Below are 57,671 nucleotides of genomic sequence, written 5' to 3'. Positions count from 1 at the left end.
CCGCTGAATGGCGCAACACAGGAAACCTTCGGCGTTGGCACAACGCTGAAGAAAGTTGATGCCTATACGGTCCAGTGGACTTTCAAGGATGCGTTCCCGCGCCAGTATCTCTATGCCATGGCCTATGGCACGTTCTGCCCTGGCCCGGCGCATATCCTGAAGACGAAACATCCCAAATATGCCGGGACAACCTACGATCAGTACAAGAATGCTTTCCCGCCCGAATATATGAACATGCCCGTCATGGGTGCCTGGGTACCGGTCGAATACCGCCCCGACGACATCATCGTGATGCGCCGCAACCCCTACTACTGGAAAGTCGACGAAGCCGGCAACCAGCTGCCCTATGTCAACGAGATGCACTACAAGCTTTCGACATGGGCCGACCGCGACGTGCAGACCGTGGCAGGGGCCGCCGACTTCTCCAATCTCGAACAGCCGGAAAACTTCGTGGAGTCGCTGAAACGCGCCGCGCAGGACAATGCACCCGCCCGGCTTGCCTTCGGGCCCCGCCTCATCGGCTATAATCTCGACATGAACTTTTCCGCCAATGGCTGGGGCGCACCCGATGCACGCGGTCAGGCCGTGCGCGAACTCAATCGCAACGAGCATTTCCGCAAAGCCGTGACCATGGCTATCGATCGCAAGAAGCTCGGCGAAGCGCTTGTCAAAGGACCGTTCACGGCGATCTATCCCGGCGGGCTGTCATCGGCAACGAGCTTCTACGACCGGCAGTCCACGGTCTATTACCCCTTCGATCTGGAGGGGGCGAAGGCTGAACTGGCCAAGGCCGGCCTGAAGGACACCGACGGCAATGGTATCGTCAATTTCCCGCCGGACAAGGCTGGCGGGAAGGACGTTGAGATCACCCTTCTCGTGAACAATGCCTACAGCACCGACAAGAACCTTGCCGAGGGTGTCATCGCGCAGCTGGAAAAACTGGGGTTGCGTGTCATTCTCAACGCCCTTGACGGCAACCAGCGGGACGCCGCCAACTACGGCGGCCGCTTTGACTGGATGATCCTGCGCAACAGGTCGGAACTCGCCTCCGTCGTGCAGAACACGGAACAGTTGGCGCCTGTCGGGCCACGCACAAGCTGGTACCACCGTGCCCCGGAAAACGGTGCGGTCGACCTGATGCCCTACGAGGAAGAGCTGGTGAAAGTCGTCAACGCATTCATCGCGAGCCAGGACAATGCCGAGCGGGCTGAACTGATGAAACGCTATCAGAAGGTTTATACCGCCAACGTCAACACGGTCGGGCTGACTGAATTTGCCGGTGCACTGGTCATCAACAAGCGCTTCTCCAACATCCCGTCCGGGGCGCCGATTTTCATGTTCAACTGGGCTGAAGACGCCGTCATCCGCGAGCGCATCTTCGTCAAGGCGGACAAGCAGGGCGACTATGAACTGTTCCCGCAGCAATTGCCGGGCAAGCCTGGCGGACCCGGACCGATGAACTGAGCCTCCCAAGGCCTCTGATCCGGCCGGTCGCACCGCGTTGCGACCGGCGGGATGGACTGAAAAATCCAACGGCATGAATGCGTTCACGCCAGTTTTGAAACCAACACAAGAAAAGCGAACCGGCCCATGCTACGATTCCTGCTTGTGCGTATCGCATCCGCCATCCCGGTGCTGTTTGTGCTGAGCGTGGTGACTTTTGCCATCATTCAGGCACCGCCCGGCGATTACTCCGACTATATCCGCTCACAGCTGATGAACCAGGGCGGCGCATCCTTCGAGGCAGCCGATGCGCAGGCGCAGGCGTACCGGGTTGCCAATGGCCTCGACAAGCCGCTGCCCGTGCAATACGTCAACTGGATCGTCGGCATGGTGACTCGCGGCGATTTCGGTCACAGCATGTTCTACAACAAGCCGGTTGCCGATGTGGTTGGCGAGCGGTTGCCGCGCACGCTTCTCCTCGCCCTCACCTGCCATATCCTCGCGTCGATCATCGGGATCAGCTTCGGGATACTGGCCGCCACGCGGCAATATTCCTGGGTGGACAGCCTGCTCTCCGGCATATCGTTCCTGGGCATGACCGTGCCGCGCTTCCTGATGGCGCTGATCATTGTCTACATCATGGTGTTTCACTTCAACGTCTCGGAGATCGGCAGCTTTTATTCCCCGCGCTATGGCGGCGCGCCGTGGTCGTGGGGCAAGTTCGTCGATCTGGTCCAGCATGTGTGGCCGGTCGTTGCCATCGCCACCTTTGGCGGGCTTGCCTACAATATGCGCGTGATGCGCGGCAATCTGCTCGACACGCTCAATGCCCAATATGTCGAGACGGCACGGGCCAAGGGTTTGAGCGAGGGCGCTGTCATCATGCGCCATGCGGTGCCGAATGCGCTGCATCCCCTCATCATGTATCAGGGCGTCGTCCTGCCCTACATGCTGACCGGCGAGATCGAAACCGCCATCATCTTCGCGCTGCCGACGGTCGGACCCGCCATCGTCGGGTCCATGTGGATCGGAGACGTCTATGTCACGGCGACCTTCATGCTGGTGCTGTCGGCAACATTGATCGTCGGCAACATCATTGCAGACGTTCTGCTGGCGCTGATGGACCCGCGCGTTCGCCAGTATGGGGAGGTGCGGTGATGCAAATCCAGATAAGACCGCCGGTTGCCGCCGTGGAAATCCGCAAGGCCAACCGCGGTAATGAAAGCTATTCGGCTCTCGTGTGGCGGCGCCTCAAACGTTCCTGGACCGGCATGATTGGACTTGTCCTCGTCTGCCTGCTGCTTGTTATGGCCGCCTTCGCCGGTTTCTTTGCCCCTGTCGATCCCTCCCAGACGGAGATCGGCTTCGCACCGCCGGAAGCCGTGCGCTTCTTCGACAAGGACGGGCATTTCAATCTGCGCCCGCGCACCTATCCGGTCGCCGAGACCGAGGAACTTGATCCGGTGACATTCCAGCCGGTGGTCGGGCTGGACTATGGTAATCCCCGCCTGCTGGGGTTCTTCGTCAAGGGCTTTGAATACAAACTGCTTGGCATCATTCCGGCGGACCGGCATTTCTTCGGCACCCTCGACGGCAAGCCCGTGCATTTCCTTGGAACCGACAAGTTCGGCCGTGATGTTCTCTCCAGAGCCATTTACGGCTCCCGCGTCTCGCTGATGATTGCGTTGATTGTCGTCTCCATCGTGACGGTTGTCGGCACGACCGTCGGGCTGGTCTCCGGCTATTTCGGCGGACGGTTCGATGCCTGGACACAGCGTTTCGTTGAACTGGTCCTGGCATTTCCGCAGCTTCCGCTTTATCTCGCCCTCAGTTCGCTCATACCCGTCACGGCTCCGACGAGCATTTTCCTCGGTTTCGTCATCATCATCATGTCGGCGCTTGGCTGGGCGCAGATGTCGCGCGAAGTGCGCGGCAAGACACTGGCACTTGCGCGCATCGAATATGTGCGTGCGGCGCTGGCGGTGGGCGCTTCGGACCGGCGCATCATTTTCCAGCACATTTTTCCCAATGTCATGAGCCATGTGATCGTTGCCGTCACCATCGCGATCCCGCACATTGTCCTTCTGGAATCCTTTCTGGGCTTCCTGGGGTTTGCGGTGAAGCCTCCGCTGATTTCCTGGGGGCTGATGCTGCAGGACACCGCCACCTATTCCGTCATCGGGTCCTATCCGTGGATTCTCACCCCCGTCGCCTTCGTGCTTGTCACCGTCTTTGCCTTCAATGCCCTGGGCGATGGTTTGCGCGATGCCGTCGATCCCTATTGAGGCCGGAAACCATGCACACGCAGGAACCAAGCACCATGGCACCCGAACAACGGCTGGACAGTTCAGCCCATCGGGGCAATCCGATCATCGATGCCCGCAATGTCGCCGTCCGCTTCACGGTGGAAGACGGAGTCGTGGAGGCCGTCAAGGATATCTCCTTCCAACTCTATCGCGGCGAGACGATTGCCATTGTCGGCGAATCCGGGTCGGGGAAATCGGTGACCGCCCGCACCATCATGGGGCTCCTGACAAAGCGCGCCGTGGTGTCCCGGGAATCGAAGATTGCCTATGACGGCAAGGATGTCCTCAAGTTCTCAAGCCGGGCCCGGCGCGCGTTGCGCGGTAATCGCATGTCGATGATCTTTCAGGAGCCCATGAGCTCGCTCAACCCGATCTATACGATCGGCAGCCAGATCGTCGAAGCCATCCGCGTGCACCAGCGCATCAGCCGGCGTGACGCCCGGCAACGCGCGCTGGACCTGTTGATACAGGTGCAGATTCCCGATCCGGAATCCCGGCTCAACCAATATCCGCACCAGCTCTCCGGCGGTCAGCGCCAGCGCGTGATGATTGCCATGGCGCTCGCCAACAATCCCGACGTGTTGATCGCCGACGAGCCGACCACCGCACTCGACGTGACGGTGCAGGCCCAGATCCTCAACCTCATCCGCGATCTGCAGAAGCGGCTCGGAATGGCGGTCATTCTCATCACCCATGACCTTACCGTCGTCCGGCAATTTTCCGATTATGTCTATGTCATGCAGCATGGCGAAGTGAAGGAGCACAACACGACCGCAGCGCTCTTTGCCGCCCCCCGCCACCCCTATACATGCCATCTCCTCGGGTCCGAACCCAGAGGGCAGGCCAATCCGATGCCGGCGGACTGCGAAGCCATTCTGGAGGGCAAGTCGGTGCGGGTGACCTACATGCTGAAACGCGGCGGCTTCTTCAAGCCGCAATTGCACGAGCTTGTGGCTGTCGACAGTCTCAGCCTGAAACTCCACAGACACGAGACGCTCGGCATCGTCGGTGAATCCGGCTCCGGCAAGACCACCTTCGGACAGGCGCTCGTCCGGCTCGTGCATACGGACAGCGGCGAGATTTACTTCGACCGGCAGCCGATCCACGACAAGTCGCGGGCTGAAATGCGGCCGCTGCGCTCGCGCATGCAGATCGTGTTCCAGGACCCGTTTTCCTCGCTCAACCCGCGCATGTCGATCGGGCAGATCATCGAGGAAGGACTGGTCATCAACGGGATCGGCGTCAATCGGGCCGACCGTCTCGACCGTGTCCAGCAAGCCCTGGCGAGTGCCGGGATGCCGCACAATATCCTGTCCCGCTTCCCGCACGAATTCTCCGGCGGCCAGCGCCAGCGCATTGCCATTGCACGCGCCATTGCGCTCGAACCGGAATTCATCCTTCTCGACGAACCGACCTCGGCACTCGACCTGTCGGTCCAGGCGCAGATCATCGACCTCTTGCGCAAGCTGCAGGACGAGCGCGGCCTCAGTTACCTCTTCATTTCCCACGACCTGAAAGTGGTTCGTGTTCTTTGCCATCGTGTCATGGTCATGCAGCACGGCAAGGTCGTGGAGGAAGGTCCCGTCAACGACGTTCTCTTTCATCCCAAGACCGCCTACACTGAACGGCTTGTCAAAGCCGCCTTCGAGGTAGCCGCATAATCCTCCCGGAGATTGCCATGTCAAAACAGCCCAAAGTCACCTTTATCGGAGCCGGATCGACCGTCTTCATGAAAAACATCATCGGCGATATTCTGCAGCGCCCAGCCCTGTCGGGCGCAAAAATCGCGCTGATGGACATCAATCCGCAGCGCCTCGCCGAAAGCGCCATCGTCGCCGGCAAGCTGGCAAAAACACTCGATGCCAAGGCCGTCATCGAAACGCATACGGACCGCCGGCGTGCACTCGAGAAGGCGGACTTCGTCGTGGTTGCGTTCCAGATCGGCGGATACGAGCCCTGCACCGTCACGGATTTCGAGGTTCCGAAGAAATACGGCCTGCGCCAGACCATTGCCGACACCCTTGGCGTCGGCGGCATCATGCGCGGCCTGCGGACCGTGCCGCATCTCTGGGCAATCTGCGAGGACATGCTGGCGGTCTGCCCGCAGGCCATCCTGCTGCAGTATGTGAATCCCATGGCCATCAACACCTGGGCGATCGCTGAAAAATACCCGGCGATCCGTCAGGTGGGTCTCTGCCATTCCGTGCAGGGAACGGCGGGCGAACTGGCGCGCGACCTCGACATCCCAATCGGAGAAATCCGCTATCGCGCTGCAGGCATCAACCATATGGCCTTCTACCTGCAGTTCGAGCACCAGCAGCCCGATGGCAGTTACCGCGACCTCTATCCGGATCTAGTCCGGGGCTATCGCGAGGGGCGGTTGCCCAAGCCCAGCCACTGGAATCCGCGCTGCCCGAACAAGGTCCGCTACGAGATGCTAACGCGGCTCGGCTATTTCGTCACCGAAAGCTCCGAGCACTTTGCCGAGTACACGCCCTACTTCATCAAGGAAGGCCGTGAGGATCTGATCGAAAAGTTCGGCATTCCGCTGGATGAATACCCCAAGCGCTGCATCGAGCAGATCGAGCGCTGGAAGGGACAGGCGGAAACCTATGCCAAGGCCGATAGGATTGAAGTGAGCGAAAGCCGCGAATATGCCTCGTCCATCATGAATTCCGTATGGACCGGCGAACCATCGGTCATCTACGGCAACGTGCGCAACAATGGCTGCATCACGTCCCTGCCCGCCAATTGTGCGGCGGAAGTGCCATGCCTTGTCGATGCGTCCGGCATTCAGCCAACCCATGTCGGCACGCTGCCGCCACAACTCACTGCCCTCATCCGCACCAATATCAATGTACAGGAACTGACCGTGCAGGCGCTGATGACCGAAAACCGGGATCACATCTACCATGCGGCTATGATGGACCCGCACACCGCCGCTGAGCTGGATCTCGATCAGATATGGTCGCTCGTCGATGATCTTCTTGCCGCGCATGGCGATTGGCTTCCCGCCTGGGCCCGTGGTTCCCGGAAAGTGCAGGCTGCTTAGGCGGAGCGATGCATCGTATCAATTGCAGGGCGGTCACCCTGCAATTGAACACCGGCAGCATGCTTGCGACGGACGCGAACGGGAAAAAGCGGGGAGCAAGGCAAAAATCTGTTCACGACACCGGTGGCAGAGGCTACAGCAGTGCATCACTGGCATGCAAAGGTTGGAGCTGAGCCCATGACCGATACCGTTACCGATCGTTTTCTTCGCTACGTCGTCATCGACACCCAATCGGATCCCAAATCGTCCGCACAACCGTCCACCGAGAAGCAGAAGAATCTCGGCCACGTGCTGGTTGGGGAATTGCTCGCCATCGGCCTGTCCGATGCGCATATGGACGAGCACGGCTATGTCCATGCAACCATCCCGTCCAATGTCGACAAGCCGGTGCCGGTCATCTGTTTCTGCTCGCACATGGATACGGCGCCCGATTTTACCGGCACGAACGTCAAGCCGCGCATCCTGCATAATTATGGCGGCGGCGACATACAACTTCCAGGCGATCAGCAGCAGGTCATCCGGGTCAGTGACCATCCCGTCCTGCTTGACCAGATCGGCAATGACATCATCACAACAGACGGAACCACCCTTCTCGGTGCCGATGACAAGGCCGGGCTGGCGGAAATCATCACGGCGGCACAGTTCCTCGTCGACAACCCGGATATCCGCCACGGCACCATCAAGCTGCTGCTCACCGTGGACGAGGAAATCGGGCGCGGCGTCGACAAGGTGGACGTGGCCAAGCTCGGCGCACAGTTCGCCTATACCGTCGACGGCGAAACCGCAGGCCATATCGAGGACGAGAGTTTCTCGGCCGACGGGGTCGACATCACCATTTCAGGCGTCGCAATTCATCCGGGCTTCGCCAAGGACAAGATGGAAAACGCCATCAAGATCGCCGGCGCCATCATCGACCGGTTGCCCCGGGACATTGCGCCCGAGACTACGGAAGGCAAAGAGGGCTTCATTCATCCGACGGGCGTCACCGGTTCGATGGAAAAGGCGGCGCTCAGCTTCATCATCCGCGATTTTACCGATGACGGCCTTGCCGCCAAGGAAGCCATGCTCGAAGCGCTGGTGAAGGAAGTCATGGCCGGTTATCCCGGTTCGTCCTACACGTTCACCGTCAGGCAGCAGTACCGCAACATGAAGTCCGTCCTCGACCGCCACCCGGAGATCGTCGACAACGCGGTTGAAGCGGTCCGCCGGGCCGGCATGGTGCCGGTGCGCGGCAGCATCCGTGGCGGCACCGACGGTTCGCGACTGTCCTTCATGGGCTTGCCCTGCGCCAATATTTTTGCCGGCGGCCACGCCTTCCACTCACCACTCGAATGGGTCAGCCGCCAGGACATGGAAAGAGCCGTCAAGACGCTGGTCGAGCTCGCAAAGATCTGGGAAGAACGCGCCTAGCGCAAATTTGCTCTAGAGTGCCCGCGCGTTGCGGGCACCATATCTGCAGGCCAGGCGATCGATAGTGACGACCAGTGTTCCCAGCCCCAGAAAACCGGCAGTCATCCAGGCCATGTTCACCGCCGTTTCATCGAGACCGATCTCCGGGACATCGATGAAGGGATAGGGATAGAACCCGGAGAAATAGCCGTGGATCAGGGTGTAGACCGCATAAACCGCCGGAAAAAGCAGCCACCACAGAGCATGGCGCCACAAGAGCGCGCCGCGCCTGACCCAGAACAGCCAGTCAATGGCGTAAAGCACCGGCACGGCGTAATGGAGAATCTGGTCGCCGCGCGCCTGCCATCCGGTTGGCCGCCACGCGGTCTGCAGGACAAGGGCATAAATGACGCTGGTCATGACCACGTATGACAACAGCGCCGACCTGACCGGAGGACACTGCGCCCATTGCCCCGGCCGGGACCATGGTACCGCCAGGGAAAACACCAGACCGAGAAAAACAAGCGTATTGGTCTGGATGGTGAAATAACTGAAAAAGTTGGCCGTCAGCCGGAGCCGGCTGACATGGGCGGCGGGTATGATGGCAAAATACGCGATGCCAATGCCCGCCAGCACGACCATTGCGAGCATGGAGCGGTAGATTCGAACGGCCGTGATATCCGATGTTTGAATGATTTGTGGTGATTTCACCGCCCCAGTTTCCTCCGATGGCCGGAGAATGCTCTAGCCATATCCGTCCGGAAACTGAAGCGGTTTTTGCCTAAATCGTCACTGCGCCGGAGCTTTCAGCTATTCCGCCAGATCGACACCGTCGAAACGATGCGAACCCAGCGGATCCAGCACATATCCGGACACTTTTTTCGACATCGGCATGACCACGGTCGAATGATCAAGGGCTGCGATCGGCGCCTCCTTCTTGATGATGAGCTGCGCTTCCTCATAAAGCTTGGTGCGTTCGGCCTGATCCGAAACCTGGCGTGCCTTTTGCAGAAGCGTATCGAGCGGCTGGAAACACCAGTTGGAGTAATTGCTGGCACCGACGCTCGTACAGCTGAAGAAAAAACTCAAGAGGTTATCCGGATCGCCATTGTCGCTGGTCCCGCCGAGGATGACGGCTCCGTCCCGGTTCTTGTCGCGCGCCTTCTTGAGATATTCGCCCCATTCATAGGAAACGATCTCGACCGAGACGCCAACCTTGGCGAAATCGGCCTGGATCAATTCGGCGGCCCGGCGGGCATTGGGCATGTAGGGACGGCTGACCGGCATTGCCCAGACCTTCATCGCCAGATTGCTGACGCCCGCAGCCTGAAGCATTGATTTCGCCTTTTCCGGATCGTAGGGATCGTCCTTGACGGCATCGTTGTAGCCCCAGACTGCCGGCGGCAAGGGGTTCTTCGCGACCTGCCCCATGCCCTGAAACACGGCTTCCACGATGGCCTGCTTGTTGATCGCCATGTTCAACGCCTTGCGCACCTCCGGTTTGTCGAAGGGCGGAACAAGCGTGTTGTAGGCGAGGTAGGCGACATTCAGGCCGGGTTGTTCCAGCACCTTCAATTCGCTGTCGGCTTTCAGCACGGCGACATCGGCGGGCGACGGATAGGAGGCAACCTGGCACTCGCCAGCCCGCAGCTTCTGCATCCGCGTCGTCTGGTCGAGGGTAATGGAGAAAATCAGGTCATCGATCTTCTGCTTGCCGCCCCAGTAATCCGGATTGGCGGTGAAACGGACCACGGAATCCTGCTGGTAATTGACGAACTGATACGGTCCGGTCCCCACCGGCAGTTCGTTGAGCTGCGTCATCTTTCCATCCGCCTGCAGATGATCGGCATATTCCTTGGAAAGGATCGATGCAAAGTCCATGGCAAGGTTGGCAAGCACCGAAGCACTCGGGGCCGCCAGAACGATCTTGACGGTCTTGTCGTCGACCTTGCTGATTTCCTTGATCATGTCGGGAAGGCCCATGGCCGTTGTCATTTCCCAGGTAACGCCCGTGATATAGCTGTGCCAGGGACTGGTCTTGTCGAGCTGGCGTTGCAGCGAGAAAATAACGTCGTCAGCGTTGAGATCGCGGCTGGGCGTAAAATATTCTGTCGTATGGAATTTCACGTTGTTTCGAAGCTTGAACGTATAGGTGAGCTTGTCATCGGAAATCGTCCAGCTCTCGGCAAGACCTGGAATGACCGTCGTCGTTCCGTTCTGAAACTCCACAAGACGATTGTACACCGGCTTCGAGGAAGCATCCCATGTGCTGTTGGCGGAATAAAGCGCCGGGTCAAACCCTTCGGGCGAAGCCTCTGAACAGTAAACCAGTGTCTTGGCGCTGGCCGGTGATGCCAGGACCGGGAAAAGCGCGAGGGATAAAGCGGTGCAGGCAAGAGCTGCGGATTGCCGGGCAATACCGAAATTCATCAGATGTTCTCCTCTTTTGTTTTTATCGGCGGGGCCAGGACAACGCCCCGCCAGTCTTCCTTGCAAACCAAACCGGATTACGAAGCAGCCCAGACCGCCTGCGGCTTGGACCAGAGTTGTTCCGACCGGATCAGCGACACAAGTTCGTCCGCCTGAATCTGGAGGAAGCGCTCGCCCTTTTCTGCCGATGCCGATCGCGGGTCTCCCATGGTGCCGGTGACCGGGGCTCGTTCCGGGAAGGCGTAGAAGCGGGAAATCCCGGATGGAACCGATACGGCGCCGTCATGCTTTTCCGCAGCTTCGGAGAACTTCTCCGTCTTCACCATATCCCCGGCGATGGCCAGCATCAGCGAGGATTCGCCTTCACAGGCATGGGTCGGGCCGGCATCCACCTCGAACACCGCGGCCAGCTTTTCCGGCGCGAGCATCCATGGTGTCGTGGCAACGATGGGCATGGCGTATTCCACCGCGAGCTCACGTACGGAAACGGCCAGCGGATCGATGTTGCCGCCATGGCCGTTGACGATGAGCAGCCTCTGGAAGCCGAGAACCTTGAGCGAGCGGACGATGCTCGTCAGCACGGCGCGATAGGCCGCATAGTCAAGGCTGATGGTGCCGCCGAAGGGAAAATGATGCTCGCTCATGCCAAGCCAGAGGCCGGGCAGAACCGTCACCGGCATCTCGTCTGCAATCTGCCTCGCCGCTTGCAGCGACACGGCAACAGCGCTGGCGGTATCGGTGATAACCGGAAGATGAGGGCCATGCTGCTCAAGCGAGCCGACAGGCAGGATCACCAGCGCATTTGGACGCACTGCCCGCTCCTTCAGTTCCGGGGCCGTCAAGCGGGCCCATTCTACTTCCCTTGTCATAGTTCCAATACTCCCGAAAATGCTCTGTCATCGCGGGTGACAGGCTCTGCGTGGCTAGAAGGTCAACTGCGAATTGAAGCCGAGAACGAACATGATGAACTTCGACACATCGACCATATCGTCTCCCTGATAGCGGATCGTATAGCCGTCGGTTCGCTCGACGAACTTCAGATAGGACAGGAATTCGGCGGGAAGCCGGTTGCGGAAGGTAATCTCCAGAACGGGTTTCTCAATCACCAGCGGCGGCGTCGAACCAATCCGCGACAGGGCCGTCTTCACGCCCGCTCGCAGTTTTTCATGGGCTGCATTGGGGGTGAGCGAGCGCGCCGAACGGGTGCCATAGGCCCACTTCACAGGAACGGTCACGATGTCCCCGAGGTGTTCGCTGATCTCCTGCATCGCCACGTCGTCTCCGGACGCCAGGATGACCGGAACGCCGAAATCGCCGGCGGTCGCGGCATTGATACCGGCCTCGGGGACAACCTTGCCGTTGATGCGGATTTCGTGAAATGCCGTTCCGCCGATGGTATGGGAGAGCACCCCGCCCATATGGCTGGCCCCCGCATGGTAACCGATCAGCATGGCTCCGGCGAATGTTCCGACCTCGATCCCCTGCATCATCATCAGCGGCCGCGGCCAGCTGCGGACGATCTGAACATAATCGGGCAAGCGCTCGATCTTGATGCTCTGGCCATTGCCGTGCGAGTCGCTCAGCACGATTTCCTCGACGCCGTTTTCGTGCGCCTCCTCGCAGGCGGCGACAACCGTGTCCGTCATCCAATCGCGGGCACGTTCATACTCGAATCCCTCGGGCGTCAGATGATCGCGACTGACCACACCAACGATCCCCTCAATATCGGCAGAAATGTAAAGGCGCATGTTTTCCTCCCAGCTCCAGATCATATGGCTTAATACGAGATTGACTTTCCGACAAGAAACATAATTTATCTATAGGAAAATTAATTTTCAAAAGTTTCGGAGGATCACCGTGAAGCTGTTCATTGCAGGCCTGGATACGGAGACAAATACCTTTTCTCCCATACCAACGGGCTACGAGGCATTCCGTGAAAATCTCATTGCCCACGGCGATGCCACGTCCAGGCCATTGAACTGCTGCTCGTCGCAGATGCATGTCTGGTCGAATGCGGCAACGGATCGCGGCTGGAGTGTGGTTGAAAGCCTCTGCGCGGTGGCAGAACCGGGCGGCACCACCACCCGGACGACCTATGAAGCGTTTCGTGCGGAAATTCTGGCCGACCTTCAGGCGGCGATGCCCGTTGATGGCGTGCTGCTGGCGCTGCACGGCGCCTGCGTTGCCGAGGGTTATGACGATGTCGAAGGTGATCTTCTGTCCCATATCCGCAAGATCGTGGGCCCGGATATACCGGTGGGTGCGGAATTGGACCTGCACTGCCATCTGACAAAGACCATGATCGACAACGCCACCATGCTGGTCGCCTACAAGGAATATCCGCATACGGACATTGAAGAGCGCGCGGAACATCTTTTCCAGCTGCTGGTCAAGGTGCTCGAGGACGGCTGCCGTCCGGTGATGGCCGATTTCGACTGCCGCATGATCGGCATGTTCCGCGTGCATCAGCAGCCGCTGCGCGGGCTGGTTGACCGGATGAAAGCGCTCGAGGGACAGGACGGCATCTTGTCTGTCTCCTTCTGCCACGGTTTCCCGTGGGGCGATGTTGCGGATGTCGGCGCAAAGATGCTGGTGGTGGCGGATCGCGACATCGGCAAGGCGCAGGCGCTGGCAACGGCGTTTGGCCAGGAAATATTCGCGCTGCGAAAAGAGCTCAAACCGGAACACAGCAGCATTGACGAAGCGCTCGATCAGGCACTGGAGGTGCCGCACGGTACGGTTGTGCTTGCCGACGTATCGGACAATGCTGGCGGCGGCGCGCCCGGAGATTCGACATTCGTGCTCAGGCGCGTCATCGAACGGGGCATCAAGGACGTTGCCAGCTGCCTCTATTGGGATCCCATCGCCGTCCGGCTTTGCCACGAAGCCGGGGAAGGCGCGGTGCTTCCCTTGCGGATCGGCGGCAAGATCGGCGAGGCATCGGGCCAGCCGCTTGACCTGACGGTGACCGTACGGCGTCTTGCCTCCGGCATCACCCAGCGTTTCGGCATTGTGCCGCTGTCCATCGGCGATGCCGCCTGGGTCAGTTGCGATGGGGTCGACATCATCCTCAACAGCCTGCGCACCCAGACGTTTCATCCGGAATGCATGACAGCGCTCGGGCTTGATCCCTCCACCCGGAAGATCGTCATCGTCAAATCAAGCAATCATTTCCGTGCCGGATTTGAGCCGATCGCCAGCAAAATTCTTTACATCGCCGCACCAGGCGCATTGCAGCCGCACTTTGAAGACCTGCCCTATACAAAACTGAAGAACAGCTATTGGCCAAGGGTGGAAAACCCCTTTGCCACCGCCATGGCGTAGAGCGCCTGGACACGCCGCAGATCAAAGCGAACTGCGGCGTTTCCAATCTATGCCGGAATGTGCAGGTGGCAGCGCGCCTGATGAGGGGGCGCCTTTTCCATATCGGCCTTGCGTACAGTCAAAAGCGCTTGCGGCAATTCGCATCCCGGCACTGCGGACCTGCACCGCTCGCGATAGTAGCACCCGGCGGGCAGACGGCGGTTGTTCGGAAGCTCCCCGGTAAGGCTGGCATCCACGTCAAGAAGAGAATTTTTCAAACTGGGAACGCTGGCGAGCAAGGTCCGGGTATAGGGGTGCGCGGGATCGTCAAACACCGCTTCCGCCGTCCCCGTTTCGACGATCTGGCCAAGATACATGACGGCAACCCGGTCGCAGAAGTGACGGACCAGCGACACGTCATGCGAGATGAACAGATAGGAAAGCCCAAGCTCGCGCTGCAGCTTCAAGAGCAGATTGATGATCTGGGCCTGCACCGACACGTCCAGTGCCGATGTCGGCTCGTCGAGGATCAGAAGCTCGGGGTCGGTGCTCAGAGCCCGGGCAATGGCGATGCGCTGGCGCTGCCCCCCGGAAAACTCGTGCGGCAGGCGGTCAAGCTGGTCGCTTCTCAACCCGACGGAGATGGCAAGTTCTTCCGCCCGAGCCCGCAAGGCAGACGCCGGCATGCCTCCCCTGATATGCAGCGGTTCCGTGATCAGGCGCCAGACCGGCAACCGCGGATCAAGCGACGATTGCGGGTCCTGAAAAACGATCTGCATCTTCTGCCGGAGATCGCGCTTGAGCGTGCCGTTTGCACCGGCAAAATCATGCCCGTCCACCAGCACTCTGCCGCTCGTCAGCCCCACCAGGCCGATCACCGCCTGAACGAGCGTGCTCTTGCCGCAGCCGGATTCCCCGACGATGCCGAGGCTTTCGCCCGGCAGCACGCAGAGATCGACATTGTTGACGGCATGGACCTGCGAGGTCACCCGCCCGTACCAGTTTGTTGCTCCGGGAAACCGGACGGTGAGATTTTCAACGCTGAGGAGAGGTGCTGCTTTCACGACGGAACCTCGCTCGACGGTAGGGATGGATGGCCGGCCCGTTGCCAGCAGGAGACCGACTGCCCGCCCGGCAAGGCGGTTTCATGCGGTTTCTCCATGCATCTCGTATCGGCCTCCGGGCATCGCGGCCGGTAAAAACATCCGGGCGGCGGATTAAGGAGATTGGGTACCGTGCCGGGAATGGACTCCAGCGGCTCCTTTGGCCGGACACGTTCGGGCAGGCAGCGCAGAAGCGCCCGGGTATAGGGATGCTGTGGCCGGTCGAGGACCGCGCGGGTCGGCCCTGACTCAACGATGCGCCCGGCATACATGATGTAAAGCCGGTCGCAGATCTGCGATACCACGGCGATATTGTGGGATATGAACACCACCGATGTTCCGGTCCGTCGCGCCCGCCCCTGAATGAGCCGCAGGATCGCCGCCTGGACGGTGACGTCCAGAGCCGTTGTCGGTTCGTCGGCGATGATCAGGCCCGGATTGCACGAGAATGCCATGGCGATGAGCACGCGCTGGCGCATGCCGCCCGACAGTTCAAAGGGATAGGCCTGCATGATGCGGGCGGGCTCGGGGATGAGCATATCGGCCAGAATATTGACCGCCACCGCTTCGGCCGCCTTTCTGCCAAGCGCTTCGTGACGCTGAATGACGCTCACCAGCTGCTGGCCGATCCGGATCGTCGGGTTGAGCGCATTCATGGGCTCTTGGAAAATGGTCGATACTAGTTTGCCGCGAACCTGCTGAAGCTCCTCTTCGTCCATCGCCATCGGATCGCGCCCAAAGAGACGAATGCTCCCTTGCGTGATCTTATACCGGCCTTCCGGCAACAGGCGTGTTGCGGCCATGGTGCTGACGGACTTGCCGCAGCCAGACTCGCCGACCAGACCAACGATTTCGGCATTTCCCACCTTGATCGTCACGCCATCCAGCGCCTTGATGGCGCCGGCATAGGTCGGAAATTCGAGCGAAAGGTTTTCGATGCTCAACGCGTGCGGACGCTGTACGCTGTGTGCCGTCATTATCTCGTCCCCAATCGCGGATCCAGCATATCGCGGATGCCGTCACCCAGAAGATTGCAGCCCATGGCCGTCACAAGAATTGCCAGCCCCGGAAACGTGCCGTACCACCACTGATCGAGGATGAAACTCCGGCCACTGCTGACAAGCGCGCCCCATTCTGCCGTTGGCGGCTGCGCGCCAAGACCAATGAAACTCAGCGCCGCCGCGATGAGGACAATGCCGCCGAGATCGAGCGTTGCCTGCACGATCAGCGGGGAAAGTGCATTCGGCAGCATATGCCAGCGCAGGATGTAGAGATTGGAGGCTCCGAACGTTCGGGATGCCTTGACGAAAACCCGCTCGCGCAGCGAGAGCGTCTGGCCGCGCGCCAGCCTGACATAGGCTGGTATGCGCACGATCGCCACCGCCAGCATCGAATTGAAAAGGCTCGGGCCGAGGGCAGCCGCCAAGGCCATGGCAAGCACCAGTGCGGGCAAGGCCAGGACGACGTCCATGATACGCATCATGGCGCTGTCGAAAATTCCGCCGGCAATTCCCGACAGGCAACCCAGAAACACGCCGATGCTCATGGAAATGAGCACGATCATGAAAGCCGCACCGCAGGACGCGCGCGAGCCGTAGACAACCCGGGAGAACAGGTCCCTGCCGACTTCATCCGTGCCGAACCAATGGGCTGCGCTCGGCGGCATCAGCCGCGCCGACAGCATGACCTTGTTGGGATCGTACGGCGCGATGAAGGGGGCGCCGACGATCATGATGACGAGCAGCGTGATGATCAGCAGCCCGACCAGTGTCAGCGGGCTGCGCCGCGTCAGATACCAGAGAAAATGCAGTCGCGAGCGCTTCGACACGCGGCCTGCAGCGGTTTGATCTTCGGGACTGACAGCAACCATTATCCCACCTCCCGGATTTGCGGATCAGCAAGCATGTAAGCCAGGTCGATCACCAGATTGATGAGGACGTAGCCGATGGAGGCAACCACGGTGAATCCCATGATGGCCGGGAAATCCAGGGTCTGGATCGACGTCACCACGTAGGTGCCCATGCCCGGCCAGGCGAAGATGGTTTCGGTGAGCACGGCCCCGTAGAGCAGATCGCCCAAGGCGAGACCGAGCAGCGTGATCGAGGGTATCAGCGCATTGCGCAAGGCATGGTTGAAAATGACGACCCTGCGCCGCAGGCCGCTTGCCCGGGCGGTGCGGATATAATCTTCCTGCAGCACGTCCAGCATCGACGCCCGGATCTGCCGCGTAATGACACCGAGATTGGCGAAGGCCAGCACGAAGGTCGGCAGAATGAGATGCCGCACGGCACTGAGAAACGCGTCAAACCGGCCCTCAAGCAAGGTATCGATCAGGAAGAAGCCGGTGACACGCTGCGGTACGGCAAAGGCCATGGCCAGCCTGCCGCTCCCCGGCAGAATCTGCAATTTGGCATAGAACAGGAGGATAACCACCATGCCGAACCAGAAGACCGGCATCGAAATACCGCACACCGAGATTGTGCGGGCAATCTGGTCGATCGGGCCATCCTTGTAGATCGCCGAGAAAACCCCGAGTGGCACGCCGATCAGGACCGCCAGCACAAGCGAGAGAATGCCAAGCTCCAGCGTGGCCGGCAGAAAGGTCGCGATGTCGGCGGCCACCGGCCGCCGCGTTCGCAGCGACGTTCCAAGATCGCCGTGCAGCAGGCTGCGCACATAGATGACAAACTGATCGGTGACCGGCCGGTCGAGCCCCAGGTCGCGCCGCACATTCTCCAGCGTTTCCGCACTCGCCCGGTCTCCGGCGATCAGGCGTGCGGGATCGCCGGGTATCAGATGCGAAATGGCGAAGGTAATGATGGCGACGCCGAAGACGACGAAGAACAACAGGATGAGGCGCGGAACGATAATTCGAGTGATTGTCATGAACATCAATCCTCATTTCGTGCAGGTTATGCTGAGTCACATCATGGAAATGCGCGCATCCCTTCCGTCCTGTCCGGACGGAACCCGATAGTCCTCCTGTCCCTCGCGTTGCGTGAGCGCTCAGGACAGGAGTTTCAACTGACGAAATGTCAGGCCGGGTGGTCACGCCAGCGCCCGGCTATTCCTTCTTGGACATTGTCGCGAAGTTGTAGACCTGGATCAGCATCGGGTTATAGACATAACCCTGGACTGCGGCCCTCCGCGCAAAAATATCATTCTTCTGAATGAGATAGAGATAAGGCGCATCCTGCGTGGAAAGCGTCTGGGCTTCCAGATAGAGCTTTTCGCGCTTGGCCTGGTCAACCGTACTGGCCGCCTCCTGCACGAGGCTTGTTACCTTGGTATTATTATAGAATGCGCGATTGCCCGGCCCGCCCATTTTCGCCGGGTCGAACCAATAGTTCATGAACATGTAGGGATCGGCAAAATCCGGTGTCCAGGCACCCGGGGCAAGGTCGTAATTGCCCTTGGCCGCCATTTCGCGCTTTGTCGTATCAGCCACCGCCTGCAGATCCAGCTTGATGCCGATTTCGGCAAGACTGGCCTGAAGCGCAAGGCCGACCGGCTCCCACGAGGTATCGGCCTGGGAGAACGTATAGGTCAGATGAACATTGGACTGGCCCGCTTCCTTCATCAGTGCCTGGGCTTTTTCAATGTTGTAGCTGTACTGGAAACCTGCGGGATCATGGCCCCACATTCCATCGGGTACGGCCCCGCGCATTTGCACGGCCTGCCCCTGCATGATGCCATCCACGATGCCCTTATAGTCAACGGCATAGGAAATCGCCTGGCGGACGCGGACGTCATCCAGCGGCGGACGCTTGTTGTTGAGATAGACGTAGCTGACATAGAGGCTCGGATTGCTCTCGACAACAATCGAGGGATCCTTCTTCAGGGCTTCCGCCTGATCGACGGGCACCTGCTCGATGATATCCGCGTCACCATTGACGAGTTGAAGGCGGCGGGCGGAAACTTCTCCCATGACCCGGATGACGACCTGCTTCAAGGCAGGTGCCGGCCCGGAAAAATGCGGATTGCGGTCAAGCACGATGCTCTGATTGCGCTCCCAGCTCGAAATCCGGTAAGCGCCGCTCCCTGCAGAGTGCTCGACAAGCCAGGCCTTGGCCATGTCGCCGTTGACTTCGTGCTCCATCACCTTCGGATTGACAATCGCCGCACCCGAAACCGCAAGGGTCGACAGGAACGGAGCGAACGGCGACGACAACACGAATTTCAACGTCATCGGATCGACGACCTGCACTTCCTTCAGCACGGGAAATGAATCGGACGGTCCGGCCTTGAGCTTCATCAGGCGATCGAAACTGAACTTTACCGCCGCCGCATCAACGGCGGTGCCATCGTCGAATTTATGGCCGGCGGCGAGCTTGATCGTCCACACCAGATTGGCGTCATCGACGGACCAGCTCTCGGCAAGTTCGGGAACAACCTCGGTGGTCGCTCCCTTATACGCAACCAGATGTTCGTAGGCTGCGTAGATCAGCGTATAGCCGCTGTTGCTGATTTCCACGCCCGGGTCCGCAGTCGGCGGATCCTCGGCGCGCGCAAGAACCAGGACATCTGCGGCGGCCATGGCGCTGCTGCTGACCGACGTGGCAAGCAGCAGGGCAAGCCCAATTTTTTTCCAATGTGAGAAAACCATTTTAGACCCTCTGAGGTTCGGCGGACTCGAACGGCGCCTTGTATCCGGCAATTTATCCGCACAATCAGAATAGGTAATGATTTTCCTAAGCGCAACTTATTTTCTTATCGTACTAGTCTTCCGCTGGTTCTTGGATTTCTTTTTCAAATTCGAAACCTCGCCATCGGCGCCGATCAGTGAGTTGATCAGATCCTTTTCAGAGGTCGAGCAAACACAGAGAATCCGTGCCGGAGTCTCGCTGACGGAGAGATAGGCATGCCCCATGGAAGCATCGAAATAGACTGAATCACCGGCTTTCAACGTCGCGGGCTCATAGTGTTCCGTATGCAGTTCCAACGCGCCTTCAACGACATAGGTATATTCCTGACCGTCATGGCGGACGAATTCACCAAATTCCTCCATTGTCCTTGCATGCAGGACGGCAAGGATCGGCACCATGGATTTCTTCGATATTTCCGTGCAAAGGTAGAGATAGTCATAGTTGCCGGTCTGGATCAGCCGCCCTTCCCCTTGCCGGCTTATGGCGCGGCGCCCCAAAAGATTGGGGGTGGAATCCACAGGCCTTGTGCCGAAAAGCTCAACAATATCGACACCCAGCCCCGCTGCGAGTTGAACCAGACGATCGTAGGTCAAGGACATCTGATTGTTCTCGACCTTGGAAAGCGTCGACACCGCGAGCCCGGTCATTTCGCTCACTTCCAACAAAGTCCAATGCTTGCGAACGCGAATGTCCCGAAGAAAGTCACCCAAGCCAGTTTTCTGATCGGTCATTATAATTCTATCATCCTACAATTTATCGCGATTTACGCTACTACAGCCCGCCTACCGACGCGATAAGGAAAATTTACTTGATCATTAGGAAAATTAAGTTTCTTATGCGCTAAATTCGGGAGCGATACATGTTCGATTTCATTATCATTGGCGGTGGCATTGCCGGCGCTTCGGCAGCCTACGAACTGGCCGCCAAGTCATCTGTGCTTCTTGTCGAGCGCGAGTCCCATTGTGGATATCACACCACGGGACGATCCGCAGCGCTCTTTTCCGAAACCTACGGCAATGCCGCCATCCGCGCGCTCACCCGGGCAAGCCGCAGCATGTATGAAGTGCCGCCGGAGGGTTTTGCCCAGAATGAACTGCTCAGCCCCCGCTCCGTCCTTTATATCGCCCGGGACGATCAGCGCGACGGTATCGCGGCCATGTCCGATATCCTCGGCTCCAGCGGAAAAACCTCTCCGGTCATGACACCTGCCGATATATGCAGGCGCGTATCGATCATCCGTCCCGACTATGTCGCCTGCGGGCTGCTGGACGAGAGCTCCCGGGATATCGACGTCCACGCCCTGCATCAGGGATATTTGAAAGGTGCGCGCGCCCGTGGCGCCAGCATCGCAACATCAGCGGATGTCCTCGCGCTGAAGCGGACCTCGACAGGCTGGGACGTTGCGACATCGAATGGTGCATTCCATGGCACAACGGTCATCAATGCTGCGGGGGCCTGGGCCGATGAGGTGGCGGCGGCGGCCGGTGCGGCCCGGATCGGCCTGACGCCGCTGCGCCGGACGGCGATGATTTTGGATGCGCCGGACGGTGTCGATGTCTCCTCCTGGCCGCTCGTTCTCGACGTTAACGAGGAATTCTACTTCAAACCGGAAGCGGGCAAGCTGCTGGCGTCCCCGGCCGACGAAACACCGAGCGAACCCTGCGACGCACAAGCCGACGAAATGGATGTGGCCATCGCTGTCGACCGCATCCAGCAGGCGGCCGATCTGCCGGTCCGTTCCATATCGCGGCGATGGGCTGGCCTGCGGACCTTCGCCGCCGACAGAAGCCCGGTCGTTGGCTACGATCCCACGCTCGCCAACTTTTTCTGGCTTGCCGGCCAAGGCGGTTATGGCATACAGACCGCTCCGGCGCTGGCAAAAGTGGCGGCGGCGCTTGCCTGTCACGAGGCCGTGCCGGACGCGATCCTTGAAGCCGGTTTCGACGCGGGGGCCGTTTCCCCCGCGCGAAAGGAACTCCAATCACTCCAACGGCTGCAAGCCTGATATCTCGCGGCATCAAAGGGACCGGCTGATGACTTTCAACGTGGATTCGCTGGCATCGCTGATGCTGGACGATAGCTTCAAGAGTTTTCCATTCGGAAAGCGCATGCCGCTCAGCGATGTCGGCAAACAGCATTGGAACGTGCTTGCCGGCGATGTCCCGCTTCCTGCGGCGGTGATCCGTGCCGATGCGCTGGCGCACAATTCACGCTGGATGCAGCGGTTTGTCTCCGATCGCGGCGCACTGATCGCGCCCCATGTCAAGACGACCATGTGCCCGCAGATCATGGCCCGCCAGATTGCGGATGGAGCCTGGGGATTGACGGTTGCCACGGTTCACCAGATGCGCGTTTGCCGCCAGTTCGGGGCGCAGAGGATCATCCTCGCCAACCAGGCCGTGGGTGCAGCCGAGCTCAATGCCATCGCCGAAATGCTGAAGGCGCCGGACCTCGACTTCATGATGATCGTCGACAGCGTCGAAGGCGTCACCGCCGTCGCCGAAGCCGCACTGCACAACCGTCTTGCCCGGCCGGTCAAATTGCTTGTCGAGCGCGGATACAGCGGCGGGCGCACCGGTTGCCGAACCAACGACATCGCCACCGAACTTGCGCATCACATCCGCGCCACGCCGGACGTCTGCCTGGCTGGTATTGAAGCGTTCGAGGGCTTGATCAAGGCAAAATCCGGCGCACAGGAGCAGGCCGTGACCGCTTTTGTCGCCGACATCGCCGCCCTTGCGCAATCGTTCCGGGAATTGGACCTGTTCGGAACAGAGGATCCCATCGTCACCGCCGGCGGCTCATCCTATTATCACATTGTCATTGAACAGCTGGCGAAGGCGGGAATGCGCGTGGTCACGCGCAGCGGCTGCTACGTGACTCACGATTCCGGCCTGTATCACAATCACCACAACCAGCTGAAATCCGTCATCGGAGAAGAAGATGGATTGAGGCGGGCGCTGGAAATCTGGGCCTATGTGCAATCCATTCCCGAACCCGGGCTTGCCCTGCTCACGGCGGGCCGCCGCGATTGCGGCACCGACGCCGGATTACCGATACCGCTGCTCATGGCAAATGCGGAGACCGGCGTTCGGGACCTTCCCGAGGGATGCCAAGTCGTCGACATCAACGACCAGCATTGTTTCATGCGCTTTGATCCCGGCTTGCAGCTCGCCTATGGCGATCGTATCGGCCTGGGGATTTCACATCCGTGCACGACGTTCGACAAATGGGACATCATGTATCTCGTCGACGCGGATTATACGGTCCAGGACGTGTTCAAGACCTTTTTCTAGCGGTCATTGACCTTCCGGGATCAAGCCGCCGTGCTGGGAAAGCGCATCGTGAAGCAGGCGCCCTTGAGAGGGCCATTGCCGATCTCGATGGCTCCGTTGTGAAGCTGCATGATCTCCTTGACCAGATTCAGGCCGAGGCCCGTTCCGGAACTCTGCGGCTGCAGGCGGTTGAAAGGTTCGAAAACCTCTTCGCGCTTCTCCCGCGAAATTCCTGTGCCTTCATCCGCCACGACAATGGCTTTCGTTTGCTGCACCTTGACCAGGATGGTGCCCGACCCGCCGCCGTGATCGATCGCGTTCTGAACCAGATTGGTGAGAGCCCGCTCGATCGACATCGGATCGCCATCCACGATGACTTCACCGGCATCGGGTTCGAATGACATTTCATACCCCGCTGCAAAAGCCAGTGGCGCCAGATCGAGCACGACGCGTCCGGCAACACCCACCAGATCGACCGGCGCGAAAGCCACGGGTGCATGATTGAGCCGCTGCAGATCGAGGAGTTGCCCGCTCAGGATGGCCAGCCTTGATGTGTCCTGCAGGAGCTGGGTCTTCTCGGCACTTGCGGGCAATGCCGCAACGCGCGTGTTGAGGATCGCAATGGGCGTTCGAAGTTCATGCGCCGCCTGCGCCAGAAAGCGGTCATGCAGGGCATACCCCTTGTCCAGCCGGCTCAAGGCATCATTGACCGCATTGACGAGCGGACCGAGCTCCTCGGGCACTTCAGCCGTCGACAAACGCATGCCGCGTTTGTCGTAGGCGATTTGAGCGGCTTCGTCGGCAGCCCTTTTGACCCCCTTCAATGCAAACCGCACGACCAGCGGGGTTATGGCGAGGCTGGCCACGGCCATTGCCAGGAAGAGAGGGATGATGACCGTCATCATCCCGCCGGAGACGCCGGCGATCATGCGCTTGAACGACATGCGTCCCTGCGTTCCCGTGAATATCTGCACGTTGCCGGCGGCGGTGTCCTGCCATTTCACGATAGCGTCGGGCCGTTTTGGACGCCCCGGTTCATCGGCCAGACGCGCATCCGCCAGATGATCGAGCATGGCGCCTGTCGGTGCGAATTCAGGAGGAATCTTTCCCTGCGACAGTTCATTTCCCGATTTGTCGCGGATGATGAACCAGAGATCGGTGACATCTCCGCGCAATTGCACCATATCGGGCGTATCCAGCAGAACCAGTTGACCCGCTTCATTCCGGGACAAGGCATCTTTCAGGACATCAAGATTACCGCCCTCATAATCCTCGATCAGATAGCCGGAACTCCACAGGCCGCCGACAATGGCAACCAGCAGCGACAGGATGATCGCGGCTTCGAAAAGCAGCAGGCGACTGACAAGCCGCCATTTCAGCGACCGCGAACTCCACAATTTCATGCGGTCTCCCGCAGGAGATAGCCAAGACCGCGGACACCGTTGATGGTAACGCCTGCACCGGCATCGGTGAGTTTGCGGCGGACCCGCGAAATATGCGTATCGAGCGCGTTCGAATCGATCTCGTCATTCATGCCGAAGACTGCCTCCATCAGCGTGGCGCGCTGCACCATGCGCCCCATGCGCCGCATCAAGGCTTCAAGCACAAGAACCTCCCGCCTTGGCATATCGATGCGCTCGCCCTTCACCCAGGCCTCGCGATGTCCGAAATCAAACGCCAGCTGGCCGATCTTCGCCACCTCCGGCACGAGGCTCGACGGCCGGCGCAGCAAGGCGCGGACCCGTGCCAGAAGCTCTTCATAGGCAAACGGCTTGCCAAGGTAGTCATCGGCGCCACTCTGCAACCCGGCAACACGGTCGTTCAGATCGCCGCGCGCCGTCAGGACCAGAACCGGGATGTTCTGCCCGTTTGCACGCAAGCGGGGGACCAGCGACAATCCGTCACCATCGGGCAACTGACGGTCGAGAACGAGCACGTCGTGCACATTGTCTCTCAGCATGAATTCCGCGGCAGCAATGGTGGAGACACTATCGACGATCATATTCTGACGGGTCAGGACGTTGCACAGGGCGGCAACCATCTCCTTCTCGTCCTCAACCAGTAACACCCGCATTCCAGTCCCCCATAAGCCTGTCCGCCAACAAGATGACACAGGATAGCGTGCGTACATTGAGGCTGGCTTGCATCGGAAATCGCTTTTTCCGGCGCAACGCCAAATGTGTTCACAAGCCCGGACATGACACGCTGCCTCAATGTAGAAGCTGCAACCGTTTCCCCGTCAACGACAATTCACGCGAGGAAACAATGAAATCAATTCGACGTCGCCGGTCATCGTACCATCTGGCATGCCGCAACACCCTTTGCGCAAAGGGATCACGCCATGCCGATTGCTGATCTTCTCCCGTTTTTTCGCTCCTGGATACGCAATCCGCTGCGCACCGCCGCCATACTCCCGTCGGGAAACCGGATCTCCGCCCTGATGACCAAAGAAATCGATGCGGATATGGGTCCAGTTCTTGAGCTGGGCCCGGGAACCGGGCCGTTCACCCGGTCGCTGCTCCAAAGAGGCATACCGGAGGCAAGACTGACGCTGGTGGAGTACAGCACCGAATTCGCCCGGTTTCTGGGAAAAAGGTTTCCGCATGCGCGTATTCTGCGCATGGATGCCGCCAGGATCGGCGATTTCAACCTGTTCGAGCCCGGCACGGTCGGTGCGGTTGTCAGCGGGCTGGGTGTTCTGACGATGCCGCCGCGCCAGGTGAAGGGAATTCTCAGCGGCGCCTTCCGCTATCTTCGTCCGGATGGCGCATTTTACCAGATCACCTATGGTCCGCGCTGTCCTGTCCCTCAGTATCTTCTGGATCATCTGCAGCTGGAGGAAAGCTTTGTCGGCAAGACGATGCGCAATATCCCCCCGGCATCGGTTTACCGGATCAAACGCCGCGCCGCAGCCGTGGAACCGGACAGCGCCAATGGATGAGCTCGGCGCCGTTTCGTGGCTTCTGGGCTACGGATTCATCGGCCTCATAGGTCTGGCCGTCGTGGAAAAATTCATTCCGCTGTTTCCGTCCTATGTCCTGCTGATGCTGCTGGGCATGACGGTCGCGGAACCGCAGAACCTGATTGCCACGATTGCAGCAACCACGTTGGGATCGACCATCGGTGCCTGCTGCTGGTTCGGTATCGGCCGGACATTGGGGGGTGAACGCGTGGCCCGCAAGGTCAGCCAGTATGGCAGGTTCGTGTTTCTGTCCCCCCAACTCTATGACCGCCTGACCAATGCCTACCGGCGCAATCATTTCTGGGTCACCGTGACGGGGCAAACCATCCCGACAGCGCGTGTTTATCTCGCGCTTCCCGCCGGAATACTGGGATTGGATTTCAAGATCTTTGGCGTCGCAACATTGCTTGGGAGCATGCTTTGGAACGCGCCTTTCCTCTGTCTGGGATATGTCCTGCGAACGTCTGACTATGACCCGTTTCAAGCCGCGTTCTGGGCAGCCGTTGGTCTTGTCGGGGTGGAGATGTCAATCCTTGCCATCGTTACCATCTGCAAACGCCGCATGTCCGGCAGCCCTTCCCGGCAGAGGCTTCCAGTGAAGCAGGAATAGCGATCCACTGGAAGCCTTGGCCAGGTCCGCGGGTGCGGAATGGGGCGCTAGGCGGCCTGGCTGGCGGCCTTGCGGTTTCCGCTGCGGAACATCACGGTCATGTAGACAACGATGGCGATGATGCACCCCAGGAAGATCAGGCTCGTGATGATCGTACCAAAACCCAGGCCGCCATATTCCATGGGCTGCGAGAGAAAATCACCGAACGATGCGCCGAGCGGGCGGGTGAAGATGTAGGCCAGCCAAAACGCCACCACCGCATTGAGGTGAAAGACAAAGTAGCCAACAGCAACGAGTGCAATGATTGCCCCGAATATCAGCCCGGTGGCGGCAAACCCCAAGCCGAATTTTTCCGCGACCAGATCGCCCGCCGCAGTCCCCAGAGCGAACGTAAACAGGATCGCGAGCCAATAGAACGCTTCCCGCCGCGTTGTGAAAATCGAATGGATCGAGAGCGTCTTTTCATAGGCATACCAGACCGCAAACGTGGCGATCAGCGCCAGCGTGAAGACAATCGTGGTCACCTCCAGCGGAACATGGAAATTATCGACGAGATTGTCCGTAACGAGCGTGCCGACAATGCTGATGAGCACCACGGCTGTCCAATAGACCCAGGGAACATATTGACGCTGGCGGAACTGAAGGGCCAGCGCCAGGATCAGGACGGTGCTCATGATCAGGGAAGTGGCGGACAGGCCAAGACCCAGATTCACCGCCAGATAGTCGGCCGCGGTTTCTCCCATGGTTACAGCCATCAGTTTGATCAGCCAAAAATCGACTTTGACCTCGGGAACGCGGTTGAGCGCCCCATACGTTTCTTGCCTGGTGACATCCATTGTCAAGGTTCCTTCCGGTCGGTGAAAATCGGTTTATTTGCCTAGCAATTTCAAAGCTTGAGCAAAGAATTCGTCAGCGCGCTTGTCGTCGTCCGCATTGCATCGTTCGACGCCCTTGGCTTCAAGCTGGTCCACCTGCGCCTTGTCGGCTTCGTTCAGCTTCGCCGTGGCCTTGGCAGCACGGACGTCCTTCAACATGTCTTCGCAAGGCGCGGGCCCGGCGGCAAAGCTTTGCGAGGTGACAAGATTGGTCGAGAGCACAAGCAGGCACAAAGGGAGGGCATATTTCTTCATCGTGAAAACTCCATTGAATGATCGGCGGGGGAAAAGGGCTGGCAAACCGAACGCAACACATGCCGGTTCGCTGCGCGCAATTGGGTTGGTAAGTGGCGATGCGGCGGTTCCCTCAGGAGGGAACGGTCAGGAACGAGAGCAGCAGGGCCGCCAACAGCACGGCCCCGATAAACAGGGTGGGGTATTTCGCGAGATATCGATCCATTGGGGTCTCTCCAGCATGGTTTGGTCGTTGCCGGAGAGTTTGGACGGCCATTCTTACGGGCACTTCGCCCCGTCCTTACCATTTCGTAAGCGCAGGCATGCGCCGGTTTCTTACCAAACTGTAAGGTGCCGGAAAGGTGGCCGTGACCAGAAACCTGTACGCCCCATGGCAGAGGACACGAATCCACATCAAGGCATCATGTGTATTTGGTTTATGCTACAGTCGATCAACACGGACGAATTCGGGACGGAACATGCGCATACTGATCATCGAGGATGACCGGCAGACTTCGGACTACATTGCCAAAGGTTTTACCGAAGCCGGACACATCGCCGAGGTGATTTCAGATGGCAGAAGCGCGCTGTCCCATGCAGCCGGCACGGAATACGATATTCTCATTGTCGACAGGATGCTTCCGGGTCTTGATGGCCTCTCCATCGTCAAGGCGCTGCGCGTGGCCGGCGTGAAGACGCCGGTCCTGTTTCTCACATCGGTCGGCGGACTGGATGACCGCGTCGAAGGATTGGAGGCGGGCGGCGACGATTATCTGGTCAAGCCGTTCGCCTTTTCCGAGCTGTCCGCCCGCGTCAACGCACTGCACCGGCGACCGCCTTTTCAAAGCGAGAGCAACACCGTCGCGGTCGCGGATCTGGAAGTTGATCTCATGCGCCGAACCGTAAAGCGCGGCGGCACGATCATCGATTTGCAGCCACGGGAATTCAGACTGCTGGAAGTCCTCATCCGCAATGAAGGCCGGGTCTTGACCCGCACCATGCTGCTCGAGCGCGTCTGGGATTTCCACTTTGACCCGAAAACCAGCGTTGTCGAGACGCATATCAGCCGTCTCAGGGCAAAGATCGACAAGCCGTTTTCGTTTCCTCTGCTGCACACCATCCGAAACACTGGCTACAGCCTGCATGCGCCGCATTGACCTTCTCAAAAGCACGCCGTTCCGGCTGGCCATCATCTTTGCCACGCTCTTCATCATGTCGTTTGTCGTGGCGGGCTTCATCACGTTTCAACTGCTCAAACGGGAGCTTGCCGACCATCTGGACCAGACCATCCAGGATACCTATGCGATACTGACCGCCTCCTATGGAGAGGGCGATGCCTCCGAACTGTCCGAGACGGTCACCAGCCACGTCCTGTCTTCTTCGGGCCTCGGCCGCGTCTTCCTGTTGTCGTCGAAGGACGGGCAACGCCTGGCAGGCAATATAGAGAAGGCGGATGTGCCTTCCGGCTGGTCGACGGTCGAGGGTGGGCAACTGGGCTTGCCCAATGATGAACCCTATCGCGTCTATTCCGGCCAAGTGGACAAGCAGCCACTGACTGTCGGAATGAGCTTTAGGGAAAACGAAGAATTTCTGCGGATTGTCTTCATCAGTTTTGCCTGGGCCAGCGTCATGGTTTTGATCCTTGCCGCGGCGGGTGGTGTTTTTCTGGCGTCGCGTGTGCAGAAGCGCCTCGAAACGGTTGCATCGACCATGCGCAAGGTCGGCTCCGGCAAGCTCGACGTGCGCATTCCGCTGGTCGGGAACGGTGACGATATCGACCGCCTTTCGGAGCAGGTCAACCAGGCCCTCGGCCGGGTAAGTTCGCTGGTGGAAGGCATGCGCCAGGTCAGCACCGACATTGCCCACGATCTCAAGACACCCCTCAACCGACTGTCCCTGACCATCAGCCAGGCCATCGACAAGGCGGGCCGGGGGTCGTCGATTGTCGCCGATCTCAAGCGTGCGCAGGATGAAAGCCATCACATCAACGCGACATTTGATGCCCTCCTGCGCATCGCGCAGATCGAGGCCGGATCGCGGCGGTCACGGTTTTCCAAGATCGACCTGCTGGAATGCCTTGAAACGATCATGGAGGTCTACGCCGATGTTGCCGATGATCGAAAACAGCAATTGCGGCTATCGCTCGAACCGGATGTTGCATTTACGATGACGGGCGACCGCGAGCTGCTTATTCAGCTCTTCGCCAATCTGGTTGAGAATTCGATACGCCACAGCCCGGAGGGGGCGAAAATCTGGATCAACGCAACCCGTTCGAACGCCGCGATCAATGTCGACGTTGCCGATAATGGCCCGGGAATCCCTGTTGAAGAACGCGACAAGGTCTTCCAACGGCTTTACCGTCTCGATAAAAGCCGGACGACACCCGGCACGGGGCTGGGTTTGAGTCTGGTCAAGGCTATTCTCGACCTCCACCAGGCGAGTATTGCGTTGCAAGACAATGGTCCGGGGCTGCGGGTAAAATTGTCGTTCCCGGTTGTTCCGCCTTACAACCGCCCTGATCTGGCTGCGACTACGGCCCGCGCGAAACAATCATTCATGTCAAACCCATCTGCGGAGAACAACGGCCAATGAAGCAGCACTCGCATTCGGCTCGTCGCGGCAGTTGGCGAAAACTTCTCAAAGGCAGCGGCGCGGTGCTGCTTGTCGCAGTGCTGGGCGCCGGCGGCTATTACGGCACCATGCGGTGGCAGGGCAATTTCCATACAACAATCCCCGGCGAACTTTACAGGTCGGCCCAGCCGACACCGTCACAGATCGCGTTCTACAAGAAGACCTATGGCATCAAGACGATCATCAATCTGCGCGGCGAAAATACCGGCACGGGCTGGTATGACAAGGAAGTGCTCGCCGCCAGGGATCTTGGGGTCAAGCATGTCGACTTCCGCATGTCGTCACGGGAAATCCTCTCGCAGGATGACGCCGCAGCTTTGCTCGCCGTGATGAAGCAGGCCGAAAAGCCGGTGCTGATCCATTGCGAAGGCGGGGCCGATCGGACCGGGCTGGCCGCGGCCCTCTACATCGCGGCAATCTCGCACGGTGGCGAAGAACACGCGGAATCGCAGTTTTCTCCGCTGTTCGGTCATTTCTCGGTTTGGGGCAACCCTGCCTATGCGATGGACATCACGTTCGAAAAACTCGAACCTTGGCTTGGCTTCCCCGATTCGTAACCCTCTCATCTCTAGGCACGCACAATGGATATTCTCAATTCGGTCATCCTGGGAATTATTGAAGGCATCACTGAGTTCCTCCCGATTTCCAGCACCGGCCATCTTCTGATCGCCGAGCATTGGCTGGGGCAAAGGTCGGACCTGTTCAATATCGTCATTCAGGCCGGTGCCATACTGGCGGTGACCATCGTGTACTGGCGGCGGATATGGTCCCTCGCATTCGGGCTCCATCTGCCGGAAAACCGCACCTATGTCGGCAAGCTGCTTCTGGCATTTCTGATAACCGCCGCTTTGGGGCTCATCGCCAAGAAGCTGGGCTTCCGATTGCCGGACACCCTGCAGCCGGTCGCATGGGCGCTAATCATTGGCGGCCTGTGGATGCTGGTGGCCGAATGGCTTGCGGCAAAACAGCCGGACCGGACCGAAGTGACCTGGCTGGTTGCCATTCTCGTCGGTATTGCACAGATCGTGGCCGGCATATTCCCCGGCACCTCCCGGTCTGCTGCCACCATTTTCATTGCCATGCTGGCCGGAACCAGTAACCGCGCAGCGGCAACCGAGTTTGCATTTCTCGTGGGCATCCCGACGATGTATGCAGCCAGCGCCTATGAATTGTACGGCCAGTGGAAAACCGGTGGCGGCAATGAGGACTGGGGCGCCCTGGGCATAGCGTTCGTCGTGTCGACCATCACCGCATTCATCGCGGTCAAATGGCTGCTCAACTACATACGTTCAAACCGCTTCACCGCTTTCGCGATCTACCGCATTCTCTTCGGGCTTGTCCTGCTCGGTGTCTCAGTGCTTGCCTGATCTGCCACCTTTGTGGAGACGATGCATAAGCCTGACATCGTCTCCGGCCAGCTCCGAACGCAACAGATTGAGAAGTTCAAGCTTTTCAATCACCGCCTTCGGCTGGAAGGTGGCAAGGCCGACGATGATCGCCTCGATGAATGCCAGCGTCGCCGTGTGCATGCTGAAGGCATCGGTCTTTCCGCGCGGGATCGTGAGCGTCATATCAACTCTTGGGCCCAGCTGGCTTTCCAGCGTATCCGTCACCAGTATTTTTCCGGCATTCACGCGGTCCGCATGATCGACCAGCACGTCGAGTTCCGAATAGACCCGCCCATAGGCCATAATGAAAAGCAGATCGCCCTTCTCCATCGGCAGGAGCTGATCCGCCAGCAGAAGACCGGTCGCGGTCACTGCCCGCGCCCTCAAGCCAAACCGCGTCAGCTGGGTCGCGAAGTAAACGGCAAGCGCGCTGGTGGGGCCGATGCCGAAAATGACGATTTCGCGCGCCCCGGCCAGCCTTGTCACCAGCGCAACGTAATCATCCACCGGCACATTCTCGCTGATTGCTTCGATAGCCTGGATGTGAGCCCTTTGCGTGTCTTCAAACGCCTTCTTCAGATCTCCCCCGGTTTCCCTGATGGTCTGGGTGATCCGCTCTGCCGGGTTGTCCTGTGTCTTCAAATCATCGGCAATGGCGCGGCGCAGGGCATCCAGCCCGTCGAAACCGAGAGCCTTGGCGGTGCGAATGACGGTCGCGTCACTGGTACCCAGAGTCCTGGCAAGTTCCATCGCGGACATGACCAGCACCTGATGCCTGTTCGCGGCGAAATAGGTTGCGACCCGCCGCTCCGTCTGACTCAGCGGAAGAGAGCCGTCATGGACCGGCAGAAAGATGGAACGTGCTCCGGACAACGTGTTCTCCATTGACATCTGTCGTATTTACTACATTATCACGTGCAATGTAGTAAATACAACCAAGCGACTCATCATCATGGACAGTATCTCGTGGAGCATAGCGGGACCAGCAATCGGCGCGGCCTTCCTGGCCTCCGTTGTCGAGGTCGTCGAGGCGTTCACCATCGTTTTGGCGGTCGGTGTCCTCCGGGGCTGGCGCCCCGCCATCGCGGGCACCCTTGCGGGCCTGGCGGTCCTTGCAATTATCGTCGCCGGTCTGGGACCGCTGCTCGATCAGGTTCCGCTGCATGGCCTGCAACTGGTCATCGGCGTTCTGCTCCTGCTGTTCGGCATGGGCTGGCTGCGCAAGGCCATCCTCCGGTCGGCGGGTATTGTTCCCCTGCACGACGAGCTTGCCGCATTTCAGGCGGAAAAAGCCAATCTCGACAAGGAGGCACAGACGCATGGCACCTCGCTCGACTGGATCGCCGGTATAACGGCATTCAAGGCCATTCTCCTCGAGGGGCTTGAAGTCGTGTTCATCGTGATCGCCGTTGGCTCCGGTCGCGGCCTCGTCGGCCCGGCTGCGCTTGGGGCACTGGCCGCGTGCGTGCTCGTGTTGCTGGTGGGCGCCGTTGTCCACAAGCCCCTGTCGCGCGTTCCGGAAAACACCATGAAGTTCGGCGTCGGGATCATGCTGTCCTCCTTCGGCGTGTTCTGGACCGGAGAAGGCCTGGGTATCGCCTGGCCGGGACAGGACCTGACATTGCTGCTTTTCGCCGCCCTCTTCCTGCTGACGGGAATCGCGATGTCCTATATCCTAAGCGCAAAGCGGCAGGAGATTTCCCGATGAATATTCTGAAGGAAGTGTTTGCGGAACTCTACAAGATGTTCCTCGGCGATGCCAAGCTGACGGCGGCCACCTGTGCCGTGGTAGCGGCGACGGCGGCCATCATCAGATGGGTGCCTGCCGTGAATACGGCCATCGTCGGATATCTGTTTCTGGCGGGATGCCTGGCGACGCTGATTATCGTCACGACCGCAGCCGCGGTCCGTTCACGCCGGCCATAACCGGACACACCTGCGGGTGTCCGGCCGCGACTTCATTCGCCTGTGCGTCAGCGCTGCCTGGGATGCAGCGTCAGTTTCATGTGGCGGTTGACATCCTTGTAGAGCAGGTAGCGGAAAGGCTGCGGGCCACCGGCATAGCAGGCCTGCGGACAGAATGCGCGCAGCCACATGAAGTCGCCGGCTTCGACCTCGACCCAATCCTGATTGAGACGATAGACGGCCTTGCCTTCCAGCACATAGAGGCCATGTTCCATGACGTGCGTCTCGGCAAACGGGATAACGGCGCCCGGCAGCAGCGTGACAATGGTCACATGCATGTCATGCCGCACATCGGCCGGATCGACGAAACGCGTGGTTGCCCATCTGCCATCCGTGTCCGGCATGACCGATGGCGCAATGTCGTTTTCATTGAGCACAAGCGGCGTGGGCAGGTCGATGCCATCGACCGCCTCGTAGGATTTGCGTATCCAGTGAAAACGCACGAACGCATCTGTTGTATTCACAACGGACCAATCGGTTGCCGGCGGGATAAACGCATATCCGCCCGGCTGCATGGTGTGGGTCTTGCCGGCAAGCGTCAGCTGCAGTTCGCCCTCGACGATGAACAGCACCCCTTCCGCGTCCGGGTCCAGCTCCGGGCGGGCGCTGCCGCCGCCGGGTGCGACTTCCATGATGTACTGCGAGAAGGTTTCCGCAAAGCCGGACAATGGTCGTGCCAGAACCCAGCAACGGGTCTTGTCCCAGAACGGCAGAACACTGGTGACGATATCCTGCATCACCCCCTTCGGCAGGACGGCATAGGCCTCGGTGAATACGGCACGGCCCGTCAGCAGCTGGCTTTGCGAGGGATGTCCGCCTTGGGGTGCATAATAGGTGTTTCGGGACATAGGAGACTCCTCAGCTTGTCCAATAATGTTTGAGCGCCAGATGCGCAATTCCGCGGGCCAGTATTACCCGCTCCTATGAACCATCTTGCAAATGAAGCAAACTCCCAATCCCTAGCAGAATCCCATTGAAATCACATGGGTTGATCAGCGCCGCTCACGCGGCGATTCCGCCCATAGTAAATCAACCGGATGCGCAGCATTTTCAAAATGATATTGAAGATGTTTTGACGATTTCGTCTACGACATTTTGTCCAAGCGGCCGCTGGCGCCATTCATGGCTTCCCCCAACGGCCCAACGAGCCCGTATGTACAGGCACGGACCGGCAGCCCGTTCTGCCCGTTGCCTTCAAGGGGAAACGGATCGGCATACCCGCCGGCTTCTTCAACAAGCAGCAAACCGGCAAGCACATCCCAGGCAAAGAGATGCGCCTCGACATAGCCGTCAATGCGCCCTGCGGCGACCTGAGCCAGGCCGCGCGCCGCTGAACCGAATTGTACGCACTCGCACCCCGCATCGAGCAAACGCGCCATCAAGGCCAGATAGTCGCTTGACGGTGTCCTTCTGGAATAGCCCGCTTCAATCGCCGCCCACCCCATCGTCGCGGTTGTGCTCACCCGCATGCGCTCGCCATTGCAGAACGCCCCACGGCCACGGCGCGCAACGAACAATTCCTCAGCCACGGGATCAAACACCACGCCGATCCGCGTATCGCCATTGAGACAGAAAGCAATTGAGATGGCAAAGCCGGCGATGCCGCGGGCAAAATTTCCCGTGCCGTCGATGGGATCGACAACCCACACCTGCGCGCTGATGTCTCCTCCGGACTCCTCGGTCAGAATGCCGTCATCCGGAAATCGGCTTTGGATCGCATTGCGGATGAGAGCATCGACTGCGTGATCCGCTGCGGTGACCAGGTCCTGCGGCCCCTTCTCGATGATGCCGAGACCGTCAGACCTGCGGAAGTGGCGCATGGCGACCGCACCCGCCTGCTGCGCCAGTGAAACCGCGAAATCGTAACGCGTGGAAAGCGCGCCATCGCTCATGGAAACATTCATGGTTTTGCTGTGCCTGTCCGTGACTTCATGCGCCAGGCCGTGGCGGACGGCAGGCCGCCCAGTGCTGCCGCAATACGGTCGGCATGTTCGATCAGCGATCGCGCCATCGCCGGTACGGCGGCATCCGGCAGCAGCTGTTTCAAAGTCGTCACGCTGATCGCCCCCACGGCAGTGCCATCATGTCCGAAGACACCGGCAGCGACACAGACCACACCTTCGTGATCTTCCTCGTCATCGATCGCATAATGCCGCTCGGTCACGAGATCGAGCGCAGCGCTCAATGCCGGTATCGAGCTGAGCGTCTTGGCGGTGCGCGCGGGGTATCCGACACGCTCCAGAATGGTTACCGCATCTTCGCGCGCCATGGCCGCCAGAAAGATTTTCCCGACTGCCGAACAATGCGGCCGTTCGCGCCGGCCAAGCGCCGCTTCGAATCGAATGGCATCGGGGGCGTCGGCCCTGCCGATCACCACGGCTGCGTCCTCGTCCCAGATGGCAACGCGCGAGGTGATGCCTATCGACTGCGTCAACTGGCGCAGAACCGGCATTGCGACATCGGCGATCCCCGTTCCGCTGATGGCGAGATCCCCAAGGCGCACCAGGGCAAGGCCGAGCAGATAGCGCCGCGTCATCCCCTCGCCCACATCCGTCACGATGCCGCGTGCCTTCAGCGTCAGCAGAATGGCATAGGCCGCCGCTTTCGTGATGCCGACATCCCGCGCAAGGTCAGTCAGACGCGCGCCCTCCCGCCCCGAACCCGCAATCTTGTCGACGATGTCGAGCGCTCGTCCCACGCTTTGCACCCGGTAGAGATCTTCAGCCATTGCGCACAATTCCTCCTACCTGTCATTAAACAGACACGTGTTAATAGTAAACACTGTTTCGCAATAAAAAACAAATCCTATCCAAGCAATCTCTTCGTGCCAAGGACAGGATGCTACCAGGAATGAATCATGCACGTGACAGTACTCGGAGCAGGCACCGTCCTTCCCTGCGCCAACCGCAGCCCATCCGGCTACCTCGTTGATATCGCCGAAGAGCGGCTGGTGTTTGATATGGGTGCGGGAACGATGGCGCGCCTGCATGCGGCAGGGTTCAGCTACCGCGACCTCGACAAGATTTTTATCTCCCACCTGCATTCCGACCATGTGCTTGATCTCATCGCCTTGCTGCAGGCTTTCAATGCCACACCCGGATGGACCCGGACGACACCCCTCACCCTCATGGGCTGCAAGGGTTTGAGCGATTTCGTTGCCGGCATCATGAACCTGTTCGACGGCACGGTGCCGGAAAACTACGAACTGAATATCGTCGAATTGATTGCCGGCCGGCATGATTTTCCCGGCTTTGTCATCGAAACAGCACTGACCGGCCACACGGACAACAGCGTGGCATTCCGGCTTGAAGCCGATGACCGGGTCTTTGTTTATTCCGGCGATGCAATCGAAAGCGCCGCTCTTGCCGGACTGGCCCGCAAGGCAGACCTTTTCGCCTGCGAATGTTCCTTCCCCACAGGTTTTGTCACGGCGGATCATCTCACGGCCGATGGCGTTGGCCGCCTCGCAGCGTCTGCCGGGGTAAAACGCGTGCTGCTCACACATCTCTATCCGGATACGGATGACGACGAGGTGGCGCGGCAGGTCTGTTCCCTGTTTGACGGCGACGTCATCGTGGCGCGTGACGGCACGGTGGTGGTGCTGCCGTGAAGAGGATTGGGTCGGGAAAGCTCAACCGCACCTGGTTGGGCCTTCTGCCGCTGCTGGCATTCGTCAGTGCCTTCGAAATCCTGCCGGTCCTCATGCTGGTGAAGTCGAGTTTGAGCGGGCCGGACGGCTTGCTGCTGGGCAATTTTGCGCGGGCATTGACGCCATCCATCGCCACAGCCTTCGCCAACAGCCTGCAATTGTCGCTCGCAACGGCCTTGGGCGGGACTCTTTTGGGGACGATCATCGCCTATGCCATTGCCACATCCTCCAACGCCACCGTCCGGCTGTCGCTGACCGCCCTTGCCAATGTCACGGCAAATTTCGGGGGTGCCCCGCTTGCCTTTGCCTTTGTCATCACGCTTGGCTCAACCGGCTTCATCACGATCCTCCTGGGCTATGCCGGTATCGACCTCTATCCCGGTTTCCGGATTTATTCGATCAGCGGCCTGGGTATCGCATACCTCTATTTCCAGCTGCCGCTGGCCATTTTGCTCGTCATCCCCGCGCTGAAGCGGCTGCGGCGGGAGTGGCGGGAAGCAGCGGAATGCCTCGGCGCTTCCGGCCTGCAATATTGGACCGGCATCGGGCTACCCGTTCTTGCGCCCGCCATGCTGGCAAGTTTTTTCCTGTTGTTCGCCAATGCCTTCGGCGCTTATGCGACCGCGTGGACCCTTACCGGTTCCGACGTCAATATCATCCCTGTGCAGATCGCCGCCCTCGTGCGCGGCGAGGTGAAGCTTGACCCGGCACTGGCTGATGCGCTTGCGGTTCTTTCGCTGCTTGTCATGGGAAGCTGCCTCGTTGCCTATCAGCATTTCATGCGCCGCATGAGGCACGCCGCATGACCATGAAATCACTCACATGGCGGGCTCCGGTCATCGGTTCCTTCATCGCGTTCATGATCGTCCCGGTCATCGCAACGGCGCTGTTTTCCGTCGCAACCCGCTGGGACCGGACCCTGTGGCCGGAAGGACTGACGCTGAACTGGTGGATCAAGGTTTCCTCGCGCTCGGCTTTCCTCGATACGCTGATGAATTCGCTCTGGCTTTCCGCACTGTCCGTCCTGGTTTCGCTGGTCCTTGTGGTGCCAGCGGCCTATCTGGTCCATGCGCGCATGCCGCGGGCCAAGCCATGGCTGGAATTCTTGTCGCTCGTGCCCTTTTCCCTGTCGGGGGTGGTGCTGGCGCTTGCTCTCATCCGCCTCTATTCAAAGCTGCCGCTGCCCCTCATCAACACGCCCAATCTCCTGATTGCGGCCTATGTCATCATCACGCTGCCGTTCATGTACCGCGCGGTGATGAATGCCCTTGAAAGCGTGGATACGAACAGGCTTTCAGAGGCGGCCCAAAGCCTTGGTGCCAACCCCGCGCAGGTTTTGCTGCGGGTTATCGTGCCCAACATCGCGCCTGGCATTGTCAACGGCAGCCTGCTGGTCTTTTCCACGGCCTTCGCCGAGTTCGTCCTTGCCAATCTGCTGACCGGCACGCGCTTCAAGACCTTTCCGATCTATCTCGTCGAATTCACGCGTTCCGATGCCCGGCAGGCAAGCGCCCTTGCCTTCATGAGCTTTGCATTCGCCTGGCTCATTTCACTTGCCATCCTGTGGAGTGCAACGCGGGTTCGCCAGAACGCGAGAGCCGATACCCCGCACTGAACGCAAACACCGACATGCACGCCGCAAGCGGGAGCGGCGTGTATCGAACAAACCCGCCTCTGGAGAAAACCATGACCAAGAAACTCGTTACCATGATCATCGGCGCTGCCGTCTTCAGCGCCCAGCTTCTGCCGGCGATGGCCGACGACAAGCTCGCCGCCGCCAAGAAGGAAGGCCAATATGTCAGCTATGGCATGTCGGATGACTGGGTCAATCTCGGTACCATCTTCGCCAATATTGAAAGCAAATACGCGCTCAAGCATGTCGATACCGACATGACATCGGCGGAACAGATAACGCACCTTCTCGCGGAGAAGGATGCACCGGTCATGGATATTGCCGATATCGGCTACGATTTCACCGCGCGTCTGCTGGAGAACGGCCTGGCTGCCAGCTACAAGAATACCTCGTGGGACAGCATAAAGCCGCAATACAAGGACCCTGAAGGCCGTTGGGCCGCATCCTATTGGGGCGCCATCGCTTTCCTCGTCAACACGGACAAGGTGAAGGAGCTGCCGCAGACCTGGAATGACCTGCTCAAGCCGCAATACAAGGACATGGTCTGCAGCCGCGATCCGCGCATCTCGACCTACGCAACAGCCTCCGTCCTTGCCGCAGCCTATGCCAATGGCGGCAGCGAGGCCAATGTGCAGCCCGGCCTCGACTGGTTCAAAACACTGCGCGACAGCGGCAACCTGCGCAACGGCGTTGTCCTGAATGTCGGCTCCGTGCAAAAGGGCGAATGCCCGATTTCCCTGGTCTATGATTTTGACGGCTTTGCCAAGCGCGATGCGACCGGCTTGCCGCTCAAGGTCATCATTCCCGCCGACGGTACCGTTGGAATGCTGTTCGCCCAGTACATCAGTTCGGTCGCACCGCACCCGAACGCGGCAAAGGTTGCCATCGACTATCTGTTCTCCGATGAAGGACAGCTGCTCCTCGCCCAGGGCTATGCCCATCCGACCCGGGACATCGCGCTGCCAGACGACGTGAAGACGAAAATGCTGCCGGCCAGCGCCTATGAGAAAGTGCGTTTTCCAACCAACTTGACCAGCTTCTCCGGCGCGATCAAGGCGATTGCCGATGGTTGGGATAAACTCGCAAAATAGTTGCTTCCAGCACAGAATCGAACCGTGCGCTTACATTGGTAAGCGCACGGTTTCATTATTTAATTTATCATGAAAATACGACATCTGTTTAATATATAGCTATAATTTCTATTTCATTGGCGAAATTAAATTCCTAAAGCCGCACGTGAAGACACACATATGCGCCGGAGGCGCGAAGCGGTCGGCTCCGGAATATGATATCAAATATTTAAGTCTGTCAGAATTCGTTCTATTGCATTATGGGCAATCAAATGAGAATGCTTGTTCCCATGAGTCGCGTTTGAGTCCGCAAGGAATTTGTTCCGATGCCTCGTTCAATGCTGAGCCTCGCTTTGCCGATGTACATTTCACAATAATCCATCGCACCCGTCGAAATCTCCCGTGGTGGTTCGTCATCACAGATGAGACGCATCAAGCGCTTCTGTTGCCGGACAAACCGGGCCTACCCAGATTCCATATCAAATCAAGGCAGCTCCATGACCCATGATACACCGACCTATGCCGATGGGACGTCGTCTGCGTCTCCCGCGCAAGACCATAGCGCCCGCAACAGGCTTGTCATTGCCTTGCTCCTGGTGTCGGCATTTGTCGTCATTCTCAATGAAACCATCATGGGCGTGGCGCTGCCGCATTTGATGGCGGATCTGAAGATAACCGCGAGTGCTGCCCAGTGGCTGACCACGGCGTTCATGCTGACCATGGCCGTGGTGATTCCGATCACCGGCTTTCTGCTGCAGCGGCTGCACACGCGGCAGGTGTTCATTCTGGCCATGTCGCTGTTCAGCACCGGCACATTGGTATGCGCGCTGGCACCGGGTTTCCCCGAACTGGTCGTCGGACGGATCGTCCAGGCGTCCGGCACCGCGGTGATGATGCCACTGCTCATGACCACGATCATGAATCTCGTGCCGCCGGAAACGCGCGGCAAGACCATGGGCAACATCTCCATCGTCATTTCCGTGGCCCCGGCCATCGGACCGACCATTTCCGGGCTGATCCTTTCTGCACTCGACTGGCGCTGGCTGTTCCTGCTGGTCCTGCCGATCTCGCTGCTGGCGCTGGCTCTCGGCACCCTGCGCATGCGCAATGTAACGGTTCCGATCAAGGCGCCGATCGATATCCTCTCCATCTTTCTCTCGGCCATCGGTTTCGGCAGTTTCGTTTACGGCCTCAGCGGTTTGGGTGAAGCCGCCATCCATACCCCGGCCGTATCGCCCTGGTTCCCGCTCGTGCTGGGAGCGGTGGTCATCGCGGTTTTCGTCCTGCGCCAGCTGCAGTTGCAAAAGCAGGAGCGGGCCCTGCTCGACCTGCGCACATTGACCATACGGACGTTCGCGATATCGACCGCGATGATGGCGATCCTGATGATGTCGATGTTCGGCGTTTTCATCCTGCTGCCGCTCTATCTACAGAACGTCCTTGGGCTTTCCACGCTGGAGACCGGATTGCTGATGTTGCCGGGCGGCCTGATCATGGGTCTTTGCGCGCCCACTGTCGGCAGCCTCTTCGACAAGTACGGACCGAAGCCGCTGATCGTCCCCGGCGCCATCGTCTTGAGCCTGGTGCTGTGGGGCCTCGTCTTCGTGCAGCAGGACACGCCCTTCTGGGTCCTTTTGATCGCGCATATCGTGCTGAGCATCGGCCTCGCGCTCATGTTCACGCCCCTGTTCACGGTTAGCCTCGGTTCATTGCCGCCACAGCTTTATTCCCATGGCAGCGCCATGATCGGCACCACCCAGCAGGTGGCCGGCGCGGCGGGAACGGCGCTGTTTGTCGCCATCATGACCTTGCGTTCGGCGAGCCTCGCTGCGGGCGGGGCCGATATTCTGACCGCCACCACCGGCGGCATCAAAACCGCTTTTCTCTGCGGAGCGATTATCTCGCTGGGTGCCGTTGTCGCAGCGTTCTTCATCCGGAAACCTGAAACGAGCCAGGCTTCAGACGGGCATCACTGAACGGTTCAAGCCCGTTTCGTCGAACGCTGATCGCCGGGTGCGCCGTCCGAAAGGGTTTTCCGCACATCGGCCGCTGAAGCAGCATCCTGCCAGCGGTCCCGCAGATCCGGCAGGTTTACCTCTGTTCCGAGCAATCGCTTTGCCACACGCGGCAGGGATGCCGCCCCCATGCTGAGTTTGGTCACGCCGGACGCGACAAGAAGGAGGGCTGCATCGGGATCGCCCGCGGCTTCGCCGCAGACGGAAACCGGAATATTGGTCGCTCCCGCCGCTTCGACAACATCGCGGATGAGGGAAAGCACGGCCGGATGGGCGGCGTCGGCAAAGGTGCCAAGCCGTGGATTGCCCCGCTCCGCCGCAAGGGTGTACTGGGTCAGATCGTTGGTGCCGATGGAAAAGAAATCCGCCGCATGCGCAAACTGTTTCGCCGTCAGTGCGGCAGCCGGCACCTCAACCATGATGCCGAGATCGATGGGCCAGCGATGATCGATTTTTGCAGCATCGAGTGCCGCATGTGCCTCGTCCAGGGCCCGGCGCGCCGCGTGCAGTTCATCGACCTGCGTCACCATGGGCAGCATGATCCGCACATCATGCCCGGCGGCAGCGCGCAAGATCGCACGCAGCTGCGTCTGGAAGATTGCCGGTTCCGCGAGGGAAAGACGCAAGCCACGCACACCGAGGAACGGGTTGGCTTCTTCAGGCATGTTCATATAGGGAACAGGCTTGTCCCCTCCGGCATCCAGCGTGCGCACGACAATCGGCTTGCCCGCGAATACATCAAAGATCGCTTTGAGTTCGCGCATCTGCTCGATTTCACCAGGGGCCTCCTGCCGGTCCAGGAACATCATTTCGGTGCGCAGCAGGCCGATGCCCATGGCACCGGCTTTCACTGCGGCCTTGGCATCGCCAACGCCGACAACATTGGCCCACAGCTCAATACGGCGCCCGTCCCGCATTTCTATGCTGCCGTCAATCAGGGGGGAGCCGGAAGCATCCAGCTTTTCTTCATCACGCGCCTTGACGAACGGCGCGCTTTGTTCAGGTGTCGGATCGAACAGAACAGCACCCGTGGCGCCATCGAATGCAACGGTTGCCGCATCCGCCAGAACAAGTCCCCCGGCATTGGCGATGGCTGGAATACCGGCCCCGCGCAACAGGATTGCCGCATGCGAAGTCGCGCCACCGCGCCGCTCGATCACGCCGAGGACCTGAGCGGGATCGAGAACGAGGGCTACGGACGGCGGCAACTCGTCCGCAAGCAAGATGGCTGGCGGCCCGGCCGGCAGTTCAAATGCCGCACGGCCGAGCAACGCCGCGATGATTGTATCGCGCAGATCGAGCAGATCGGCTTCGCGCGCACGCAGATAGGCATCCTCAAGGCTGCGATATGCCAGTGCTGCCTTGTCAAAGACCGCCGAAACCGCCGCGGTTGCATTCAATTTTTCATCGGTGATTTTGGTCCGGGCAGCGGGAATGAGTCCCGGCTCGGCCAGAAGTCCGATTTGAACAGCCGCGATGTCTCCCGCCATGCCATGCGTCTTGCCCAGGGTTTCGCCAACGGAGGCAATGACGGCATCCAGACGGGCAATTTCGGCCTGCGGATCGGCAATGGATGCGTTCGACACCTCGAGCACGGGGCGCTTGAGAACAGTCAGCGGTCCAACGGCGATTCCCGGAGAAACGGGGGTCGCATTGCCTTTCGCAACGACTTGCGCCGGTGCTGCTGCAGGGTCGGCCTTGCCGGCCAGGCTCCGGATAAGGTCGCGCATAGCGGATACGGCCTCTTGTGCATCCGCACCGCTCGCCGTGATGATGAGGCGATTGCCTTGCCGCACGCCAAGCGTCATGAGGTCGATCATGCTGACCGCCGAAGCGGCTGATTTGTTGCCGTCCGCCCGGGCAATGCCGATCTGCGATTTGAATTTTGCAGCCAGTGCAGCAACCTGCGCGGCGGGGCGCGCATGCAGACCATGCGGATCCGGAATGACCGCCTCCGCCGTGGCATCGGGCGCGCCGGTATCTGCCGGTACAGCCTCCGGCGCGGACGACACCTCACCGCCCAGCTGCTCAATCTTGGGCCGCAGCGCCTGCACCGCCTGACGTTCAACCTCCGCGCGCGGCAGACCCTGCCCCGCCGCCACCGCAGCCGCAATGGCTCCTTCGACAAACGGCGCCGCCGATAAAATCACACGCGTGCGCTGGTCGCCCTCGGTCAGGTCCAGCGCCATCTCCGCCGACAGAAGTGCGCTGCCGAGATCCATGAGCACGAGACAGCCCGCCGGATGGTCCGCCTCGGTCAAGGCTTCGAGAATACGCATGGCGTCGGTGCCGATCTCGTCACCATTGTCCCCCATCCCAGCGGCGCAGATGATCGTGACCGTATCCCCGGTCATCTGCCGCGCCAGCGCGGCGACACCCTCGGCAAGCATGCGGGAATGCGAAACGAGGATGAGCGCGACGTGATCAGACGCGCCGCTCATGCTGCGGCAACATCAGCGAGTGCTTTAAGCAGGTAATGGGTGGACGTCGCGCCGGGATCCTGATGGCCCACGCTGCGGTCTCCGAGATAACTCGCTCGGCCCTTGTGTGCCACGAGCGGAATGGTTGCCTTCATGCCGGTTTCGGCCGCCGCCGCGCTCAGGGCCAGCGCTTCGGCAAGCGGCTTGCCGGCGGCCTGCTTCAGCGCATCGGCGGCAGGAGACAGCGCATCGATCATGGTCTTGTCGCCCAGCGCCGCCTTGCCGCGCTGCACGATGCCGGCAAGGGCGGCTTCCAGGCAGGCCGTCCAGTCGGCAAGGGTAAGATCAACCTTGCCCGTCGCCTTCACCGCAGCGCTGAGAAAAAATGTCGAATAGAGCGGACCGCTGGCGCCGCCTACGGTCGAGAGCAATGTCATCGCCGCCGTCTTGAAGACCGCAGCGGCATCCGGGAATGACTGATCCGCCAGTTTGGCTTTGACCGCGAGGAAGCCGCGGGCCATGTTCTCGCCGTGATCGCTATCGCCAATCGGCGCATCGAGTTCCGTCAGATAGGCCTTCTCACGCTCATAGACATCGGCAGCACGGTTGATCCACGTGACAAGCGTTGCGACGGACAGCACATCCATTTGAGTATCTCCCGGATAGATTTTGACAACAATGGTCCCACCCCGCGAACGGGATGGGACTTGATTTCACAGCTTGGCCGAAGCCCGGACAGAGGGCTTCAGCCGATCATGTCAGGCGCCCCAGCGCAGCGATGGCGTGACCACCGGAGCGTCCCAGAACTTCACCATTTCATCGTCCAGTTTCAGCAGGGTGATCGAGCATCCCGCCATTTCCAGACTGGTGACATAGGACCCGACAAGATTGCGGACGACTTTCAGCCCGTGTTTCGCCGCGATCTCATATGCCTTGCGATAGACGATATACAGTTCGATCTGCGGCGTTCCCCCCATGCCATTGACGAAGAGAAGCACATTGTCGCCGCTCTTGAAAGGCAGGTCCTCGAGAATGGGCTCGAGCAGCATTTCCGCCACGCGATCCGCACTCTCCAGCTTCACCCGGTGCCGGCCCGGCTCGCCATGAATGCCGATGCCGATTTCCATCTCATCCTCCTGCAGGATGAAGGATGGCTTGCCCGCATGCGGCACGGTGCAGGCCGACAATGCCATGCCCATGGAGCGGCCGTTGGCATTGACCCTGCGGCAAAGATCCGCCACCGGTGCGAGCGGCATCCTGGCTTCTGCGGCACCGCCGCATATCTTTTCCGCCAGAACCGTCGTGGCAACGCCGCGCCGGCCGGCGGTCCATGTCGAGTCCTTCACCGCCACGTCATCGTCGATGACAACACTTTCGACATCGATGCCTTCTGCCCGGGCAAGATCGGCGGCCATTTCGAAATTCATCACATCGCCGGTGTAGTTCTTGACGATGTGAAGAATGCCTGCGCCACCGTTGACCGCCTTTGATGCTTCCAGCATCTGGTCCGGGGTCGGGCTGGTGAAGACCGCTCCCGGACAGGCTGCATCGAGCATGCCCCGGCCGACAAAGCCGCCATGCATGGGTTCATGACCGCTGCCGCCCCCCGAAAGGAGGGCGGTTTTTCCCCGAACGGGCGCATCGGCCCGCGTGATGAAATTGGGGTTGCGGTGGACTCGGATCAGATCGCCATGGGCGGCAGTCATGCCGTCCAGAGCTTCCTCCACGACAGCGTCGGGAGCGTTGATCAGCTTTTTCATGCCAGCCTCCTTGGGTTAAATCAGGGCCTTGATGAAGAACGCAGCAATGATAGCACCAACGATAGGACCGACCACCGGAATCCACGAATAGCCCCAATCGGAGCCGCCCTTGCCGGAGATCGGCAGCACGGCGTGGGCAATACGCGGTCCAAGATCGCGGGCCGGATTGATGGCGTAACCGGTGGTTCCGCCGAGCGACAGACCGATGGCCCAGACCAGCATGGCAACCATGTAAGGCCCGATGGCCGGGGTGATGCCGGCGCCTGCAACCGCTTTCGAGAAGATGGCGGCAATGACGAAGACCAGCACGAAGGTGCCGATGATTTCACTGATAAGGTTCGCCCCCGTATTCCGAATGGCCGGTCCCGTGCAGAAAACCGCAAGTTTCAGGCCGGCGTCCGATGTTTTCGCCCAATGCGGCAGATATTGCAGCCAGACGATGACCCCGCCGAGGAAGGCACCAATCAGCTGAGCCGGAATATAGGACGCGATCTTCGAATAATCGCCCGATACAACAGCAAAGCCGATTGTCACTGCCGGATTGATGTGCGCGTCGGGACTGCCTGTCGATGTGGCGACAAACACGCCCGCGAGCACCGCAAATGCCCAGCCGGCGGTGATTGCCACCCAGCCCGCATTCTGCGCCTTCGAACCCTGCAGCAAAACACCGGCAACGACGCCGTCGCCGAGAATGATGAGCATCATCGTCCCCAATAGTTCACCGATAAATGGTGTATGCATAGTCTCCTCCTCCTAAAAATGATGATGAACGGAACAAAGGGAGCTGCAACGAGCGCAGCTCCCTCCAATTGACGATGTATTAATCCACCCAGTCAAGCGAACGGGTTACAGCCTTGTTCCAGGCGGCAAAGAGCTTGGTACGCTCGGCCTTTGACATGGCCGGATGCCAACGCTTGTCGACGCCCCAGTTTTCCACGATGTCATTGGTGGATTTCCAGTAACCGACGGCGAGACCGGCCGCGTAGGCCGCACCCAAAGCCGTGGTCTCGATGACCTTCGGGCGCACGACCGGCACGTCGAGAATGTCCGACTGGAACTGCATCAGCAATTCATTGACGGTCATGCCGCCATCCGTGCGCAGTTCCTTGATCTCGACCTTGGAGTCCTTGACCATGGCGTCGAGCACTTCGCGCACCTGGTAGGCGCTGGCCTCGAGCGCCGCACGGGCAATGTGTCCCTTGTTGGCAAAACGTGTCAGGCCGGCAATGACGCCGCGGGCGCTGTCCTTCCAATGCGGCGCATAAAGACCGGAAAACGCCGGGACAAAATATACGTCGCCATTGTCTTCCACCGTCCGGGCCAAAGCTTCGACGTCGGGGCTTGTCTGAATGATGCCGAGGTTGTCACGCAGCCATTGCACGAGGGCGCCGGTGATGGCGATGGAACCTTCGAGCGCATAAACCGCCTTCTTGTCCCCGAGCTTGTAGCCGACCGTCGTCAGCAGGCCGAAGGTCGATGGAACGAGCTTTTCACCCGTATTCATCAGCATGAAGCAGCCGGTACCATAGGTGTTCTTGGCTTCACCCGGATTGAGGCATGCCTGGCCGAACAATGCCGCCTGCTGATCGCCGAGAATGCCGGCAACGGGCACGCCCTGGAGCGGTGCCGCCTTGATCTCGCCATAGACTTCACTCGACGAGCGGATGGTCGGCAGGCAGGCGCGCGGAATGTTGAAGAGCTTGAGAATCTCGTCATCCCAATCCAGGGTCTTGAGGTTCATCAGCTGCGTGCGGGAGGCATTCGTCACATCCGTGATGTGAATGCCGCCATCGGCGCCGCCGGTGAGGTTCCAGACCAGCCAGGTATCGATATTGCCGAAAAGCACCTCTCCTGCCTCAGCCTTGGCACGCGCGCCGGGCACGTTGTCGAGAAGCCAATGCAGCTTCAATCCGGAAAAATAGGTCGCAAGCGGCAGACCTGTCTTTTCGCGCAGCCGATCCTTGCCGCCGTCCTTCGCGTAGCGGCCGACGAGCTGGTCCGTACGGGTATCCATCCAGACCACGGCATTGTGCAGCGGCGCGCCCGTCTTCTTGTCCCAGAGAACGCTTGTTTCGCGCTGGTTGGTGATACCGACCGAGACCAGATCCGATGCGGAAAGCTTGGCTTTCTTGAGCGCACCGGCAACGACGCTCATCGTGTTGCGCCAGATCTCGATCGCGTTGTGTTCAACCCAGCCGGGTTTGGGAAATATCTGCTCGTGTTCCTTTTGATCGACGGCAATGACAGTACCCTTTCGATCAAAGATGATGAAGCGGGAACTGGTTGTGCCCTGATCAATGGATCCAACATATTTCGTCATACTTTCCTCCTGTTTCTTCTCTTGCGTTCGGTGTGGTGTTTCGGCTCGGCCAGAGATCGCAACCGCAAGCCTCCCGGCTCCCCAGACGGATTGCGATCCCCTTGGTTTGGATGTCGGATGGTGAATTGAAAACAAGGTTCTGAGCAGCCATTGCGCCGCGGCAAGCGGCGCGTTTTGGACTGGCGGCCATGCTCAAAAGAAGTGACGGCGTACACGCTGGTCCGGCAGGCTCATGATCGGAGAAGCGCCAGATCCTGCTATCGGATACCCCGCAAAACGCCGTGTCCACGGCGGGCTGGGCAATGCCGCAGCCGACGAGATCAACTCCGAAAACAATGAGCCCGTAAGGACGTGCTTGCACGTGCCACCCCAACTCTAGCGTTCCACCGGATACAGCCGCTGTCTAAGCGATCATTTGTCGTTGATGAAACGATAACCGAAACCAAACGCGAAGGCAAGGAATGTAAAGTGAAAATAAAACGCGCATTCACAACCGCTTACACGTCACTGAATGGGCTGGCCTCGCGGCCAGCCGCCACCTGCTATTGCGCTCGGCGCTGGACGGTTTTGGCCATGAAGGTTTCGAGGGCGGCGGTTTCTGCGCCGGTGACATGCAGGCCGACCTTGGTGCGCCGCCACAGGACATCCTGTGCGGTCATCGCCCATTCCTGCGCGATGAGATAGCGCACCTCCGCCGCGTAGAGATCCCAGCCGAAATGCTCGCCGAGATCGGCTAGGGATGCCGCCGTGCCCAACAGCCCCCAGGCCCGCGTGCCGTAGAGCCGTACGAGCCGGTAGGCATGGCGCGGTTCGAGGAAGGGGTAATCGGCTTGCAGCCGCTGCAGCTGCGCCGCAAAGCCGTCCGCCGGGAAATCGCCGCCCGGCAGCGTGCCGGCCGCCGTCCATGGCTTGCCCCTGGCCCCGAGCTTCTCCTCGATCTTCTCCAGCATGTGCTCCGCCAGCCGCCGGTAGGTGGTGATCTTGCCGCCGAAAATGTTCATCAGCGGCGCCAGCCCCGCCGGCGCATCGCTTTTCAGCACATAGTCGCGCGTCGCCTCCTGCGCCTTCGAGGCCCCGTCATCATAGAGCGGGCGCACCCCCGAATAGCTCCACACCACATCGGCGCGCTGCACCGGCGCGGCAAAATATTCGCTGGCCGCCGCGCAGAGATAATCGGTCTCCGCAGCGGTGATCGTCACCTCGGCCGGATTGCCGTGATAATCCTGGTCCGTCGTGCCGATCAGCGTGAATTCCTGCTCATAGGGAATGGCGAAGATGATGCGCCCGTCGGTGTTCTGGAAGAAATAGGCGCGCGGATCGTCGAACTTTTTGCGCACCACGATGTGGCTGCCCTGCACCAGGCGCACATTGTGCGCCGCCTTCAGCCCGGCCACGCCGGTCAGGACCTCGTCCACCCAGGGACCGGCCGCATTGACCACGAGCCGCGCCCGCACCGTCTCCACCGCGCCCGACAGGGCGTCCTGCACGTCCAGCGTCCAGCCATCGGCCGCGCGCCGCGCTGCCGTCACCTTGCTGCGGGTGCGGATCACCGCGCCGCGGTCGGCCGCATCGCGCGCATTGAGCGCCACCAGCCGCGCATCATTGACCCAGCAGTCGGAATATTCGAACGCCCGCGTATAGAGCGACTTCAGCGGCCTGGCCGCCGCATCGCGCGTCATGTCGAGCGTGCGCGTCGCGGGCAGCTTCCTGCGCCCGCCAATGTGATCGTAGAGGAACAGGCCCAGCCGCAGCAGCCAGGCCGGGCGCAGCCCCGCATGGTGCGGCAGCACGAAGCGCAGCGGCCAGATGATGTGCGGCGCCGCCGCCCACAGCACCTCGCGCTCCATCAGCGCCTCGCGCACCAGGCGGAACTCGTAATATTCCAGATAGCGCAGCCCGCCATGGATCAGCTTGGTGGAGGCCGACGAGGTGCCGCTGGCCAGGTCGTTCATCTCGGCCAGACACACGCTGTAGCCGCGCCCCACCGCATCGCGGGCAATGCCGCAGCCATTGATGCCGCCGCCAATCACGAAAATGTCGTAGATCCCGTCCTGTGCCACCGCTCATCTCCCTGTTCGCAACCGTCCTGCCCGCCAGCACCAGCCAATATAGCACCACTGCGAAACAAATACGAAACCAAAAGAAAATATAACGCGCATCAACTCACCCGGCAAGATATATTGCGGACGTGGATGTTCTCCGGCGGCTATTGCGCGCCCCGAAGAATGAGATCGGCAGCCTTTTCTGCAATCATGATGACAGGCGAATTGGTATTGCCGGAAACGATGCTTGGCATGATGGACGCATCGACAACGCGCAGGCCCGCGACACCGTGCACCCGCAGGGCACGGTCGACAACGGACCGGTCGTCGCTGCCCATCCTGCAGGTCCCGACGGGATGAAAAATCGTGGTCGCGATATCCCCGGCGCGCTGGATCAATTCGTCGTCGCTCTGGTACTGCGTGCCGGGCAGCATCTCGGACGGATGATACTTTTTCAAGGTTTGCGTTGCCATGAGATTACGCGCGTGGCGGATCGACCGGGCCGCCAGCAGCCTGTCGCCCGGCGTGGAGAGGTAGTTCGGCCGGATCTCCGGCTGCCGGCTGGCATCGGGTCCGGTAACGTGGACGCTGCCACGGCTTTCAGGGCGCAGATTGCAGACGGACACGGTCACGGCGGGATAGCGGTGCAGCGGTTCGCCGAGACGATCCGTGCTGAGCGGCTGGACGTGGTATTCCAGATCGGGTGTCAGCAGCGCGGGGTCGCTTTTGGCAAAAATGCCGAGCTGGCTCGGTGCCATCGACAATGGCCCCGAACGGCGCAACGCGTATTCCAGTCCCATCGCGGCGCGCGACAAGAGGTTGTGGTAGAGCTGGTTCAGCGTTTTCGCTCCTTCGATGCGGAAAACCGTGCGGATCTGCAGATGGTCCTGCAGGTTCCCGCCGACGCCGCGCAGGTCATGAAACGATTCAATACCCGCCTGTTTCAGGAGATGAGAGTCTCCGATACCCGACAGTTCAAGGATTTTCGGCGAGTTGATCGCGCCCGCCGCCAGAATGATTTCCCGAGCGGCAGCCTTGCAAAGCTGGCCGTTTCGTTCAAAGCGGATCGCTGTTGCGCGCTTGCCGTCAAACTCCAGTCTTTGCACCTCCGCGCCGGTCAATACCCGGAGATTGGATCGCTTCAAGACAGGGCGTAGGAACGCCTTGGTGGTGTTCCAGCGAACACCGCCGCGCTGATTGACCTCGAAATAGCCGGAGCCCTCATTGTCACCGCCATTGAAATCATCGGTCTTGCCAATGCCAAGCTCTTCGGCCGCATCGCGGAACGCATCGAGGATGGGCCAGGACAGGCGTTGCCGTTCCACGCGCCATTCGCCCCCTGCCCCATGCAGCGGCGAACGTCCACGGTAATTGTCTTCGGATTTGAGGAAATAGGGCAGGACATCGTCCCAGCCCCAGCCGGCGTTCCCGGCCTGCCGCCAGCCATCATAATCGGCGGCCTGCCCCCGCATGTAGATCATGCCGTTGATCGACGAACAGCCGCCCAGCACCTTGCCGCGCGGATAGGGAAGCGAGCGGCCGTTCAGCCCTGCCTCCGCAGCGGTTTTCATCATCCAGTCCGTGCGCGGATTGCCCATGCAATAGAGATAGCCGATGGGTATGTGAATCCAGTGATAGCGGTCGCTGCCGCCCGCCTCGAGCAGGAGAACGCGGTTTTTCGGATCGGCTGACAGGCGGTTGGCCAGCACGCAGCCGGCCGATCCGGCCCCCACGATGATAAAATCATAGGCACCTTCATCTATTGGCGATGCATTGCTCACGCTGCAGCCTCCGCCATCGCGGCGTCACGCGCGGCCATGCGCTTCCAGACCGGCGCCATGGCATCGGCGATATCCCGGTAGAGCTGATAGCGCCTGGCATAATGGCCAGCCCTTGCAGCATCCGGCCGGTAGGACCGCTCCGTCACGACCATGGCCGCGGCACCGGCATCGAAATCGGAGAAAATGCCGACCGCTGTACCCGCGGCGATTGCTGCGCCAAGCGCGCCCGTCTGGCTCGACCGCGCCACCGTCACCGGAACCCCCAGGACATCGGCAAAAATTTGCGGCCAGATCAGGCTGCGCGAACCGCCGCCGGACAGCACCGCCTCGTCGAAATTGGCGCCTGCGTCCCGCAGTGTTTCGATATGCTGGCGATGGCCAAAGGCCACGCCTTCCAGCAAAGCCCGGATCAGGTGACCTTTCGTATGCCAGCCCGCGACGCCATAAAAACCTGCCCGGGCATTGCCGTCCTGCTGCGCGCCGTAGAGGAACGGGTGATAGAGCGGATCGTCGGCGGACGGTTCCACCGCCACCGCCAGTTCACAGCAGCGATCGAACGGCGAGCCTCCATCCGGCTGTTCGCCGTGGAAGAACTCACGCACCAGCCATTCAAGGTTGGCGGCCGACGTCGCGCTCGATTCAATCGCCATGTAACGCTCGCGATCGAAGGTCGACGACATGAAGAACGGTTTTTTGAGGCGGGGCGCGTCAACGACCACCTGATTGATGCTCCAGGTACCGGCGATGATCGACGCTGCACCCGTGCGGGTTACGCCCGAGCCGATTGCCGAGGCAATCACGTCGAAAAGCCCGCCAATGACGGGCGTGCCAACGGCAAGTCCGGTCTGGTCGGCGGCGGCCTGCGTGACCGTTCCGGCGATATCGGCACTCTCTATGAGCGGCGGCAGCAGGTCCATGCAATCGCCGAGCCCGAAGGCGGTCATCAGCTCTCGGTCATACCGCCGCTGTGCGACGTCGAGCAGCCCGCATCCGGCCATGTCGGACACCTCGCTCACGCGCTTTCCCGTCAGGCGGTTGACGATGAAATCCTTGCACAGGAACACCGTGCCGATCCGCGCGAATGTTTCCGGCCGATGGCGTTTGATCCAGGCAAGCAGCGTCGGGGTCTGTGACGGCCAGGGCCGCTGCAGGCCGATCGGATAGGTGCGGTCGCCGACACCTTCCGCCTGCCATTCTTCCACGAGATCCGCCGCCCGTGTGTCCAGGGACTGGATTGCCAGCAAAGGATTGCCCTGACGGTCAAGGGTATAAAGACCGTTGCCATGCCCGGCGCAGCCGATGGCAGCAATCTGCTCCGGGCCTATTCCGGCGTCGGCGATGCAGCGTTGAATGACCCGGCGCGCATTGGTCCAAAGCTCGTCCAGCCCGCGCTCGACGTGCCCCGGATGCGGCATGCTGCTATGCCCCTCCTCGGCAGCCGCCGCAATCTCATTGCCTTGCCGGTCGAAGATGATGGCCTTGATGATGGTGTTGCCGGCATCAAGCCCCAAAAGATACTCTCCCATACGGAACCCCTCCTCAGGTTCTTGTTTTCATTCTCAGCCCTGCTGGTAGAGCGCGTAGGCATCCTCGCCACTGGCATTGTCATGAATAATGGCCATCAGCCCGCGCACCACTGCGCTCGGATTGGCATGCTGATAGATGTTCCTGCCATAGACCATGCCCACGGCCCCCTGCCGCATCAGGGCCGCCGATTTCTCGAAGACCATGCGCAGATCCTCCTTGCCGCCGCCCCGCACAAGAACAGGACACCGCGCCGCCTCCACCACGCGATGAAAATCCTCCGCCGCCGTCGTCGGGTCCGCCTTGATGATATCAGCGCCCATTTCGCGGGCAAGGCGGGTGAGCGTGACGATCTTGTCGGCATCGCCATCCACCATATAGCCGCCGCGTTCCGTGACGGGCTGCATGACGAGCGGCTCGATCATCAGGGGCATGCCGTATTTGTCGCAGTCGGCGCGGACCCGCGCGATATTCTGCACGCATTGGCGGAACAGGTCCGGCTCGTCGGGCAACATGAAAAGATTGACGACGACGCAGGCCGCATCCATCTGGATTGCGCCGATCAGCGGCTCGGCCTCGTTCTGCAGCACCGCCCACATGTCGCGATGGCGGATGGCATTGTACGGATTGCCCATGTCGATGCGCATGACCAGCGCCGGCTTGTCCTTGCCGGCGACATCCTGCAAAAGGTCGGCCTGGCCGTAATTCATCTGGATGGCATCCGGACCTGCCGCCACCAGTGCACGGACGACACCCGCCATGTCCTCGAGACCATTCAGGAATGACGGCTCATTGCATACGCCGTGATCGATCGCCACGTCGAGGCAGCGCCCAGCGCCGAACAGCCGGTTCATCCGGACCTTAAGATTGTTGCGCATATCGTACTCCTTGTTCATTGCGTGCGGTGAGTGTGCCGAGGCCAACGCCGTGGCGCCCGGCAAGAAGGGTGAGGAAGCGGTCAAGCTCTGCTTTCCGGCGGGCGGGCGACCAGCCCTTTTCGCGTGCGAGCACATCGAGCACCGCTTCCGTCATGTCGAGGGATAGCTGGCCGCTGATGGCGAGCGTGGTGCGCCGCAACAGCAGGTCATCAAGATGTTCCGCCGCTTCGTTGCGAATGAGGAACGCGATTTCCCGGCTCGAATATCCGGCATTTGCCATTGCCGTGTCCGGGCCGGCCGCGATAAAACGTGCAATCGCTTCGGCATCGGTGCCGTATCGATCAAAGAGCTCTGCAATCCGTTTTGGCGGAACGTTTGTTTCGCCGTAAATCCGCGAAATCCATTGGCCGATGTCCTCCGGAAATGCCCGTCCGCCGCCTATAGGACGGGTTGTCGTTGTCACGTCCCGTGCCCGATGCAGGCGTTCCAGCGTCATGTCGGCGGCAAGCTCACCGAAGGAGCGGAATGTCGTCCATTTGCCGCCGATCATGCACAGCACCGGCGGCGCGCCATCGGATGGTTCGATGATCGTGCAGTAGTGATCGCGCGGGATGCGGCCGGTAAAATCATCCTTGCTGGCCGGGAGGGGACGCACACCGGAGAACTGGAAGACAATGTCTTCCGGCCGGATGCGGATGCCAGGCAGGACAAAGGCCAGCGACTGCAGGATATAATCCCGCTCGTCCGGTTCGCACCGAACGCTCTCGGGATCGTCGACGCGGATATCGGTCGAGCCGACGAGAACCTTGCCGAGATAGGGAAAGAGGATGCAGATGCGTCCGTCCTCGTTCTCGTAATAGATCATATGGTCGTCGAGGGCTCCGGCGAGGTCCGCATTGTCGATGATGAGATGCGATCCTTTCGTGCCGCCCATCAGCGGCACCGGCCGCTTTTCCTGCGAAAACAGACCGGCATTGGCGATATCGATCCACCCGCCTGTCGCATTGATGATGAAGGCGGGCTCGACTGGCGTTGCCGCACCGGTGACGTGATCGTGGACGACGAAGCCGTCAGCAGACCGCCGCAGTTCGGCGTAATTCAGAGCGCAGGCGTGATCGCCCGCTGCAAGGCCATCTCTCAGCACCTCCATGCCGATGCGTTCGGGATGCTTGACCCAGGCATCGTGATAGGTCGCGGAGCTTTTGACGGCGGGATTGAGCGCCGGCCATTTGGCCAGTGTCGCCTGCCGCCCGCGGAAGCGGTGACGTGGCATCAGAGCCCGCTTGCGGGTCAGGAAGTCATAAATGCTCAAGCCCGCCTTGACCGCAACCGCACCGCGCCGGCTTGGCCTGCGGCTCAGCCCGAGAAACCGCACGATGCCATTGGCAAGACCGGAGAAAATATCGAAGACCGGGACGGTCGTGGGCAGCGGCGCAACAAGATGCGGCGCGTTTTTCAACAGGCGGTCGCGTTCGGCCAGCGATTCCCGCACCAAGCTGAATTCACCGTTTTCAAGATAACGCAGGCCGCCATGCACCATGCGCGACAGGGCAGCGCTGGCACCGGAACAGTAGTCATGCTTCTCGACGAGCAGTACATTGACGCCCTGCAGCGCCAGTTCGCGGAAGACGCTGATGCCGTTGATACCGCCGCCGACGACGCACACGTCCACTTTCGGACTTCGACGAAGTCCGTCAAATATCTCTTCACGGTTCATGATGCAGCCTGTTACCTCATGTCTGCCAGTTGCACTGCGATGGCCGCGTCAATGGCCGAGAGGTCGTCTGTGCCGAGCCGGATGGTTCCCGCCCGCGCATTGTCGAGCACCTGATCGGGGTTGCGCGCGCCGCACAGCGCAAAGGTGATGCCCGGCTGCGCCAGCGTCCACGCGATGACGATCTGCGCGATGCTGGCTGCGTGTTTGTCCGCGACAGGCCGAATGGCATCCGCAAACTGTTTTGCCTTCAATCGGTTATCGACTGAGAAGCGCGGATTGTCCTTGCGCTGGTCGTCGCCGGAGAACACACGCCCGGGATCAACGGTCCCGGACAGCAATCCCAGCGCCAGCGACGAATAACTCAGCAATGAAACGTTATCTTTGCGCGTTACCGGCAGCAATTCGGTCTCAAGTTCCCGGTCGATCATGCTGAACCGTTCCTGGATCGCATCCAGCGCGCCGGTGGCGATATAGGCGTTGAGTTCAGTGAGATTGACGTTGCTTGCGCCAATGGCGCGGATCTTTCCGGCCTTGCGCAAATCCTCCATGGCCCGCACCGTCTCCTCAATCGGCGTCGTCGGGTCCTGCCAATGGGTGATGTAGAGATCGATGTAATCGGTGCCGAGACGCCGCAGGCTTTCCTCAACCTCGTGAACAATGGCATCGCGCCCGAGATAGCGGTGCACCGGCTTGCCATCCTGATCGAAAAAGTGCGTGCCTTTGGTTGTGTGCCAGACGAGACCGCATTTGGTGGCAATGACGGCCTTGTCACGGCGCCCCTTGAGAGCCTTGCCGACGATTTCCTCCGAACGCCCAAGCCCGTAGGCGGGAGCCGTGTCGATGAGACTGACACCGGCGTCCAGCGATGCCTGGATGGCGGCAATCGATTCCTGCTCGTCGGTGCCGCCCCACATCCAGCCGCCGATGGCCCAGGTTCCCAGCCCCACGGCCGATGCCTGCACACCGGATTTGCCGATTGCCCGCGTCAATTGCTCGTTGCTCATGCCTGTTCTCCTTCAGCGGCAATGTCCAGAATGCGCTGTCCCGTCGCCTCGTCCGTCACCAGCGTGTCCAGATGATTGCCCCGCATGATGCTAAGGATCGGCCGCGCCTTGTTCGGTCCGCTGGCAACCCCGATCTTGGTCGGAATGGAGGCGAACTCCTGCAGCGTCAGCGAGACCAGCGAACCGTTCAGGCTGTAATCGCAGACCTGTCCGCGCTCATCGAGCAAGTGGGCCAGCAGTTCGCAG

At 60.2% G+C, this 57,671-nt stretch carries 51 protein-coding genes and 1 pseudogene (2 of these 52 running past the window's edge); 22 read left to right on the top strand and 30 right to left on the bottom strand.

What is annotated here, in order from left to right; genetic code table 11:
- The 6 genes from ACZ5FP_RS24480 to pepT all read left to right on the top strand — a co-directional run.
- Positions 1 to 1,464: the 3' portion of an ABC transporter substrate-binding protein gene (locus ACZ5FP_RS24480; protein ID WP_464664625.1), read on the top strand. It extends 612 nt beyond the left edge of the window; 1,464 of the gene's 2,076 nt are visible here — the last part of the coding sequence; its start codon lies beyond the left edge, outside the window; its stop codon occupies positions 1,462 to 1,464.
- A 126-nt stretch (positions 1,465 to 1,590) separates the two neighbouring features.
- Positions 1,591 to 2,601, top strand: a complete 1,011-nt coding sequence (locus ACZ5FP_RS24475) for an ABC transporter permease (protein WP_464664624.1) — start codon at positions 1,591 to 1,593, stop codon at positions 2,599 to 2,601.
- Complete coding sequence (locus tag ACZ5FP_RS24470; protein WP_464664623.1) at positions 2,601 to 3,728, top strand: ABC transporter permease; 1,128 nt, start codon at positions 2,601 to 2,603, stop codon at positions 3,726 to 3,728. The genes ACZ5FP_RS24475 and ACZ5FP_RS24470 overlap by 1 nt, the downstream gene beginning before the upstream one ends.
- Positions 3,729 to 3,763: 35 nt before the next feature.
- Positions 3,764 to 5,410 (top strand): ABC transporter ATP-binding protein, encoded by a 1,647-nt coding sequence (locus ACZ5FP_RS24465; protein WP_464664622.1) that lies wholly within the window; start codon positions 3,764 to 3,766, stop codon positions 5,408 to 5,410.
- 17 nt (positions 5,411 to 5,427) lie between these two features.
- Entirely contained in the window at positions 5,428 to 6,801 is a 1,374-nt protein-coding gene (gene melA, locus ACZ5FP_RS24460) for an alpha-galactosidase (RefSeq protein WP_464664621.1), read from the top strand.
- Between the two features lie 177 nt (positions 6,802 to 6,978).
- A complete protein-coding gene (gene pepT, locus ACZ5FP_RS24455; protein ID WP_464664620.1) occupies positions 6,979 to 8,211 on the top strand; it encodes a peptidase T in 1,233 nt (410 codons plus the stop codon).
- A 12-nt stretch (positions 8,212 to 8,223) separates the two neighbouring features.
- On the opposite strand, the gene ACZ5FP_RS24450 is transcribed toward pepT, so the two are convergent.
- The 4 genes from ACZ5FP_RS24450 to ACZ5FP_RS24435 all read right to left on the bottom strand — a co-directional run bounded on the left by ACZ5FP_RS24450 (position 8,224) and on the right by ACZ5FP_RS24435 (position 12,368).
- Entirely contained in the window at positions 8,224 to 8,901 is a 678-nt protein-coding gene (locus ACZ5FP_RS24450) for a Pr6Pr family membrane protein (protein WP_464664619.1), read from the bottom strand.
- Positions 8,902 to 9,000: 99 nt separating this feature from the next.
- Complete coding sequence (locus ACZ5FP_RS24445; RefSeq protein WP_464664618.1) at positions 9,001 to 10,620, bottom strand: ABC transporter substrate-binding protein; 1,620 nt, start codon at positions 10,618 to 10,620, stop codon at positions 9,001 to 9,003.
- 77 nt (positions 10,621 to 10,697) lie between these two features.
- The gene (locus ACZ5FP_RS24440; RefSeq protein WP_464664617.1) at positions 10,698 to 11,489 is read right to left on the bottom strand and encodes a creatininase family protein; all 792 of its coding nucleotides are present in this window, start codon (positions 11,487 to 11,489) and stop codon (positions 10,698 to 10,700) included.
- Positions 11,490 to 11,543: 54 nt separating this feature from the next.
- Positions 11,544 to 12,368 carry a M55 family metallopeptidase gene (locus ACZ5FP_RS24435; RefSeq protein WP_464664616.1) on the bottom strand — a complete coding sequence of 275 codons (825 nt, stop codon included), beginning with the start codon at positions 12,366 to 12,368 and terminating at the stop codon, positions 11,544 to 11,546.
- A 109-nt stretch (positions 12,369 to 12,477) separates the two neighbouring features.
- On the opposite strand from ACZ5FP_RS24435, the gene ACZ5FP_RS24430 reads away from it, so the two are divergent.
- Positions 12,478 to 13,944: a M81 family metallopeptidase gene (locus tag ACZ5FP_RS24430; protein ID WP_464664615.1), complete on the top strand. Its 1,467-nt coding sequence runs from the start codon at positions 12,478 to 12,480 to the stop codon at positions 13,942 to 13,944.
- A 47-nt stretch (positions 13,945 to 13,991) separates the two neighbouring features.
- Here ACZ5FP_RS24430 and ACZ5FP_RS24425 read toward each other — a convergent pair whose 3' ends face one another.
- From ACZ5FP_RS24425 to ACZ5FP_RS24400, 6 genes are all read right to left on the bottom strand, one after another.
- The gene (locus ACZ5FP_RS24425; RefSeq protein ID WP_464664614.1) at positions 13,992 to 14,987 is read right to left on the bottom strand and encodes an ABC transporter ATP-binding protein; all 996 of its coding nucleotides are present in this window, start codon (positions 14,985 to 14,987) and stop codon (positions 13,992 to 13,994) included.
- Positions 14,984 to 16,003, bottom strand: a complete 1,020-nt coding sequence (locus ACZ5FP_RS24420; protein WP_464664613.1) for an ABC transporter ATP-binding protein — start codon at positions 16,001 to 16,003, stop codon at positions 14,984 to 14,986. The genes ACZ5FP_RS24425 and ACZ5FP_RS24420 overlap by 4 nt, the downstream gene beginning before the upstream one ends.
- The gene (gene ddpC, locus ACZ5FP_RS24415; protein WP_464664612.1) at positions 16,003 to 16,896 is read right to left on the bottom strand and encodes a D,D-dipeptide ABC transporter permease; all 894 of its coding nucleotides are present in this window, start codon (positions 16,894 to 16,896) and stop codon (positions 16,003 to 16,005) included. Before ddpC ends, ACZ5FP_RS24420 begins: the two co-directional genes overlap by 1 nt.
- Positions 16,896 to 17,912, bottom strand: coding sequence for an ABC transporter permease (locus ACZ5FP_RS24410; protein WP_223615839.1), 1,017 nt, complete (start codon positions 17,910 to 17,912; stop codon positions 16,896 to 16,898). Before ACZ5FP_RS24410 ends, ddpC begins: the two co-directional genes overlap by 1 nt.
- A 178-nt stretch (positions 17,913 to 18,090) precedes the next feature.
- Positions 18,091 to 19,632: an ABC transporter substrate-binding protein gene (locus ACZ5FP_RS24405; protein ID WP_464664611.1), complete on the bottom strand. Its 1,542-nt coding sequence runs from the start codon at positions 19,630 to 19,632 to the stop codon at positions 18,091 to 18,093.
- 96 nt (positions 19,633 to 19,728) lie between these two features.
- Positions 19,729 to 20,319: a helix-turn-helix domain-containing protein gene (locus tag ACZ5FP_RS24400; RefSeq protein WP_464664610.1), complete on the bottom strand. Its 591-nt coding sequence runs from the start codon at positions 20,317 to 20,319 to the stop codon at positions 19,729 to 19,731.
- Between the two features lie 212 nt (positions 20,320 to 20,531).
- Here ACZ5FP_RS24400 and ACZ5FP_RS24395 point away from each other — a divergent pair, with 212 nt between their 5' ends.
- Both ACZ5FP_RS24395 and ACZ5FP_RS24390 read left to right on the top strand, forming a co-directional pair.
- Positions 20,532 to 21,677, top strand: coding sequence for an NAD(P)/FAD-dependent oxidoreductase (locus tag ACZ5FP_RS24395; protein WP_464664609.1), 1,146 nt, complete (start codon positions 20,532 to 20,534; stop codon positions 21,675 to 21,677).
- A 28-nt stretch (positions 21,678 to 21,705) separates the two neighbouring features.
- Positions 21,706 to 22,968 (top strand): amino acid deaminase, encoded by a 1,263-nt coding sequence (locus tag ACZ5FP_RS24390; protein WP_464664608.1) that lies wholly within the window; start codon positions 21,706 to 21,708, stop codon positions 22,966 to 22,968.
- Between the two features lie 20 nt (positions 22,969 to 22,988).
- Here the strand turns inward: ACZ5FP_RS24390 and ACZ5FP_RS24385 are convergent, their stop codons facing one another.
- Both ACZ5FP_RS24385 and ACZ5FP_RS24380 read right to left on the bottom strand, forming a co-directional pair.
- On the bottom strand, positions 22,989 to 24,350 hold the full coding sequence (locus tag ACZ5FP_RS24385) for a sensor histidine kinase (protein WP_464664607.1): 1,362 nt from the start codon (positions 24,348 to 24,350) through the stop codon (positions 22,989 to 22,991).
- Positions 24,347 to 25,021, bottom strand: coding sequence for a response regulator transcription factor (locus ACZ5FP_RS24380; protein ID WP_223615845.1), 675 nt, complete (start codon positions 25,019 to 25,021; stop codon positions 24,347 to 24,349). The genes ACZ5FP_RS24385 and ACZ5FP_RS24380 overlap by 4 nt, the downstream gene beginning before the upstream one ends.
- A gap of 267 nt (positions 25,022 to 25,288) precedes the next feature.
- Here ACZ5FP_RS24380 and ACZ5FP_RS24375 point away from each other — a divergent pair, with 267 nt between their 5' ends.
- A complete protein-coding gene (locus ACZ5FP_RS24375; protein ID WP_464664606.1) occupies positions 25,289 to 25,888 on the top strand; it encodes a class I SAM-dependent methyltransferase in 600 nt (199 codons plus the stop codon).
- A complete protein-coding gene (locus tag ACZ5FP_RS24370) occupies positions 25,881 to 26,519 on the top strand; it encodes a DedA family protein (protein WP_464664605.1) in 639 nt (212 codons plus the stop codon). The genes ACZ5FP_RS24375 and ACZ5FP_RS24370 overlap by 8 nt, the downstream gene beginning before the upstream one ends.
- A 47-nt stretch (positions 26,520 to 26,566) precedes the next feature.
- Here ACZ5FP_RS24370 and ACZ5FP_RS24365 read toward each other — a convergent pair whose 3' ends face one another.
- Complete coding sequence (locus ACZ5FP_RS24365; protein ID WP_288194375.1) at positions 26,567 to 27,355, bottom strand: COG4705 family protein; 789 nt, start codon at positions 27,353 to 27,355, stop codon at positions 26,567 to 26,569.
- Between the two features lie 33 nt (positions 27,356 to 27,388).
- The gene (locus tag ACZ5FP_RS24360; protein WP_223615849.1) at positions 27,389 to 27,649 is read right to left on the bottom strand and encodes a hypothetical protein; all 261 of its coding nucleotides are present in this window, start codon (positions 27,647 to 27,649) and stop codon (positions 27,389 to 27,391) included.
- Positions 27,650 to 28,107: 458 nt separating this feature from the next.
- On the opposite strand from ACZ5FP_RS24360, the gene ACZ5FP_RS24355 reads away from it, so the two are divergent.
- From ACZ5FP_RS24355 to ACZ5FP_RS24340, 4 genes are read left to right on the top strand one after another with little or no spacing between them, the layout of a single operon-like run.
- Complete coding sequence (locus tag ACZ5FP_RS24355; protein ID WP_223615850.1) at positions 28,108 to 28,785, top strand: winged helix-turn-helix domain-containing protein; 678 nt, start codon at positions 28,108 to 28,110, stop codon at positions 28,783 to 28,785.
- Positions 28,772 to 30,220 (top strand): sensor histidine kinase, encoded by a 1,449-nt coding sequence (locus tag ACZ5FP_RS24350; RefSeq protein ID WP_464664604.1) that lies wholly within the window; start codon positions 28,772 to 28,774, stop codon positions 30,218 to 30,220. Before ACZ5FP_RS24355 ends, ACZ5FP_RS24350 begins: the two co-directional genes overlap by 14 nt.
- Positions 30,217 to 30,816 carry a tyrosine-protein phosphatase gene (locus ACZ5FP_RS24345; RefSeq protein WP_464664603.1) on the top strand — a complete coding sequence of 200 codons (600 nt, stop codon included), beginning with the start codon at positions 30,217 to 30,219 and terminating at the stop codon, positions 30,814 to 30,816. The genes ACZ5FP_RS24350 and ACZ5FP_RS24345 overlap by 4 nt, the downstream gene beginning before the upstream one ends.
- A 24-nt stretch (positions 30,817 to 30,840) precedes the next feature.
- Positions 30,841 to 31,626: an undecaprenyl-diphosphate phosphatase gene (locus ACZ5FP_RS24340; RefSeq protein WP_464664602.1), complete on the top strand. Its 786-nt coding sequence runs from the start codon at positions 30,841 to 30,843 to the stop codon at positions 31,624 to 31,626.
- Here ACZ5FP_RS24340 and ACZ5FP_RS24335 read toward each other — a convergent pair.
- Entirely contained in the window at positions 31,612 to 32,520 is a 909-nt protein-coding gene (locus ACZ5FP_RS24335; protein WP_464664601.1) for a MurR/RpiR family transcriptional regulator, read from the bottom strand. The two genes, ACZ5FP_RS24340 and ACZ5FP_RS24335, sit on opposite strands and share 15 nt — an antisense overlap.
- 79 nt (positions 32,521 to 32,599) lie before the next feature.
- On the opposite strand from ACZ5FP_RS24335, the gene ACZ5FP_RS24330 reads away from it, so the two are divergent.
- Both ACZ5FP_RS24330 and ACZ5FP_RS24325 read left to right on the top strand, forming a co-directional pair.
- Complete coding sequence (locus ACZ5FP_RS24330) at positions 32,600 to 33,355, top strand: COG4280 domain-containing protein (RefSeq protein ID WP_464664600.1); 756 nt, start codon at positions 32,600 to 32,602, stop codon at positions 33,353 to 33,355.
- Positions 33,352 to 33,573 (top strand): hypothetical protein, encoded by a 222-nt coding sequence (locus ACZ5FP_RS24325; RefSeq protein ID WP_346305888.1) that lies wholly within the window; start codon positions 33,352 to 33,354, stop codon positions 33,571 to 33,573. Before ACZ5FP_RS24330 ends, ACZ5FP_RS24325 begins: the two co-directional genes overlap by 4 nt.
- A gap of 47 nt (positions 33,574 to 33,620) precedes the next feature.
- Here the strand turns inward: ACZ5FP_RS24325 and ACZ5FP_RS24320 are convergent, their stop codons facing one another.
- From ACZ5FP_RS24320 to ACZ5FP_RS24310, 3 genes are all read right to left on the bottom strand, one after another.
- Entirely contained in the window at positions 33,621 to 34,460 is an 840-nt protein-coding gene (locus ACZ5FP_RS24320) for a bifunctional allantoicase/(S)-ureidoglycine aminohydrolase (protein ID WP_464664599.1), read from the bottom strand.
- Between the two features lie 237 nt (positions 34,461 to 34,697).
- Positions 34,698 to 35,504, bottom strand: a complete 807-nt coding sequence (locus ACZ5FP_RS24315) for an inositol monophosphatase family protein (RefSeq protein WP_464664598.1) — start codon at positions 35,502 to 35,504, stop codon at positions 34,698 to 34,700.
- An 8-nt stretch (positions 35,505 to 35,512) separates the two neighbouring features.
- Positions 35,513 to 36,340: an IclR family transcriptional regulator gene (locus ACZ5FP_RS24310; RefSeq protein WP_464664597.1), complete on the bottom strand. Its 828-nt coding sequence runs from the start codon at positions 36,338 to 36,340 to the stop codon at positions 35,513 to 35,515.
- A 129-nt stretch (positions 36,341 to 36,469) separates the two neighbouring features.
- Between ACZ5FP_RS24310 and ACZ5FP_RS24305 the strand changes: the two genes are divergently transcribed.
- From ACZ5FP_RS24305 to ACZ5FP_RS24285, 5 genes are all read left to right on the top strand, one after another.
- Positions 36,470 to 37,222 carry an MBL fold metallo-hydrolase gene (locus ACZ5FP_RS24305; protein ID WP_464664596.1) on the top strand — a complete coding sequence of 251 codons (753 nt, stop codon included), beginning with the start codon at positions 36,470 to 36,472 and terminating at the stop codon, positions 37,220 to 37,222.
- Positions 37,219 to 38,067 (top strand): ABC transporter permease, encoded by an 849-nt coding sequence (locus ACZ5FP_RS24300; RefSeq protein ID WP_464664595.1) that lies wholly within the window; start codon positions 37,219 to 37,221, stop codon positions 38,065 to 38,067. The genes ACZ5FP_RS24305 and ACZ5FP_RS24300 overlap by 4 nt, the downstream gene beginning before the upstream one ends.
- Positions 38,064 to 38,876: an ABC transporter permease gene (locus tag ACZ5FP_RS24295; protein ID WP_464664594.1), complete on the top strand. Its 813-nt coding sequence runs from the start codon at positions 38,064 to 38,066 to the stop codon at positions 38,874 to 38,876. The genes ACZ5FP_RS24300 and ACZ5FP_RS24295 overlap by 4 nt, the downstream gene beginning before the upstream one ends.
- Before the next feature lie 71 nt (positions 38,877 to 38,947).
- Positions 38,948 to 39,985 carry an ABC transporter substrate-binding protein gene (locus tag ACZ5FP_RS24290; RefSeq protein WP_346305881.1) on the top strand — a complete coding sequence of 346 codons (1,038 nt, stop codon included), beginning with the start codon at positions 38,948 to 38,950 and terminating at the stop codon, positions 39,983 to 39,985.
- Positions 39,986 to 40,461: 476 nt separating this feature from the next.
- Entirely contained in the window at positions 40,462 to 41,940 is a 1,479-nt protein-coding gene (locus tag ACZ5FP_RS24285; protein WP_464664593.1) for an MDR family MFS transporter, read from the top strand.
- Positions 41,941 to 41,945: 5 nt separating this feature from the next.
- Here ACZ5FP_RS24285 and ptsP read toward each other — a convergent pair whose 3' ends face one another.
- The 12 genes and pseudogenes from ptsP to ACZ5FP_RS24225 all read right to left on the bottom strand — a co-directional run.
- The gene (ptsP, locus tag ACZ5FP_RS24280) at positions 41,946 to 44,420 is read right to left on the bottom strand and encodes a phosphoenolpyruvate--protein phosphotransferase (RefSeq protein WP_464664592.1); all 2,475 of its coding nucleotides are present in this window, start codon (positions 44,418 to 44,420) and stop codon (positions 41,946 to 41,948) included.
- Entirely contained in the window at positions 44,417 to 45,046 is a 630-nt protein-coding gene (dhaL, locus tag ACZ5FP_RS24275) for a dihydroxyacetone kinase subunit DhaL (RefSeq protein WP_223615866.1), read from the bottom strand. Before dhaL ends, ptsP begins: the two co-directional genes overlap by 4 nt.
- Positions 45,047 to 45,157: 111 nt before the next feature.
- Positions 45,158 to 46,159, bottom strand: a complete 1,002-nt coding sequence (gene dhaK / locus ACZ5FP_RS24270) for a dihydroxyacetone kinase subunit DhaK (RefSeq protein ID WP_223615867.1) — start codon at positions 46,157 to 46,159, stop codon at positions 45,158 to 45,160.
- 15 nt (positions 46,160 to 46,174) lie between these two features.
- Entirely contained in the window at positions 46,175 to 46,900 is a 726-nt protein-coding gene (locus ACZ5FP_RS24265; protein WP_223615868.1) for an MIP/aquaporin family protein, read from the bottom strand.
- 79 nt (positions 46,901 to 46,979) lie between these two features.
- Entirely contained in the window at positions 46,980 to 48,479 is a 1,500-nt protein-coding gene (gene glpK, locus ACZ5FP_RS24260) for a glycerol kinase GlpK (RefSeq protein WP_346305877.1), read from the bottom strand.
- 542 nt (positions 48,480 to 49,021) lie between these two features.
- A complete protein-coding gene (gene glpD / locus ACZ5FP_RS24255; RefSeq protein WP_464664591.1) occupies positions 49,022 to 50,539 on the bottom strand; it encodes a glycerol-3-phosphate dehydrogenase in 1,518 nt (505 codons plus the stop codon).
- 146 nt (positions 50,540 to 50,685) lie between these two features.
- On the bottom strand, positions 50,686 to 52,302 hold the full coding sequence (locus ACZ5FP_RS24250; RefSeq protein WP_464664590.1) for a GMC family oxidoreductase: 1,617 nt from the start codon (positions 52,300 to 52,302) through the stop codon (positions 50,686 to 50,688).
- The gene (locus ACZ5FP_RS24245) at positions 52,299 to 53,828 is read right to left on the bottom strand and encodes an FGGY-family carbohydrate kinase (protein WP_464664589.1); all 1,530 of its coding nucleotides are present in this window, start codon (positions 53,826 to 53,828) and stop codon (positions 52,299 to 52,301) included. Before ACZ5FP_RS24245 ends, ACZ5FP_RS24250 begins: the two co-directional genes overlap by 4 nt.
- Before the next feature lie 33 nt (positions 53,829 to 53,861).
- Complete coding sequence (locus tag ACZ5FP_RS24240) at positions 53,862 to 54,704, bottom strand: class I fructose-bisphosphate aldolase (RefSeq protein ID WP_464664588.1); 843 nt, start codon at positions 54,702 to 54,704, stop codon at positions 53,862 to 53,864.
- Positions 54,677 to 56,421, bottom strand: a pseudogene (locus ACZ5FP_RS24235) (glycerol-3-phosphate dehydrogenase/oxidase). The gene ACZ5FP_RS24240 and the pseudogene ACZ5FP_RS24235 overlap by 28 nt, the downstream one beginning before the upstream one ends.
- Before the next feature lie 11 nt (positions 56,422 to 56,432).
- Entirely contained in the window at positions 56,433 to 57,425 is a 993-nt protein-coding gene (locus ACZ5FP_RS24230) for an aldo/keto reductase (protein WP_464664587.1), read from the bottom strand.
- Positions 57,422 to 57,671, bottom strand: the end of a protein-coding gene (locus ACZ5FP_RS24225) for a sugar-binding transcriptional regulator (RefSeq protein WP_288192261.1). Its footprint extends 755 nt past the window's final position; the window shows 250 of its 1,005 coding nt (coding positions 756–1,005); its start codon lies off the right edge, out of view — the gene reads right to left on this strand; its stop codon occupies positions 57,422 to 57,424. The genes ACZ5FP_RS24230 and ACZ5FP_RS24225 overlap by 4 nt, the downstream gene beginning before the upstream one ends.

The sequence above is a fragment of the Phyllobacterium sp. T2-21 genome (assembly GCF_055378485.1).
The sequence above is the reverse complement of the archived record's forward strand: the minus strand, read 5'-3'. Positions and strand labels throughout refer to the sequence as shown.

Coding starts and splice junctions, on each gene's coding strand:
- ACZ5FP_RS24475 (WP_464664624.1), top strand. CDS start 1,591: ATGCTACGATTCCTGCTTGTGCGTATCGCATCCGCCATCCCGGTGCTG.
- ACZ5FP_RS24470 (WP_464664623.1), top strand. CDS start 2,601: ATGCAAATCCAGATAAGACCGCCGGTTGCCGCCGTGGAAATCCGCAAG.
- ACZ5FP_RS24465 (WP_464664622.1), top strand. CDS start 3,764: ATGGCACCCGAACAACGGCTGGACAGTTCAGCCCATCGGGGCAATCCG.
- melA (WP_464664621.1), top strand. CDS start 5,428: ATGTCAAAACAGCCCAAAGTCACCTTTATCGGAGCCGGATCGACCGTC.
- pepT (WP_464664620.1), top strand. CDS start 6,979: ATGACCGATACCGTTACCGATCGTTTTCTTCGCTACGTCGTCATCGAC.
- ACZ5FP_RS24445 (WP_464664618.1), bottom strand. CDS start 10,620: ATGAATTTCGGTATTGCCCGGCAATCCGCAGCTCTTGCCTGCACCGCT.
- ACZ5FP_RS24440 (WP_464664617.1), bottom strand. CDS start 11,489: ATGACAAGGGAAGTAGAATGGGCCCGCTTGACGGCCCCGGAACTGAAG.
- ACZ5FP_RS24435 (WP_464664616.1), bottom strand. CDS start 12,368: ATGCGCCTTTACATTTCTGCCGATATTGAGGGGATCGTTGGTGTGGTC.
- ACZ5FP_RS24420 (WP_464664613.1), bottom strand. CDS start 16,003: ATGACGGCACACAGCGTACAGCGTCCGCACGCGTTGAGCATCGAAAAC.
- ddpC (WP_464664612.1), bottom strand. CDS start 16,896: ATGGTTGCTGTCAGTCCCGAAGATCAAACCGCTGCAGGCCGCGTGTCG.
- ACZ5FP_RS24410 (WP_223615839.1), bottom strand. CDS start 17,912: ATGACAATCACTCGAATTATCGTTCCGCGCCTCATCCTGTTGTTCTTC.
- ACZ5FP_RS24405 (WP_464664611.1), bottom strand. CDS start 19,632: ATGGTTTTCTCACATTGGAAAAAAATTGGGCTTGCCCTGCTGCTTGCC.
- ACZ5FP_RS24400 (WP_464664610.1), bottom strand. CDS start 20,319: ATGACCGGGCTCGCGGTGTCGACGCTTTCCAAGGTCGAGAACAATCAG.
- ACZ5FP_RS24395 (WP_464664609.1), top strand. CDS start 20,532: ATGTTCGATTTCATTATCATTGGCGGTGGCATTGCCGGCGCTTCGGCA.
- ACZ5FP_RS24390 (WP_464664608.1), top strand. CDS start 21,706: ATGACTTTCAACGTGGATTCGCTGGCATCGCTGATGCTGGACGATAGC.
- ACZ5FP_RS24385 (WP_464664607.1), bottom strand. CDS start 24,350: ATGAAATTGTGGAGTTCGCGGTCGCTGAAATGGCGGCTTGTCAGTCGC.
- ACZ5FP_RS24380 (WP_223615845.1), bottom strand. CDS start 25,021: ATGCGGGTGTTACTGGTTGAGGACGAGAAGGAGATGGTTGCCGCCCTG.
- ACZ5FP_RS24375 (WP_464664606.1), top strand. CDS start 25,289: ATGCCGATTGCTGATCTTCTCCCGTTTTTTCGCTCCTGGATACGCAAT.
- ACZ5FP_RS24370 (WP_464664605.1), top strand. CDS start 25,881: ATGGATGAGCTCGGCGCCGTTTCGTGGCTTCTGGGCTACGGATTCATC.
- ACZ5FP_RS24365 (WP_288194375.1), bottom strand. CDS start 27,355: ATGGATGTCACCAGGCAAGAAACGTATGGGGCGCTCAACCGCGTTCCC.
- ACZ5FP_RS24360 (WP_223615849.1), bottom strand. CDS start 27,649: ATGAAGAAATATGCCCTCCCTTTGTGCCTGCTTGTGCTCTCGACCAAT.
- ACZ5FP_RS24355 (WP_223615850.1), top strand. CDS start 28,108: ATGCGCATACTGATCATCGAGGATGACCGGCAGACTTCGGACTACATT.
- ACZ5FP_RS24350 (WP_464664604.1), top strand. CDS start 28,772: ATGCGCCGCATTGACCTTCTCAAAAGCACGCCGTTCCGGCTGGCCATC.
- ACZ5FP_RS24345 (WP_464664603.1), top strand. CDS start 30,217: ATGAAGCAGCACTCGCATTCGGCTCGTCGCGGCAGTTGGCGAAAACTT.
- ACZ5FP_RS24340 (WP_464664602.1), top strand. CDS start 30,841: ATGGATATTCTCAATTCGGTCATCCTGGGAATTATTGAAGGCATCACT.
- ACZ5FP_RS24330 (WP_464664600.1), top strand. CDS start 32,600: ATGGACAGTATCTCGTGGAGCATAGCGGGACCAGCAATCGGCGCGGCC.
- ACZ5FP_RS24325 (WP_346305888.1), top strand. CDS start 33,352: ATGAATATTCTGAAGGAAGTGTTTGCGGAACTCTACAAGATGTTCCTC.
- ACZ5FP_RS24320 (WP_464664599.1), bottom strand. CDS start 34,460: ATGTCCCGAAACACCTATTATGCACCCCAAGGCGGACATCCCTCGCAA.
- ACZ5FP_RS24315 (WP_464664598.1), bottom strand. CDS start 35,504: ATGAGCGATGGCGCGCTTTCCACGCGTTACGATTTCGCGGTTTCACTG.
- ACZ5FP_RS24310 (WP_464664597.1), bottom strand. CDS start 36,340: ATGGCTGAAGATCTCTACCGGGTGCAAAGCGTGGGACGAGCGCTCGAC.
- ACZ5FP_RS24305 (WP_464664596.1), top strand. CDS start 36,470: ATGCACGTGACAGTACTCGGAGCAGGCACCGTCCTTCCCTGCGCCAAC.
- ACZ5FP_RS24295 (WP_464664594.1), top strand. CDS start 38,064: ATGACCATGAAATCACTCACATGGCGGGCTCCGGTCATCGGTTCCTTC.
- ACZ5FP_RS24290 (WP_346305881.1), top strand. CDS start 38,948: ATGACCAAGAAACTCGTTACCATGATCATCGGCGCTGCCGTCTTCAGC.
- ACZ5FP_RS24285 (WP_464664593.1), top strand. CDS start 40,462: ATGACCCATGATACACCGACCTATGCCGATGGGACGTCGTCTGCGTCT.
- ptsP (WP_464664592.1), bottom strand. CDS start 44,420: ATGAGCGGCGCGTCTGATCACGTCGCGCTCATCCTCGTTTCGCATTCC.
- dhaL (WP_223615866.1), bottom strand. CDS start 45,046: ATGGATGTGCTGTCCGTCGCAACGCTTGTCACGTGGATCAACCGTGCT.
- dhaK (WP_223615867.1), bottom strand. CDS start 46,159: ATGAAAAAGCTGATCAACGCTCCCGACGCTGTCGTGGAGGAAGCTCTG.
- ACZ5FP_RS24265 (WP_223615868.1), bottom strand. CDS start 46,900: ATGCATACACCATTTATCGGTGAACTATTGGGGACGATGATGCTCATC.
- glpK (WP_346305877.1), bottom strand. CDS start 48,479: ATGACGAAATATGTTGGATCCATTGATCAGGGCACAACCAGTTCCCGC.
- ACZ5FP_RS24245 (WP_464664589.1), bottom strand. CDS start 53,828: ATGGGAGAGTATCTTTTGGGGCTTGATGCCGGCAACACCATCATCAAG.
- ACZ5FP_RS24240 (WP_464664588.1), bottom strand. CDS start 54,704: ATGCGCAACAATCTTAAGGTCCGGATGAACCGGCTGTTCGGCGCTGGG.
- ACZ5FP_RS24230 (WP_464664587.1), bottom strand. CDS start 57,425: ATGAGCAACGAGCAATTGACGCGGGCAATCGGCAAATCCGGTGTGCAG.